This is a genomic window from Micromonospora sp. RL09-050-HVF-A, assembly GCF_019374995.1.
GTDB lineage: Bacteria > Actinomycetota > Actinomycetes > Mycobacteriales > Micromonosporaceae > Micromonospora > Micromonospora antibiotica.
On sequence record NZ_JAGKQP010000002.1, the window covers coordinates 4222501 to 4280171 of the forward strand.

Below are 57671 nucleotides of genomic sequence, written 5' to 3' on the forward strand. Positions count from 1 at the left end.
CGGCTGACGCCGGCGTTCACCGCCGTGGCCGACGGCCCGGTCGACCCCGTGGTACGGCGCTCGCCGCGCGCGGACTTCCAGTCCGACGCGGCGTTGGCGCTGGCCCGGCGGCTCGGCCGGTCGCCGCGCGAGATCGCCCAGGCGGTGCTGGACCGTGCGGTCCTCGACGACGTCTGCGCGACGGCGGAGGTCTCCGGTCCGGGCTTCGTCAACCTGACGATCGACGACGGCGCGCTGGCCGGCATGGTCGCCGCGCTGGCCGCCGACGCCCGGCTCGGGGTGCCGGTGACGGCCGCACCGGAGACCGTCGTGGTCGACTACTCGGGGCCCAACGTGGCGAAGGAGATGCACGTCGGGCACCTGCGCTCCACGGTCATCGGCGACGCGGCGGTACGGCTGCTGGGCTGGCTCGGGCACCGGGTCGTGCGGGTCAACCACCTCGGCGACTGGGGCACCCCGTTCGGGATGCTGATCGCGCATCTGGTGGACCTCGGTGAGGCGGAGGCGGCACAGGAGCTGTCCATCGGCGACCTCGACGGGTTCTACCGGGCGGCCCGGTCGAAGTTCGACGCCGACCCGGCCTTCCGGGACCGGGCTCGGCAGCGGGTGGTCGCGTTGCAGGGTGGCGATCCGGAGACGCGGCGGCTGTGGCGGCTGCTGGTCGAGCAGTCCCAGCGGTACTTCCTGACCGTGTACCAACTGCTCGACGTCACCCTGACCGAAGGCGACTTCCGGGGCGAAAGCGCGTACGACGACCGGCTCGGGGCGGTGATGGGCGACCTCGACCGGCTCGGGCTGCTCACCGACAGCGCCGGGGCGACCTGCGCCTTCCCACCGGGGTTCACCGGGCGGGACGGCACACCACTGCCGTTGATCGTGCGCAAGGGCGACGGCGGGTACGGCTATCCGGCGACCGACCTGGCCGCGCTGCGGCTGCGTACCGGCGAGCTGGGCGCGACCCGGCTGCTCTACGTGGTCGGCCTGCCGCAGCGGCAGCACTTCGCGATGGTGTTCGCGGTGGCCGGGCAGGCCGGCTGGTTGCGCCCGCCGGCCCGCGCCGAGCACCTCGGCTTCGGCTCGGTCCTCGGTCCGGACGGGCGGATGCTGCGCAGTCGGACCGGGGAGTCGGTGAAGCTGGTCGACCTGCTGACGGAGGCGGTGACCCGGGCGACCGCGCTGGCCCGGACCAAGAACCCCGCGCTGGACGAGGCGGACGCGGCCGAGATCGGCCGGGCCGTCGGTATCGGCGCGGTCAAGTACGCCGACCTGGTCACCGACCGCACCCGCGACTACGTGCTGGACTGGGAGCGGATGCTGGCCCTCGACGGCAACACCGCCCCCTACCTGCAGTACGCGTACGCCCGGACCAGGTCGGTGTCGCGGCGGGCCGGCACCGCTGTCGACCCGGACGCCCGGGTCGTGCTCACCGCGCCGGCCGAGCGGGCGCTGGCGTTCGAGCTGCTCGGGTTCGCCACCGTCGTCCACGAGGTGGCCCGGACGATGGAGTTCCACCAGCTCGCCGGCTACCTGCACCGGTTGGCGACCCGGTTCAGCGCGTTCTACGAGCGCTGCCCGGTGCTGCGGGCCGACGGGGAACTGCGGGCCAGCCGGTTGCTGCTGACCGACCTGACCGGCCGCACCCTGCGGCAGGGGCTCTACCTGCTCGGCATCCGTACCGTCGAGCGGATGTGAGCCGACCGGCCCGTGGTCGACCCGGGCCGGGCCGGGTGGCGCGGCCCGGGTCGTCAGCTGGCCCCGGTGCGCAGTTGCTCGAAGTGGGGCTTCATCGCCGGGTAGTAGTCACCGAAGTCGGCCTTCGGGGCGTCCGCCGGGGCGTCCGGGCCGGCGGTCACCAGGAGATCGAGGTAGAACTCCCAGCCGGGGCCGATCTCGCCGACGTGCTCCTCGCTGTCGAGGTGGTGGGTGAACCGCAGTTCGGTGGTGCCGGCCGTCTCGGTGAGCGCCAGCTCGATCCGCCAGCCGCCCGACTCGTCGGCCGACGACACGGCCAGGTGCCGGGGCGCCTCGCACGCCTCGATCCGCAGCGCCGTCCAGGGGGTGCCGTCCTCGAAGGCCATCTGCAACCGGATCGTGCGGCCGGGGCCGGCGTCGCCCTCCCACCGCCCGAACCAGCGGGCGGTACGGTCGGGTTCGGTGACGCTCGCCCAGACGTCCTCGATCGGGGCGCGGAAGGTGCGCACCAGCACCAGGTCGGTGCCGGTGAGGGTGCGGAACAACTGCCCGGTGGGGATGCCGGTCATGCGGTCTCTCCTACTGCTCGGGGTGCCGTGTCGCGGGTGCGCCGCTCACGGCGGGTGCGGTGGACCTCTGTCTCCAGCGCGTCGAGGTGCTGCGCCCAACCGCGCGGACGACGCAACCGGGCGAGCCAGTCGACCAGCTCGGTGAGCCGGTCGGTGTCGAGCCGGTAGCGCCGCTGCCGACCCACCAGCTCGCTGTGGACCAGGCCGCTGTCCCGCAGCACCCGCAGGTGGCGGCTGACGGCCGGTCTGCTCACCGGGAACCGGTCGGCGATCTCCCCGGCCGGGAGGTCACCGTCGCGCAGCAGCTCGAGGATGCTGCGACGGATCGGATCGGATATCGCCGCCGCCACCTCGTCCACCCGTAAAGCGTAACCCATCGGTTACGGGTTTCCCGGGGTGCCCCCGTCAGCGCAGCGGGGCCGGCAGTGGGCGTACCCCGGTGAGCTCTTCGGAGTGGGCCCAGAGGTCGGCCGCGAGCTGCCGGTCGGTGGCGGTGCCGCGCAGCGGCGCGAAGGTGGGCTCCGCACGGCGGAACAGCCGGCCGGGGCCGATGTGCCGGCCGGTGGGCGCGGCCGGCACGGTGGCCGCGAAGAGCATCGGTGCCGCAGCCTCGTCGAGAGGGCGGCGCAGCGGCCCCATGACGACGGTCTCGACCCGCCGGGCGAGGGACGGCAGGTCCCGGGAGAGGTCGGTCCTGGTCATCCCGGGGTGGGTGAGCAGACTGCGCACCGGTGAGCCCGCGGCCCGCAGCCGCCGGTCGAGTTCCAGCCCGAACAGCACGTTGGCCAGCTTCGACGTGGCGTACGCCCCGCCCGGGGAGTAGCGGCGCTCGGCGGCCAGGTCGGTCAGGTCGAGTCGACCGAGCCGGTAGAGACCCGAGGAGACGGTGACCACGACCGGCGTCCGGCCGGCGGTCAACACGGGCAGCAGCCGCCCGGTGAGGGCGAAGTGGCCGAGGTGGTTGGTGGCGAGTTGGCTCTCCACCCCCTGTGGGCTCAGCCGCCGGGGAACGGTGCCGATGCCGGCGTTGTTGACCAGCGCGTCCACCACGTCGACCGCACTCCCGAGGTCCTCGGTGAAGGCGCGGACCGAGTCGAGGTCGAGCAGGTCCAGTCGACGCACGACGAGATCTGCCCAGGGGTGGTCGCGCAGGATCCCGGCCCGGACCCGGGCGCCCTTGGCGGTGTCCCGGACGGCCATCACCACCCGGCCCCGGCGGGCGGCCAGGTGGCGGGTGATCGCCACGCCGAGCCCGCTGCTGGCGCCGGTGACCACGAACGTCCGGCCGGACTGGTCGGTGAGATCGGCGACGGTCCAACCGGGTGCGCTGTCCATGGGGTGCCTTCCGGTGGAGGAATGAAGTGGATTACCTATCCGATTGAACCCGGAGGTAAACGGATTGTCAATCCGATCGGATGGTCCATCCGTTGGGTTAGGCTGGCGCGGTGACGACGACACTGCGTGCGGACGCCGCCCGCAACCGGGAACGGGTGCTCACCACCGCCCGTGCCGTAGTGGCGGAAGGTGACCTGTCGTTGCCGCTCAACGAGATCGCCCGGCGGGCCGCAGTCGGCGTCGGCACGGTCTACCGGCACTTCCCGACCCGACGGGCGCTGCTGGAGGCGCTCGCCGCCGACGCCTTCGCCGCGCTGCTCGACCAGGCACGGGCGGCAACCCGCGAGGACGACCCGTGGGCCGGCGTGGAGCTGCTGCTACGGGCCTTCCTGCGCAGTCAACTTGACGATCCGGCCCTCGCCGAGGTGCTCGCGACCCCCGCGGAACAGGACGCCACCACGCAGACCACAGCCGGTCGCGCGGAGTTGGGCGACCTGGCCGCGACCGTGCTGGAGCAGGCGACCCGGGCCGGCCGACTGCGCCCCGGCCTCACGCTGGACGACCTGCAACACCTGGTCTGCGGTACCGCGTTCGCCGCCCGGATCGCCGGCACGCCCCGGCACCGCGACGAGCTGTACCTGACCGTGCTGCTCGCCGGGGTCCGCGCACCCGACCCCGGCGAGGGGTCACGGCAGGCCGACTAACCGGGCCGGACGCACGGGTCGGCGGTCGTGGTCGACGGGCTGTCCGCCGTACGGCCGTCGGTGCCGGTCACCCGCACCGACCAGGTCACCGCCGAGGCACGGAGCCCACCCACCGTCACCTGGGCGGACGACCCGTCCACGGTCATCGCCCGGCTCGCCGCCCGGCCACCCGCAGGTGTCCACCGCACCCGGGCCGTCCCGAGCGTGGCACTGCCGGTGGCCCGGACGACCAGGCTCCAGGTGGCCGCGCCGCAGCGCACGTGCGCGTTCGCCGTCACCGTGAAGGGCACGGCCAGCGGCAGTGCGGCCGGCGGGTGGGGCACGGCCGGTTTTCCGGTCGGAGCGGGGACCGGCGGCGTACCCGCAGGCGGCACGACGGCGGTCGGCTGCCCGGCTCCGGCCGACGGCGAAGCGACGACCGGCGGCGGAACCGCCGTGGCCGGCACACCGGCACCGGCCGGACCCGACGGCGACGCACCCCGCTGCGGGGAACCGCCGCCCGTCGGGGCGGTCGACGACGTGCCACCGGACAGTTCGCCGGAGGTCACCGCCGCCTGCTCGGCGGCCGGCCCGACGGGCGACAACGCCCAGGTCCCGGCCCCGAGGAGCAGCAACAGCAGCAGACCGGCGAGCCGCCGCCGGTTGCGCCGGCGGGCCGGCGGGCCGGCGGTGACCGCGACCGGCCGCTCCGGGCCGGCGGCGGTGCCCGCAGCCGCCGCGTCACCCGAGGTCACCACCGCCACGGGCGCGGCGACCGGCACCGCGTGGACGACCCGTCCGCCAGCGGCGGCATCCGGGGCGTCCCCCGCGACGACGGAGTCGCCCGGCGACGCAGCGGTCTCGGACGACGGAGGCGTCTCGGTCCGGCCGTCGGACGCCCCGACCGGACCGGCCGGGTCGGGGACCTCTCCCGGGGCGGCGGCATCGACGGCACCCCCGTCGGTCGGACCCCCGTCGGCGGAGCCCCCGTCGGCAGGGTCGTCGCCGGCCGGGTCGGGGCCGGGGTCGGGGCCGGCGACCTGGCCGGTGGCGGGATCCACGTCGGCGAGCCGCGGCCAGACCGAGTCGGCGACCACCAGAAAACCCGGTGCCGTGTACGCGGTCAGCAGCGCCGCCGGATTGCACTGCTCGCGCCGGAGCAGCCCACACCGGGCGCAGTCGTCGATGTGCCGGGCGACCCGCTTGCGCAGGGTCGGGGTGAGCCGGCCCTGCCAGTCGTCGAGCAGGTCGGCCAGGGCCGGGCAGTCCCGCGCCCCGCCCCGGGCGACGAGCAGCGCACCGAGTGCCCGTTCGAGCTGGGACCGGGCCCGCGACAACCGGGCGTGCGCATGGTTGGCGGGCACCCCGAGCGCCGCACCGATGTCCACGGAGGACAGATCGTGGCGGATCGCCAGGTGCACCACCTCACGGTCACCGGGATTGAGCGCGGCGACCGCCAGGTGCACCAGGTCGCGTACCTGGTCGGCGTTGACGGCGGCGGCCGGGTCGGCGGTGTCGGCGACCGGCTCGGTCGCCTCCGCCAGCGGAGCGGAGCGGGACCGCTCCCGCAACTGCCGCAGGCACTCCGTCCGCACGATCGCGTACAGCCAGGACCGCAGCCGGTCCGGGTCACGCAGCTGGTCGATGCGCTGACCGGCGAGGAGGAACGCGTCGTGGACGGCGTCCGCGGCGGCCTCCGGCTCGCGCAGCATCACCCGGGCGTACGTGTAGAGCCGGTCGGCGTACCGCCGGTAGATGCCCTCCAGGCCGACCCGGTCACCACGTCGCAGCGCCTCGACCAGCGCCCGGTCGTCCAGCGCCGTCACATCCATCCGTGCCCCCACCACTCGTCCACCGCTCCAGTAGAGCGAAGAAAAAAATTCCCGGGAACTTTCTGTTGGCATGCCGACCCCCCGGCACTCCCACGGGTGTCATCGCAGCGCCGACACCGGGAGACACCCATGACAACGACACGTTCCTCGACCCGCCGACCGGGCACCGGCCGACGCCGGTACCTGGCCACCGTAGTGGTCGCGACGCTCGCCGCCGGACTCGTCGCGACCACCTCGGTGGACGCCACCGCCGCCATCGTCCCGGGTGGCCCGACCGGGGTGCCCGGGGCCGCCGGTGCCGAACCGCTGGCCTTCCGGGTCGACCCGGGCCTGACCGCGCCCCGGCTGTCACTCGACACCGTCGGGCGGGTCGGCACCGACCGGCAGGTCGGTGTGGTGGCCGGGCCGGACGGGAAGCCCGCCGGCCTGGTGCTCGACGAGGTGATGGTGCGGGTCGCCGGCCAGTCCGAACTGGACGCCTTCCTGGCCCGCTGGGGTGGTCAGGTGCTCGACTCGTTCGCCCCCGACGAGCAGGGGCAGGACCACCTGGTCCGGGTGGACGCCAACCGGGCCGACCCGGCGGGGCTGGTCGCCGACCTGCTCGCCGCCGAGCCACGCCAGTCCGGCGGGTACCGGGTCGGCGACGAGCGCGCGTTGCGGCTGCTCGCGCTGGCCGCCGCCGAGTGGCGTACGGGCACCGAGCTGGTCCTCGACTGGCTGGTGGAGCCGTCCGGCATCACCGACGGCCAGGTGTTCGAGGCCCCGGACATCGGCAAGAACGTCTTCGACTGGACGTTCATGCGGGCCGGTGGCGCGATGGACATCGGGGTGGCGCCGGCCTGGCAGCTGCTGGAGAGCAAGGGTCGGCTGACCAAGCAGGTGAAGTACCTGGTGCAGGACGGCGGCTTCCAGTTCAACTCCGACTTCCCCAGCAAGGTCTCGCTGCACAAGGCGGAATGGGGCGAGAGCAACACCAACGACTGCACCGGCGGCACGCCCTGCCCGTGGCACGCCACCAGCGTGGTCCTCGCCGGGATGGGCCGGGTCGACAACGACTACGGCACCGCCGGTCCGGCCGGGCCGGTGGTGCAGGAACTGGTCGCCGTCCGCAACGGCATCGACTACTGGACGGTCCTGCGCCGGCTGGAGAAGGCCGCCGAGTCGACCCACCCGGACGTGGTCAACCTCAGCTTCACCCGGGACGTGAACCTCGGCGTCAGCCACGCGCGCACCTGGACCGACCGGCGGATGAAGCACGTCCGGGACACCGGGGCGCTGATCGTCGCCGCCGCCGGCAACAACGGCACGAACGTCGACGGCGACACCCTCTGGGTGCCCTGCGAGAGCACCCACGTCATGTGCGTGGGTGGGATGAACACGAACGCGACAGTGGCGGGCGGGTCGAACTGGGGCACCAAGGACCTCACCACGTCGGTGGAGATCTACGGTCCGATGTGTGTGGCGGGCCTGACCGATCCGGGTACGCCTGCGGTCAACACCACGAAGACCACCTGCGGCACCAGTGTCGCCTCGCCGTTCGTGGGCGGGGTCGCCGCCCTGGTGATGGCCGCCGACCCGACGCTCACCTCCGAGCAGGTCCGCGAGATCCTCAACGACACCGCCCACGTCGGCGGGCTGGGCGACAAGGTGACCGGCAGCCAGCGCCGGGTCGACGCGCTGGCCGCCGTCGCCGAGGCGCTGGGCGTGACCGTCGGCAAGCCAGCGGTGACCATCAGCACCCCGAAGACCAAGCAGAAGTTCGGGGTGAACCAGTCGGTGGACCTGTGGGGCACGGCCACCGACTTCCTGGGCAAGGAGATCCCGCTCACCTGGACCAGCAGCCTCGACGGTGAGCTGGCCACCGGGTCGCAGACGTTCGTGCCGTCGCTGTCGGCCGGCAGCCACGTCATCACCGCCAGCGCCACCGACAGCCTGGGGCGTACCGGCTCGGCGTCGGTGACCGTCACGGTGGTGGACAGCCCGACGACGGTGGGGATCATCTCGCCGCCGGCGGGGCTGACCCTCACTGCGGGGCAGTCGGTCGGACTGCTCGGCACCTCGAACGATCCAGACCTCTTCGGCCAGCTCCCCGACGCGGAGGTGTCCTGGACGGTCCGGCGCGGCAACACGGTGGTCCTGGAGAAGGCCGGTCACCAGGCCCTGCTGCCGGCGAACGCGGTCACGCCGGGGGCGTACACCGTGACGTTCGCGGCGGGTGGGGCGAGCGTGCAGCGGGCCTTCGCGGTCACCTCGGCACCGGCCGGGCAGTCCCGGCCGGTCGCCACGATCACCCTGCCGACACCGGCCCTGGAGCTGACCACGATCGAGTCCGGGCCGAAGTCGGTCGCGTTCGTCGGGACCGGGTTCGACGTCGAGGACGGCGTGGTCGCCGGGACCCGGTTCCGGTGGACGGCGTACGGCGACGGCGGCGTCAAGCAGGTGCTGTGCCAGGGCGGCGGGGTGCCCACCGGCGAACCGGTCGACGACAAGGGCACGCCGAAGAACTGTGCGTCCTTCACCGCGGCGCTGGCCCAGCTGACCAGCGGGACCGACACCACCACCTGGTCGGTGTGGCTGGAGGTCTTCGACGCATCGGGTCTGGTCGGCACGGACTCCGTGCCGGTCCGGATCCGGCGGGTCACCCCCTGACGGTCCGTTTCCCCATCCGAACTCCGCCCGGGACCGACCGGTTCCGGGACCGCACGACACGAGGAGAGAACATCATGCGCAGCCAAGAGTGGACGCGACGGACGGTCGCCCTGGGTGGTGCCCTGCTGAGCGCGGTGGTGCTCGGTCAGGTCGCGCTCAGCGGGCCGGTGGCGGCGGTGCCCGGCCTGCTGATCCGCACGACGGTCGGGCCGAGCAACAGCGTCGCCAAGTCGCAGAGCGCGGTCTGCCCGACCGGCACCACGGTCATCGGCGGGGGCGGCGCGATCACCGGGTCGGGTCTCGGCCAGGTGGGCATGGACATCATGCAGCCGCTGGCCGATTCCGGGCTCTACTCGGTGACCGGCCGGGAGGACCCGAACGGTGTCGCCGGGAACTGGGCGGTCACCGCCGGCGCGATCTGCGCCTCGGCGCCGTCGGGTCTGGAGGTGGTGACCGGCCACTCCGCGTCCAACTCGGTCAACCCGAAGTTCCTGGAGTTGTTCTGCCCGGTGGGCAAGCGGGCCATCGGCGGCGGTGGTGCGGCCCTGGCCCTCGGCTCGGGGGCGAGTGACGTGCTCCTGGAGGACCTGCGGATCAACCAGAGCAGCGTGACGGTGGCGGGGGTCGAGGCCGGCAACGCCTTCGCGGGCAACTGGTCGGTGGACGCGTCGGTGATCTGCGTCGACCCGCTCCCCGGTGAGCAGCGGGTGATCGTGGACAGCGCCGACAACTCCACGGCCAGCCGCACGGTCACCGCCACCTGCCCGGCCGGCAAGCGCCTGCACGGGGTCGGCGGCGAGATCGTCGGCGGCGAGGGCCAGGTGCGGCTGACCGAGATGCGGCCCACCTCGTCGACCACGGCGACCGTCCGCGCCGCCGAGGACGAGAACGGTTTCAGCGGCAACTGGAAGGTGCGCGCGTACGCCGTCTGCGCGACCTGAGCCACCGGTCGTCGACCGACAGCCACCCCTGAGGCCCTGCGGTCCCGCGCCGATTCTCCGGCGCGGACCGTGGGGCCGTCCGCCGTCGGGCCGGGGTCCCCGGTGCCTCTTGCCGTCGGGCGCGGGAGACGGGCGGGGTGAGCAACGGTCCGCAGGAGACGGGCGGGGTGAGCAACGGTCGGCGGTCGCGGCGCAGGGTTGTGTCGACCTTCGCCGATGAGTAACGTCACGAATCGGTGCGACTACTCACCGTCATGGCAGGAGTGTTCCACATGACACAGACCACGCAGACCGACCTGCCCCACTGGCCGCCGGTCAACCCGGCCCGCAGCCCGTTCGCCCTGCTCGACGACGCCGAACGACTGCGCCTCGCCGGTCAGGCGGTGACCCGGGTGCAGCTGCCCACCGGAGCCACCGCCTGGCTGGTCACCCGGCATCCCGAGGTGCGGCAGCTGCTGCGCCACCCGGCGTTCAGCTCCGATCTGCAACGCCCCGGCTTTCCCCTGCTCCGCCCGCTGCCCCCCGAGGTGACGGCGGATTCCCAGGGGGCCTTCATCCGGATGGACGGCGAGGCGCACCTGCGGCTGCGCCGGATGCTCACCGCAGAGTTCATGATCAAGAATGTCCGCCGGATCGAACCGCTGATCCACCAGACCGTCTCCGAGGCCCTGGCCGACCTGGCCGCCGCCGGCCCACCGGCCGACTTCGTGTCGACGTTCGCCCTGCCGCTGCCGTCCAAGGTGATCTGTCACCTGCTCGGCGTCCCCTACGCCGACCACGACTTCTTCCAGTCCCGCAGCCGGCTGCTGCTCAACCGCCAGGCGCCGATGGACCAGCTCCAGCACGCCGCCCAGGAGCTGCGGGAATACCTCCGGTCGCTGATCGACGCCAAGCGGGCCCGGCCCGACGACGCCGACGACCTGCTCAGCCGGCTGATCCGGGAACGCGTCGAGCCGGGTGAACTCGGCGTCGACGAACTCGGCGGGATGGCCCTGCTGCTGCTCATCGCCGGCCACGAGACCACCGCCAACATGCTCGGCCTGAGCGTCCTGCTGCTGACCCGCCACCCCGGGCGGTACGCGCTCCTGCGCGACCGCCCCGACCTCGCCCCGGGCATGGTGGACGAGCTGCTGCGCTACCTCAGCATCGTCCGGACCGGGCTGTTCCGGGTGGCCACCGAGGACGTCGAGATCGGCGACCGGCTGATCCGGGCCGGCGAGGGCGTCATCGCCCTGCTCTCCCTGGCCAACCGGGACCCGGAGGTCTTCGACGACCCCGACGGGTTCGACCCGTACCGGCAGGCCCACCAGCACCTGGCCTTCGGGTTCGGGATGCACCAGTGCATCGGTCAGCCCCTCGCCCGAGCCGAACTGCGCGTCGCGCTGGTGGAGTTGGCACGCCGCTTCCCCGACCTGACGGTGGCGGCGGACCCACAGGAGTTGACCACCCGGGACAACTCGGTCGTGTTCGGCCTGGACGCTCTCCCGGTGACCTGGTGACGCCCACCCCACGACAGCTACCGGCGGAGACGACGCCGCGGGTGGCCGTCGACCGGGAGCGGTGCTGCGGGGCGGGCAACTGCGTCCTGACCGCCCCGGAGGTCTTCGACCAGGACGACACCGACGGCCTGGTGCTGCTACGCGACCCCGCCCCGGGAGCCGCGTCGCGCGACCGCGTCCAACGGGCCGCCGACCTCTGCCCGGCGGGTGCGATCCGGGTCGGCTGACGGCACCGGTGAGCGTCCATCATCCCCATCCGCGCCGCGCTGGTCGGGTGCCCGGCCCCGTGACCCGGGCACCCGACCGGCGGCCGCTCACGGGAGAAGTTCGACGTACCCGTCGGTGCCGTGCACGCGGATCCGCTGCCCGTCCGGGATCAGCCGGGTGGCGTCCACCACCCCGACGACGGCCGGCAGGCCGTACTCCCGGGCGATCACCGCGCCGTGGGTCATCAGGCCACCGACCTCGGTGACCAGCCCGGCGACGGTGACGAACAGCGGCGTCCAACTGGGATCGGTGTACGGCGTGACGAGGATGTCCCCCGGTTCGAGATCGGCCCGTGCCACGTCCCGCACCACGCGCGCCCGACCCTCGACGGTCCCGGCGGAGACCGCCAGGCCGACCAGCGCGCCGACCGGCACGTCGTCCCGCTGGTACGTCCCGGCGACGATCTCGCCCTCCGAGGTGAGCACCCGGGGCGGGATGAGCGCCCGGTACGACAGGTGCTCCGCCGCCCGTCGGGGGATGAGCCCGTCGTCGACCCGGCGGGTACGGACGACCTCGTCGAGTTCGGGGAACGTGAGGTACCAGATGTCCTCCCGGCCCCGCAGCACGCCGTCGGCCACCAGGCGGTCGGCCTCGGCCAGCAACGCCTGCTTGTACGCGAAGGTGCGGGTGACCATGCCGTACTTCGGGTATTCCCGGTAGCCGACGAACGTCCGGGCCCGGTCGATCATCCGTTTGGTCCGCTCGGCCTTGTCCGCGCCGCCGTCGGGCAGGGCCCGCAGCCGCTCCAGCACCTCCCGCTCCTTGTCCCGCGCCGTGCGCAGGCCCTGCTCGAAGTGCCGCCCGCCGGCCCCCGGTGCGAAGTTCCTGATGTTGCCCAGGATCAGCGGCACGAGCATGGCGGGACGTTCCCGCCAGCGGGGCCGGGTGATGTCGATCTCGCCGACCCCCCGCATGCCGTACCGGTCGAGCCAGGACCCGATGGCCACCCGGGCCTCCCGGCCACCGGCGAGCTGGTCCAGCCCGGCCAGCAGGTCGTCCGGCCCGCCGGGGCGTCGCACTCCCGGCCGGGCCCGCCGTCGTCCGCCACCCGGCTCAGGAAGGCCACGACCTCCGGGTACGGCCGGATCGCGTCGGCGACGTCCAGCAGGGCCAGCCCCATCTCCGAGGTGACGTTGTGCGGGACGGACTGGGTGAGCGGGTCGGCGGCGTTGCGCTCACCGAGCCACTCCTGGAGGTGTTCGTTGAGCCACCAGACCGCCTCCATCCCGGCCATGATGACCGGGATGCTCCTCGGATCGATCATCATCCGGGTCAGCCGGGGGAAGTCGGTCCGGATGAAGTCGAGCAGCGCCGGCCCGGACTTCGTCCGGATCTCGCGGGCCAGGGCGGCGTTGGCGTCGTCGATCCGGGTGATCAGCTCGGTGACCAGCGCGGGATCGGTCTCGACGGGCGGTGCCGCCGGCCCGGGTGGCGGCCCGGCGGGCTTCTCGTCCGGCACCTCCCGGATGAAGTCACCGCGCTCCACAACGGTGCGCAACGCGTCCCCGATCAGCGGGTCGGACCTGCCCAGGGCCGCCAGCAGGCCGGCGCGGCCGGTCGGCGACGCCAGCTCGGGCGTCACGTCGGCGAACAACCGGCCGGCGGCCTCGTACATGGGCCGGGCGGCGATCAGCTGGTACATCGAGAACCCGAGGGGCTTCATCGGGTCGGTCATCATCTGCTGGTGGCCCACGGACACGTAGACGTGGTTGTCGGTGTCGTCGGCCACCGGGACGGGGAACAGCGTGGTGACCGGTCGGGTCTGGACGATCTGGAAGTCGTCGTCGACCAGGCACCACTCGATGTCCTGCGGCTGACCGAAGTGCGCCTCGATCCGCCGGCCCAGCCGCACCAGCCGGACGACCTGCGGGTCGGTCAGCGCCGGCTGGTCCTGCCGCTGCGGGTCGATCGCCACCACCCGGGTCCCGCCGGTCGGCGTGGTCCGCACGGCGTGGCGTTTGGCGGCGATCGTCCGGGCGACGACACGGTCGTCGCGGACCCGGAAGACGTCCGCGTCGACCAGCCCGGAGACCAAGGCCTCGCCGAGGCCGAACCCGGCCTCCACGAAGGAGACCCGCCGGTTGCCGGTGACGGGATCGGCGGTGAACAGCACGCCCGCCGCCCCGGCGGGGACCATCCGCTGGACGACCACCGCCATCGCGACCCGGTGGTGGTCGATGCCGTTGCGCTGGCGGTAGGTGACGGCCCGTGCGGTGAACAGCGAGCCCCAGCACCGGCTGATCTGCCGCAGGACCGCCGTCGGGCCGACCACGTTGAGGAAGCTGTCCTGCTGCCCCGCGAAGGAGGCGGTCGGCAGGTCCTCCGCCGTCGCGCTGGACCGGACGGCGTACCCGCCGTGCCCGCCGAGCGCATCGAGGGCACGGATGATCTCCGTCGCGACGTCGTCGGGGACGGTGACGTTCTCGATGGTGCGGCGGATCTGCGCGCTGAGGGTGCCGATCGCCGCCCGTTCGGTGGGTGCCAGCCGGGCCAGTCGATCGAGTTGCCCGTCGAGTCCCGACGCCAGCGCGGTGACCCGCCGGAAGGCGTCCGTCGTCACGCAGAAGCCCGCCGGCACCCGGACCCCGTCGATGCGGGTCAGTCCGCCGAGGTGGGCGCCCTTGCCGCCGACCAGGTTCCGCTGCGTCGGGTCGACCTCACGCAGACCCCGTACGTACCGACCGGTCATCGGGCGACCTCCGGGACGGTCGGGCGTCGCCGCATGACGGCGGCCGGGTGGTTCAGCGGCCTCGAATATGTCTTCGGGTACGTGGACATCGTTTCGCCTTCCGCTGGTGACAGGTCGCCGGCGCACCGTCGTGATGCATTTCCGCTGGCGGCGACCTCGGCTGACGATTCTGCGGGGTGACCCGGGTCTTGCGGCAAGTCCCCCCGTCCGCTATATGTTGGGAGAGCAAGAAATGGTGCGCGCGTCGAAATGGCGAACGCGCCCGGCGAAAACGCTTTCACCAGGCCACCTGTCGATATCGGGGCCGGGCGGTCGGCGTCAGGGCCCCGGTCGGGGACGGTCGGCGACCGGCGTCGGGGCGGTCGGGGCCGGGACGGTGGCCGACCGGCGTCGGGGCGGTCCGGGGTGACACGCCGGTGAGCAGCGGGCCGACCTCAGCTGATCAGCGCGCCGACGTCCAGCCTTGCGCGCGCAGCCGTTCGATGCCGTCCAGCAGCAGGTCCAGCGCGAACTCGAACTCGAACTGGTCGTCGCAGCCCTGCCCCACGACGGACCCGTCGTCGTGCGAGGCCGCCTCGGCGATCTCGGCGACGTGCGGGAACCGCGCCGCGACCTCCGGCGGCAGGGGCGCGGGGGCGTCGGGGCGGCCGGTCCGGTCCGGCCGGCCTGCCGGGACGCGTCGAACAACTCCTGGCTGAAGCCCAGGATGCGGCTGCCCATGGCGTGCATGACGTGGTGGGTGAGGTCGGTGGAGAGACCACCGGCGCGTAGCGCCCCGATCATCGAGTCGAGGTAGCCGAGGACGGCCGGCGTCGCCATGGTGCGCGACTCGATGGCGAGCGACGCCCAGGGGTGCCGACGCAGCACCTGCCGGGCCGACAGGACACGTCGGCGGATGGCGGGCTGCCAGCCGACGCCCGTCGTCAGCGGCTCGATCTCGCCGACCACCACGTCGATCATGCCGTCGAGGAGTTCGTCCTTGTTGGCCACGTGCTTGTAGAGGGCCATCGGCACGACGCCCAGTTCCTGCGCGAGGTTGCGCATGCTGAGCGACTCGATTCCGGCCCCGTCGGCCAGCACGACGGCGGCGCGCAGGATGCGGTCCCTGCTCAGCGGCGTCCGGCGCAGCGTCTCAGCCTGCTCGGCCATCTCGGTCCCTGTCCTCGGTCGGCGAGGGAAACCTTAACCGGCATTGACAGGTGTACGCCGTACACCTACCGTGGTCGACATCTGGTGTACGGCGTACACTCCGAGGAGGGCGAGATGAAGGCGATCGTGCAGGACCGGTACGGGCCCCCCGAGACGTTGACCCTCGCGGACGTCGACGTGCCGGTGCCCACCGCCGACGAGGTGCTCGTGCGGGTCGAGGCCGCCGCGCTCAACGCGTACGACTGGCACGTGATGCGCGGCGATCCCCGGATGGCGCGGTTGGCGCTGGGCCTGACGCGGCCCCGGGCCCGCATCCGGGGTCGCGACTTCGCCGGTCGGGTCGAGGCCGTCGGCGTCGACGTGCGTCACCTGCGCCCCGGCGACAGCGTGTTCGGCGACCTCGGGGACGCCAACGGCGCGTTCGCCGAGTACGTGTGCGCCCCCGCCGCCCTGGTCGCGCCGAAGCCGGCGAACCTGACCGCGCCGGAGTCGGCAGCCCTGCCACTGGCCGGGGTGACCGCGCTCCAGGGGCTGCGGGACGCGGCCCGGGTCGCGCCCGGCCAGCGCGTGCTCGTCAACGGCGCCTCCGGTGGTGTCGGCACCCTGGCCGTGCAGCTCGCCAGGGTGCTGGGCGCGACGGTGACCGGGGTGTGCAGCACCCGCAACGTCGACCTGGTCCACTCGCTCGGCGCCGACCACGTCGTCGACTACACCCGCGAGGACTTCACCCACGGGGACCGCCACGACGCGGTGTTCGACCTGGTCGGCAACCGCAGCCTCACCGCGCTGCGGCGGGCACTGACCCCGACCGGGACGCTGGTGCTCTCCGGCGGCGGTGTGTACCGGGGCGGCAGCCTCCTCGGGCCGGTCCGGCTCATCGCGCGGGGCGACTGCTGGCCCCCCTCGTCCGGCAGCGCGTCGTCGTCCTGACGGCGACCCCCGGCCGGGAGCACCTCGACACGCTCCGCGCCCACGCCGAGGCCGGCCACCTCACACCGGTGATCGACCGGACCTATCCGTTGCCCGAGGTGCCCCATGCCATCGGCTACCTCGAAGGCGAACACGCCAGGGCGAAAGTGGTCATCACCATCTGACCGGCCCGCCATCCGCCGGCCCGGCCGGGCAGGCTCCCGATTCCCCGGTCAAGCGTGCCCGGCTCAGAGTTCCGTCAATATCACCTGTCAGTCAGCTGGCAATGGTGAAAGCGCTTCGATTTCCTGCTCCAGCACTGTCGGCGAGCGACGAATCTCATTTACCATCGTCGATGCAATGCCTCGTTCATCCGCCGTTCACCCTACCGACGGCCGGCCTTCGAGGCGTCCGCACCGCGCCCGGGCCCGACGCGCCCCACCCCGCCCGCCCCGAGGAACAGGACCCCCCATGACAGCCACCGCACGTCGTACCGCCGTCCTGGCCGGACTCACCGCCACCCTGCTGGCCGGCCCGCTCGCCGTCGCCGCCGTCGCCGCCGCGACCGCCACGATCACCCTCAACGGCTCCAGCGCGAGCGTCACCGGCAGCAACGTCACCGTCGCCGGCAGCGCCGTCACCATCACCGCGCCCGGCTCCTACGAGATCAGGGGCACGCTGAACAACGGCCACATCGCTGTCGACACCGCCATCACCGGCACCGTGGAACTCGTCCTCGCCGGCGCCTCCATCACCAACTCCACCTCCTCGCCGCTGTACGTGACCAACGCCAGCGCGGTCACCGTCACCCTGGCCGCGGGCACCAGCAACAACCTCACCGACGCGGCGACGTACACCAACACCGGGGAGCCGGACGCCGCCCTGTTCAGCGCCGCCGACCTGACCATCGGCGGCACCGGCGCGCTGACCGTGCGCGCCAACCACGCCGACGGCATCGTCAGCAAGGACGACCTGGTCATCCAGTCCGGCACCATCACCGTCAACGCGGTGGACGACGCGATCCGGGGCAAGGACTCCCTCACCGTCAACGGCGGCACGATCGCCGTCACCTCGTCCGGCGGCGACGGGCTCAAGTCCAACGACACCGAGGCCGGCAAGGGCGTGCTCACCATCACCAACGGCACCATCACCGCCTCGGTCGCCGACGACGCCATCAAGGGCGAGAACGTCCTGAACATCTCCGGCGGCACCATCAACGTCACCCGGTCCTACGAAGCGCTGGAAGGACTCCGGACCACCATCAGCGGCGGCAACATCACCGTCGTGGCCAGCGACGACGCGGTCAACGCCGCCGAGGAGGGCCTCGGCCACATGGAGCCGTCCGCGATCGCGTTCATCAAGGTCACCGGCGGCACGGTGGTGGCCAGCGGCGGCACGGACGGCTTCGACTCCAACGGGTCGCTCACCTTCGCCGGTGGCACCGTGGTGGCCCGGGGCTCCAGCACCCGGGGCGGCGGCGAGGGCGCGATCGACGCCGACGGCCCGATCGCCTTCACCGGCGGCACGGTGGTGGGCGCGGCGCTGACCTCGCTGGCCGTGTTCCAGGCGGTGCCGAACACCGGCCAGGGCTGGGTGGCCCCCCGGTTCAACGCCAACCTGGCCGCCAACACCATCGTGCACGTGGTGTCCGGCAGCACGGTGCTGGGTTCGTACCGGACCTCGGCCACCGTCCGGGAGGTCGTCTTCTCGTCCAACCGGATCACCAACGGCCAGCGGTACGACATCTACACCGGCGGCAGCGTGACCGGCACCAATGTCGGCGGTCTCTACACCGGCGGCAGCATCACCGGCGCCACCCGGGTGCTGACCGGCGTCACCGCCGGCCGGTACGGGCGGTTCTGAGTCCGGGCCCTGCGGTTCGGGCCCGCCCGGGCCCGAACCGCGCCACCGGCCCGCCTTTGCACCACCGCCAGATCCGATGCCACACCGCCGGACGCCGCACACGGCAAACGGCCGGCGGACACCCCAAGGAGCAAATATGTCGCGCTTGGTCCTGGCCGGAGTGGACCTGGTCGCCGTGGTCCTGCTCGTCTTCGCGCTGTACTTCCCGCGCCACCGACGACGGGACCTGGTGGTCGCCTACCTCGGCGTCAACGTCGGCGTGTTCGCCGTGGCCAGCTCACTGAGCAGCAGCACCGTCGGCGCCGGGCTCGGGCTGGGGCTGTTCGGGGTGCTGTCGATCATCCGGCTCCGGTCCACGGAACTCGACCAGCACGAGGTGGCGTACTACTTCTCGGCGCTCGCGCTCGGCATCCTCGGCCCGCTCTCCGGCACCTCGGTCCTGACGGTCGGCGCGCTGACGGTGCTGATCCTCGCCGTGATGTTCGTCGGGGACCACCCCCGACTGCTGCGCCGGTACCGGCGGCACGTCATCGTGCTGGACAGCGCGGTCACCGACTCGGTCGCCCTCACCGCACACCTGGAGCAGTTGCTCGGCGCCCGGGTGCACAACGTCAACGTCGAGCGCGTCGACCTGGTCAACGACACCACGATCGTGGACGTCCGCTACTCGCGGCCCAGGGTCACCGCCACCGGCGGGCGGCGGCCGGTCGACGCGGGCACCGCCCGGTGACCGCCCCCGACCCGCCCACCGCGGCCCTGATCCCGCCCACCGCGGCCCTGATCCCGCCCACCGCGGCCCTGATCCCGCCCACCGCGGCGCTGACCCCGCCCACCGCGGTCCTGACCCCGCTCACCGGTGCGCTGGCCCAGCTCACGCCGATCGGGCTCGCGGAACTGACCGAACGCGCCGCGCTACAGACCCGGTTCGACCGCAAGTACCTCCTTCCGCTCGCCGAGCTGCCGCACCTGCTCGCCGGGCTCGACCACACCGACCAGGTGCTGGAGATCGACGGCAGGCGCGCGTTCCGCTACGAGTCGATCTACTTCGACACCGCCGACCTGGTCAGCTTCCGGCTCACCGCCCGCCGACGCCGCCGCCGCTTCAAGATCAGGACGAGGACGTACCTCGACTCCGGCCTCTGCTGGCTGGAGGTGAAGACGGAGGGCACCCGGGGCGGCACGGTCAAGGAACGGCTGCCCTACCGTCCCGACGACAGCGGCACCCTCACCCCCGGGCGGTCGTTCGTCGACGGGGTGCTCGCGGCGCTGCGCACCGGCCCCACCCTGACCTTCGCGCCGACCCTCACCACCAGCTACCTGCGCAGCACGCTCTATCTACCGGCTACCGCGAGCCGGGCGACCATCGACGTCGCGTTGCGCTGGGAGGATCACCGGGGCCGTCGGTTGGCGCTGCCCGAACTGGCCATCATCGAGACGAAGACCGGCTCCACCGCCTCCCACGTCGACCGGCTGCTCTGGCGGCAGGGTCACCGCCCGGTGGCCATCTCCAAGTACGCGACCGGGCTGGCCGCCCTCGACCCCGACCTGCCCGCCGGGCGTTGGCAGCGCACCCTACGTCGGCACTTCCACCCCACCCTCCACGGGGATCCGGGCGCGCGCCAGGAGACGTCTCACCGGGGCGGCCCCGCAACAGACCCCGCCGCATCCTGCGCCCGCGGGGGCAGCCGTAACGCGTAACCGACACCCCGGACGGTGTGGATCAGGGGCGGGTCCCAGCGGTCGATCTTCCGCCGCAGGCAGTAGACGTACGACTCGACGATCCGGCCGTCGCCACCGAAGCGGTAGTTCCACACCCCGTCGAGGATCTGCGCCTTGCTGACCACCCGGCCCGCGTTGGCGAGCAGGAACCGCAGCAGGTTGAACTCGGTGGGCGACAGCGGCACCGGGTGCCCGCCCCGGCGTACCTCGTGGGCCTGCTCGTCCAGCTCCAGGTCGGCGTACCGCAGCAACCCGCCGTCCTGGGTGCCCTGATCCGCCCGGTAGCGGCGCAGCACCGCCCGCACCCGCAGCACCAGCTCCTCCAGGCTGAACGGCTTGGTGACGTAGTCGTCGGCCCCGGCGGTGAGCCCGGCGATGCGGTCGGCCACCTCGTCACGGGCGGTGAGGAACAGCACCGGCACTCCCGGACCGGGACCCGCACGCAGGCTCCGTGCGACCTGGAGACCGTCGAGATCCGGCAGCACCACGTCGAGCACCACCAGGTGCGGTTCGAAGTCCGCCGCCACGACCAGCGCCTCCCGGCCGCCGGAGGCCACCCGGACCTCGAAGTCGTGCCTTCCCAGCGTCGCCGAGAGCAGCGCCCGGAGATGGGGGTCGTCGTCCACGACGAGCACCCTGGACATCGGGGTAATCACGCACTGTTCGTACGGGACATGGTGGGGAGTGGCCTCGCAGTCGGCTGTGGATCAGCTGTGAGCAACCTGCCGGTCGTGCCACCCGTGGCGCACCGGGCCGCCCACCCGTCGTGCCGACGGGTGGGCGACCGACGCACTCAGGGGCTGGTGCAGGTCGGCGACGGGCTGGTCGGCGTGCCGGTGCCGAGGAAGCCGAAGGTCGTCGAGGTGCCGGGGGCCAGCGCACCGTTGTAGGAGACGTTGCGGACGGTCGCGGTCGAGCCGCTGGTGCTCAGCGTGCCGTTCCAGACCTGGCTGATGCCCTGTCCACTGCCCAACTGCCAACGGGCGGTCCAGCCGTCGACGGCGGCGCTGCCGGCCGTCACCGTGACCTCAGCCTGGAAGCCACCCGACCACGAGCCGATCGTGCGGTACGTCGCGGTGCAGGCGGTGCCGGGCGGCGGGGTCGTCGGCGGCGGGGTGGTCGGCGGAGGCGTGGTGGGCGGCGGGGTGGTGGGCGGAGGCGTGGTCGGCGGCGGGGTGGTGGGCGGCGGGGTCGTCGGCGGGGTCGTCGGCCCGCCCGGCGGCACCAGGGGGCAGGTGGAGCTGTACCGGGAGACGCCGGTGCTGTTCGCCAGCGGGCAGAGGAACTGGGTGTAGCGGGTGTCGTAGTCCAGGAAGATCTTGAGCCAGGGGATCAGCAGCCGCATCTCGGTCGGGTTCGACCGGGTGAACGACAGGTGGTCGTTGCCGGCCAGCTCCGCCCAGGCGTGCTCCACCCCGGCGGGCAGCGTGTTGTAGATGCCCTGCACGTAGGACGGGGTGACGGTGCCGTCGTTCTGCCCCGACAGGAGCAGGGTGGGGACCTGGGTGGTCGACATGTTCAGGTTGTTGCCGGGCGTACCCGGGGCGAGGCCGACAGCGGTCCGCAGCGACGGCCGCCGCAGCGCCGCCAGCAGGGTGCCGGCCCCGCCCGCGGAGTGGCCCATCACGCTGAGCCGGTTGGGGTCCACCCGGTTGCGCACCGGGCTGGTCCGGGTGAGGTAGTCCAGCCCCGCGAGCAGCTGGGTGGCCCGGGCGTCAGCACCGTCGGTACGGCTGTTGGTCTCGATCCCGAGCACCACGAAACCGAAGGACGCCAGCCAGGGGCCCATCCAGGCCTCCTCGTTGGCGAACAGGGCGGAGTACCCGGGCACGATCGCCACCGCGCCCCAGGTGCCCAGGCTGGTGTCGGTCGGGTAGTAGACGAACCCGCCGTTGAAGCCGTTGCCCGCCGGCACGGTCGCCTGCGTGGTGGCGAACGGCCCCCGGGTGGCGGCCACACTCGCCGGGGTCGGGTCCGGGCCACGCTGGTAGGGGTTGTCCGCCGCCGCCGCGGCGTGCGGCATGCTCGCGGTCGCCACGAGGCCGAGGAGCACCACGAGGCCCGCCGAGAGCCAGCTCACGAACCGGGGTACGGAGGTCCGGCGGCCGGCCGGGGGTGGGGTCGGGGGTCGATCTGTCGGTAGCGTCACTTCGGGCCTCTCCTTCGGTTGACGGGGGCTGCGGACTACCGCCGGCTCCACTGCTGGTTGGCCTGGCCGTTGCAGGTCCACAGGACGAGCTTCGTGCCGTTGGCGGTGGCCCCGCCGTTGGCGTCGAGGCAGAGGCCGGACTGCACGCCGGTGATGGTGCCGTTGGCGTTGAGGTTCCACTGCTGGTTGGTGCCGCCGTGGCAGTCGTACGTGGTGACCAGGGTGCCCGGGGTGGTGCCGTAGCCGGCGGCGTCCAGGCACTTGGTGCCGAGCACGGTCAACGCCCGGCCGGAGGTGTACGTCCACTGCTGGTTGGTGCCGCCGTGGCAGTCCCAGAGCTGCAGCTGGAGCCCGTTGGTGGTGGCGGAACCGGGCACGTCGACGCACCGGCCCGAGGGGGTGCCGACGATCGTGGTGGTCTGTCCGCCGCTGTTGCCCGGGTTGCCGATGCTGCCGGGCACCGACTGCAGGGCGCTGTACCAGCGGGCGGCCATCTTGTCGTAGCCGCCGGAGGTGGGGTGGATGCCGTCGATCAGGTCGGCGGTGGACAGGGCGCTCTGCATGTCGACCAGGTGCACCCGCTTGCCGGCGTTCACCTTGCTCTGCACGATGCCCGGGATCGCTGCGTTGAAGGTACGCGCGGCCGCCGCCTGGTTGCCGTTGGAGAGCGTGATGATCTGCGCGACGAACACCTCCGCGGTGGGTGCGGTGGTGGTGATCCGGTCGATCAGGGTGGAGAGCCGGTTCGGCGCGGTGCCCACGTTGTAGTTCTGCAGGATGTCGTTGGTGCCGATGTGCAGCAGCACGGTCTGCGGCCGTTGGTTGTTCAGCCAGCCGACGATGTTGGCGTCGATCTGGTCGATGCGCCAGCCGGGGTGCCCCTCGTGGTCGTGGTCACCGAGGCTGCCCGGCCCGTTGAACTGCGATCCGGTGAAGTCGATCGTGTAGCGGCCGGCGGCGAGGCGCTGCCAGAGCCCGATCCGGTAGCCGCCCGGCACCTGGGTGCCCTCGGTGATGGAGTCGCCGAGCGGCATCACCCGTACCCCGCCGTTGGATTCGGCGTGGGCGGGGCCGGTCGGTGTCACCACCCCGGCGGTCATGACGCCGAGTACGGCGAGCGCCGCGAGCCATCGTGCCCTCGTTCGCATGGATTTCTCCCCTGGATCGGTGGAGCTGGCCGAGGGCGTGGGCCGGTCGGACGGCCACCGTGGTGAGGGGCGGCACGTCGGTGACGCGGGGCGGCCGGACCGGACAGCCCGCCGGCCGCCGGTCCCGCCGGGCACACGCCGATCGCCACCTCGACAGGACGAGGTGGTCTCGGCACCGGGACGGGTGTGAGCGTTAACAAAGACCATTGTAAATACTTGTCGCTGACCTGGTCCAGTTCGGCCCACCAGCCACCCCCGACGGAAGGCGACCGGGCACCCGGACGGGCCGACACCGCGACACCCGTCCGCTCCGCGAGACGTACGCCACGACCGAGGTCACCGGCTGACCCCACCACCCGAACCCTGACGGACGGGGCGGCTCACCACACCGGCGAGCCGCCCCGTCCGTTCGTCACCCGTACCTCAGGGCTGCGGCAGCGCCGCGTCGATGATCGCGGCCTGCTCGACCTCGTGCTGCTTGGCGGAGCCGACCGCCGGGGCGGCGGCGGCCGGACGGGAGATGCGGCGCAGCCGCACCCCGTCCAGGTGCTCCACCAGGTTGAGCGCCACGAACGACCAGGCACCCTGGTTGGCCGGCTCCTCCTGCACCCAGGCGACGTCCTCCGCGTGGGGGTACCGGTCGAGCACCGCCCGGAGTTCCCCGACCGGCAGCGGGTAGAGCTGCTCCAGCCGGACGATGGCGGTGTCGCCGATGCCGCGGTCGGCGCGGGCCTGCACCAGGTCGTAGTAGACCTTGCCGGAGCAGAGCAGCACCCGCCTGACCCTCTCGGCGGACGGCGCCTCGACACCCGGCCCGCCGTCGTCCAGCACCGGCTGGAAACCGCCGGTGGTGAAGGCCGCCACGTCCGAGACGCAGAGCCGGTGCCGCAGCAGCGACTTCGGCGAGAAGACCACCAGCGGCTTGCGCTTGGCCGACAGGGCCTGCCGGCGCAGCAGATGGAAGTAGTTGGCCGGGGTGCTGGGGATGGCGACCCGCATGTTGTCCTGCGCGCACAGTTGCAGGAAGCGCTCCGGCCGCCCGGACGAGTGGTCCGGCCCCTGCCCCTCCTGCCCGTGCGGCAGCAGCAGCACCAGCGACGACCGCTGACCCCACTTCAGCTCGCCGGAGGAGAGGAACTCGTCGATGATGGACTGCGCACCGTTGGCGAAGTCACCGAACTGCGCCTCCCAGAGCACCAGCGCATCGGGGTTCTCCACCGAGTAGCCGTACTCGAAGCCCATGGCGGCGTACTCGCTCAGCAGCGAGTCGTGCACGAAGAACCGGGCGTCGCCGGCGGCCAGGCGGGACAGCGGCAGGTACGACTCACCGGTGGCCGCGTCGACGACCGCGGCGTGCCGTGAGGTGAACGTGCCGCGTCGCGAATCCTGGCCGGCCAACCGGACGGTGACGCCCTGGCTCAGCAGCGAGCCGAAGGCGACCAGCTCACCGAAGCCCCAGTCGATACCGCCCTCGACCGCCATCCGCGCCCGCCGCTGCAACACCTGCTGGACCCGCTTGTGCGCGGTGAACCCCTCCGGCAGGTGCAGGTGCGCCTCGCCGACCGCACGGACGGCCGCCGCGTCGACGGCGGTGTCGACCTGCTGTTCGGGCGCCGCGGACCAGGACGGGCGGGCCCGCGACGGCGCGACGGCCACGTCCCGGCTGGCCTTGAAGACCCGCTCCAGCTCAGCCTGGTACTCGCGGAGCTGCTGCTGCGCGGTCTCGACGGTGATGTCGCCCCGGCCGATCAACTCCTCGGTGTAGATCTTCCGGACGCTGCGCTTGGCATCGATGATCTCGTACATCCGGGGGTTGGTCATCGACGGGTCGTCGCCCTCGTTGTGCCCACGGCGGCGGTAGCAGACCAGGTCGATCACGACGTCCTTGTTGAACGCCTGGCGGTACTCGAAGGCCAGCCGGGCGACCCGGATCACCGCCTCCGGGTCGTCGCCGTTGACGTGGAAGATCGGCGCCTGGATCATCCGGGCCACGTCGGTGCAGTAGAGCGACGAACGGCTGTACTCCGGGGCGGTGGTGAAGCCGACCTGGTTGTTGACCACCACGTGCACGGTCCCGCCGGTGCGGTAGCCACGCAGCTGGGACAGGTTGAGCGTCTCGGCGACGACCCCCTGCCCGGCGAACGCGGCGTCACCGTGCACCAGCACCGGCAGCACCGTGTAGCCCTCCAGGCCCAGGTCGAGCCGGTCCTGCTTGGCCCGGACGATGCCCTCCAGCACCGGATCGACGGCCTCCAGGTGCGACGGGTTGGCCACCACGCTGACGGTGGTGCAGTGCTGGCCGTCGGGCGTGGTGTACCTGCCGGTCTGCCCGAGGTGGTACTTCACGTCGCCGGAGCCGTGCGCCGAGTCCGGGTCCATCTGGCCCTCGAACTCGTTGAAGATCTTCTCGTACGGCTTGCCGACGATGTTGGCGAGCACGTTGAGCCGGCCCCGGTGGGCCATGCCGATGACCAGCTCGTGGAAGCCGCCCTCGGCACAGGCCTGGAGCACCTCGTCGAGCAGCGGGATCAGCGACTCGCCACCCTCCAGCGAGAAGCGACGCTGACCGACGTACTTGGTCTGCAGGAAGGTCTCGAACGCCTCGGCGGCGTTGAGCCGGTTGAGCAGGTGCTGCTGTTCGTCCGGGTCCGGCTTGGTGTACCTGATCTCGATGCGCTCCTGGATCCAGCGACGCTCCTCCGGCTCCTGGATGTGCATGTACTCGACGCCGACCCGGCGGCAGTAGGTGTCCCGCAGGACGCCGAGCACGTCGCGCAGCCGCATCTTCTGCCGGCCGGCGAAGCCACCGACCGGGAAGGTCCGGTCGAGGTCCCACAGGGTCAGGCCGTGTTGCAGGACGTCCAGGTCGGGGTGCCGGCGGATCGTGAACTCGAGCGGATCGGTGTCGGCCATCAGGTGCCCGCGCACCCGGTAGGCGTGGATCAGCTCGATCACCCGGGCGGCCTTGTCGATCTGCCCCTCGGAGGTCCGGGCCACGTCCCGCATCCAGCGCACCGGCTCGTACGGGATGCGCAGCGAGGTGAAGATGTCGTCGTAGAGGCCGTGCTCACCGAGCAGCAACTCGTGGACCGTCTTGAGGAACTCGCCGGACTGCGCGCCCTGGATCACCCGGTGGTCGTACGTGCTGGTCAACGTGGTGACCTTGCTGATGCCATGGTCGGCAAGCGTCTCGTCGGACATGCCCGAGTACGGCGCCGGGTACTCCATCGCGCCGACGCCGATGATCGCGCTCTGGCCGGGCATCAGCCGGGGCACCGAGTGCACGGTGCCGATGCCACCCGGGTTGGTCAGCGAGATCGTCGTGCCCGAGTGGTCCTCCATGGTCAGCTCGCCGCGCCGGGCCCGCCGGACCACGTCCTCGTACGCCTGCCAGAACTGCCGGAAGTCCATGCTTTCGCACTTCTTGATCGACGGTACGACCAGGGTGCGGGTCCCGTCCGGCCGGGCCAGGTCGATGGCGATACCGAGATTGACGTGCTCCGGCTGCACCAGCGCGGGCTTGCCGTCCACCTCGGCGTAGGAGTTGTTCATCTCCGGATGCGCGACGACCGCGCGCACCAGCGCCCAACCGATCAGGTGGGTGAAGCTGACCTTGCCACCCCGGCCCCGGGCGAGATGATTGTTGATCACGATGCGGTTGTCCACCAGCAGTTTGGCCGGCACGGCGCGGACACTGGTGGCGGTCGGCACATGCAGCGAGCTGCTCATGTTCTGCACGATGCGGGCCGCGACCCCGCGCAGCGGGACCGTGCTCGCGGCGGTGGCCGGGTCACCCGCCGCGCCACCGCCGGAGGTCTTCCCACCGGTCGCCCGGGTTCCGCCGGACCGCCCACCGGGCGACCCGGCCCGCTCGCCGGACGCGGGAGCCTGCCCGGCCCGGGCGGTCGGCGGGGTCGGTGCGCTCGCCCCGGTCGCCGCCCCGGCGTGGGCGTCCGCGGGCCTCACCACATCCGGCGCAGCCGCCGCCTGCGGCGCGGCCCCGCCCTCTCGCGCGGCCCCGCCCTCTCGCGCGGCCCCGCCCTCTCGCGCGGCCCCGTCCTCTGGCGGGGTGGTGTCCTGAGGCGGGGTGGCCGCGTCCTCTGGCGGGGCGGTCGAGGCCGGTGGCGGGGTGGGCGTGGCCGGTGGCGGTCGGTAGTCGGCGAAGAAGTCGTGCCAGGCATGGTCGACGCTCGTCGGATCGGCCAGATAGCGCTGGTACATCTCGTCGACGATCCACTCGTTGGGACCGAAATCCGCGAGCGGATTGTCCTGCGAGGTCTGCTGGGTCGACACAGCCGGGTTCGCCTCTTTCACCTCAGATTGACGGCACGCGACGGTCTCATCACGGTGGACGGAAACCACGTCCGATTCAGGCTACGCCGCCACGTCCCAGCATTGTGGACACGGCCCACCGGCAGATCCCGCTCCACCGGAAGTCCGGTCCCGCTCCGCCGGGGGTCAGCTGCGGGCCCGGGCCGGTGCGGTCGCCGACCGGGATGGTCGGCGACCGCACCGCAGGTGGTGGTCCGGTGGAACGCGGTCGCGGCTACCGGACGCGCAGCGGACCCGGCTACCTGCCCAGGGTCACCTTGAGGATCCGCTCGTTGCTGTTGTTGGGGATGCTGTCCTTGTCGCCGCCGGTACTCGTGGTCAACCACAGGTTCCCGTCGAGGGTCGGCTCGACGGTCCGCAGCCGGCTGTACGTGCCGACGAAGTACTGCTGCACGTCGGTGAGGGTGTTCCCACTGATCACCGCCCGGTACATCCGGTTGCCCCGCAGGCAGCCGAGATACAGCACGTCCCGGACGATGGCCAGGCCGCTGCACGACGCCTCCGCCACCGGGTAGGTGCGTACCGGGGCGATGAAGTTCGGGTTGGCGCAGGACCCCACCGTGCCCTCGCAGGCCGGCCACCCGTAGTTGCCGCCCCGGACGATGATGTTGGTCTCGTCCATGACGTTGTTGCCGAACTCCTGCTCGAAGAGCCGGCCCCGGGAGTCGAACGCCAGCCCCTGCGGGTTGCGGTGCCCGTAGCTCCACACCGCGTTGCCGAACGGGTTGTCCGACGGCACGGTGCCGTCGGGGCGTACCCGCAGCACCTTGCCGCCCAGGTCGTTGACGTCCTGGGCGCGGTCCGGGCTCTGCCCGTCGCCGGTGGCGGCGTAGAGCATCCCGTCGGGGCCGAAGCGCAGCCGCCCGCCGTTGTGGTACTTGTTGCGCGGGATGCCGGTGACCAGCACCTGCACCGTGCCGGTCTGCAACGTGCCGTCGTAGCGGATGCGGACGATCCGGTTGTCGGTCGTGGTGGTGTGGTAGATGTACAGCCAGCGGTCGGTGGTGAAACTCGACGACACGGCCAGGCCGAGCACCCCGCCCTCGCCGTTGGTGCCGGCCACGTTGGGCACCGTGCCGATGCTGCGCTTGTTGCTGCCGTCCGGGTTCATCGCGACGACGTCGAACAGGTCGCGCCGGCCGTAGAGCACCGTGCCGTCGGGCAGTTGCACCAGCCCCCACGGCAGGTCCCGCTCGGTGGTGACCACCGTCGTGCCGCAGACCGCGCTGGTGCAGGCCGACCCGGTGCGCACGGTCACCGCGCTGCTCGCCGTGGAGGTGTTGCCCTGCGCGTCCCGGGCGACGACCGTGTACTGGTAATCGGTTGCGGCGGCCAGCCCGGTGTCGGTGAACGAGGTCGCCGGCGGGTTGGCGGCCGTGCCCGTGACCGAGCCGACCGTCACCCCGCCGCGCAGGATGTCGTACCGGGTGACCGCCACGTTGTCGGTGGACGCCGTCCAGGTCAGGGTCACGTCGGTGCCGTTGGCGGTGCCGGCGAGGTTGGTCGGGGTGGTGGGCCGCTGGGTGTCCGACTGGCAGAACGGCGGTGTCACGGAGAGCGTGGCACTGGCCTGCGACACGTTGCCGGCGGCGTCCCGGGCGTTGACGTACCACCCCCAGGTGACGCCCTGGGCGACGGTGAGGGTGGCGGTGAGCGTGTTGCCGGCTACCGAGGTGACCAGCTGGCCGTCGTGGTAGATGTCGTAGTACGCGACGCCGACGTCGTCCCGGGACGCGGACCAGGTGAGCGTGACGGACTGACAGGTCAGCCTGCTGCTGCGCAGGTAGCCCGGCGCGGTGGGCGGCCGGGTGTCGGCGGCGGCCCGGGCGAGGGTCGTCCCGGTCGGCGCGGTCGTCCCGGTCGGCGGGCCGGCGGAGACGGGTGCGCCGGCCAGGATGGTGCAGGCGCTGGTCAACAGGGCCAGGGTGGCATGACGAGGACTGATTCGCACGCGATACGTCCCTTTCTCAGAGCCTGGTCGTGGTCAGTACGGGTAGCCCGGCACGTTGAGCCGCACGCTGTACAGGCCGGAGTCGTTGGTACGGCCCGAGGTGACGAAGAGGGTGCGCCGGTCGGACCCGCCGAACGCCACGTTGGTGGTGCCGCTGGGGCCGGACCGGATCGTGCCGAGCTGGCTGCCCGTGGGCGAGTAGACGTGCACCAGCCCGTCGCCGCCGGACGTCCAGTAGACGTTGCCGGCGCAGTCGATCGTGCCGCCGTCCGGACCCCCGACGTAGTTGACGAACACGCTGCGGGGGCCGGTGCTGCCGTCGGGCTGGACGGCGTACTTGTAGATCTTGTTCTCGCCGTAGGCGCCGACGTAGAGGGTGCCGCCGTCCGGGGAGAGCGCGATGCCGTTGGGCTGGCGCAGCGCGTCGTCGACCAGCGACACCTGGCCGTTCGAGACACGGAAGACGCTGGTCCGCCCGCCCATCTGGTCGGGGCGGTTGCCGCGCTGGAAGTTGGGGTCGGTGAAGTAGACGACGCCGTCGGAGCGGACCGCCACGTCGTTCGGCGAGTTGAACGCCCGCCCCTGGTAGTTGCCGGCGACGACGCCCCGGGCCAGGTTGTCGAGCCGGTAGGTCGAGACGCTGCGCTGGTCGTGCGTGGCGGCCACGAGCTGCTGCCCGTCGGGGGTGAGCGCGAGCCCGTTGCTGCCCGCATTGCCGAGGAAGGTGTCGAAGGTGGCCGGCGGGGTGAACCGCCTGATCGTGGACGGTTGGACCCACTCCGACCCGGTCGCCGCGGCCATGTCGGAGAAGAGCAGGTAGCCCCGGTCGGCGATCCAGACGGGGCCCTCCAGGAAGGCGAAGCCGCCACGGATCTTCGTGGCCGTGACCGAGGTCGACGGCAGCGGCGGGCCGTATCCGGTGCCGGTCGGGCAGACACCGGGCGGTGCGCCGGGTGGGCCGGCGAGGGCGGCGGGCTGACCGGCCGACGGTGCGGGCGCGGTGTCGGGCCCGCCGGGACGGCGGCGGGCAGGGCGAGCAGGAGGCTGGCCAGCACGGTGGCGGCCGGTTGCAGGACCATCGGGAACTCCGATCGGCGAACGGAGCGGCCGTCGTTGGCGGTCGCGGGGTGGCACCGGCATTGATACACCGGTATCGATGTGTCACGGGCAGCATAAATTAGGAACCACCCCACCGCATGGGTGGCGATCCACCGATCCCGGCAATGATCCGGATTTCTTACTAAGATGCTGGTCAATACCGATGGACCGCCGGGAACTTCCGGACACCGGCCACCGGGCCGGTCCACATGGTGATCGGGTCTGGTCGATGGATTTCCCCGCGTCCGTCCGGTCGCTCCGGCGCGGCCCGCCGCCGCGACGGCGGAGACGTTCCGCCGCCGACCATCGTGGACCGGTCGACTGTGGACGCCGATCGGGTCGCGCAAACGCACCGACAGTCCTGATTCGCACTCTCCTGCCGCGTTACCGACAGAGGCGGAATCGACGATGGGAGCGCGCTCATCTACCCTCAGGGCAGATCCGACCCACGTCGTGGGCCGGCACCGGTTCGGCAGCCATGGGTGTCGTGGTCTCCCCGCCAGTATTCACCGACCATGGCCCTGTTCGGAGGGATCGAAGCGTTGACGAGCGACAAGGTGGCGCCGCCGGGCGTCGACACCACCCGGCCCAGCATCGCCCGGGTGTACGACTACTACCTCGGCGGCAAGGACAACTTCGCGGTCGACCGGGAGGCCGCCCAGATGGCGATGCAGGTCACCCCGGACGGTCCGGAGGCCGGGCGGGCCTGCCGGGCCTTCCTGCGCCGGTCGGTCCGCTACCTGGCCGCCGAAGCCGGCATCCGCCAGTTCCTCGACCTCGGCTCCGGCCTGCCCACCCGGGGCAACGTGCACGAGATCGCCCACCAGGTCGACCCGGACGCCCGGGTGGTCTACGTGGACAACGACCCGATGGCCCTCGCCCACGGCCGGGCCCTGCTCGCCGACGCCCGGACCACCACCGTGGTCGGTGCCGACGTCCGGCAGCCGGACGAGCTGCTGGCGGAGATGCGCGACCGCAAGCTGATCGACTTCGACCAGCCGGTCGGGCTGCTGCTCCTGGCGATCCTGCACCACCTGCACGACGACGACGATCCCGCCGGGGTGGCCCGCCGGCTGATCGACGCCCTGCCCACCGGCAGCTACCTGGCCATCTCGCACTTCTACGACCCGGGCGAGACCCAGCCCGAGGTCTCCGCGAAGGCGCGGGCGGTGGAGAAGGTCTTCAACGAGACGCTGGGCACCGGCCGGTGGCGTACCCGCGACGAGATCCTCGGCTTCTTCGGCGACCTGGAGCTGATCCCGCCCGGGCTGGTCCCGCTGGCCGAGTGGCACCCGGACGGCGAGGACGACTCCCGGCAGACCGCCACCTACCACACCATCGTCGGTGGGGTGGCCCGCAAGGTCTGAACGTCGGGCACTGCCGTCGGTGACCTGCCGCCGGCCACACCCGTGGCCGGCGGCCGGCTCCCCGAGCACGCCACCGGCCACGGCCGACGTCAGTAGCAGGTGTTCATCGCCGCCCGCACCTCGGCGAGGGTGGCGTCGGCGACCGCGCGCGCCCGCTCGTTGCCCTCACCCAGGATGGCCCGCAGGTGGGCGCGGTCCTGCCCGTACTCGGCCCGACGGGCCCGGATCGGGGCCAGGTACTCGTTGACCGACTCGGTGACGACCTTCTTGAGCGCCGCCGCCCCCGCCGACCCGATGTCGGCGGCCACCTGCTCCGGGGTACGCCCCTGGCACAGGCCCGCCAGCAGCAGCAGCGACGACACCTCCGGTCGGGTGGCCGGGTCGTAGCTGATGTGCCGCTCCGAGTCGGTCTTGGCCCCCTTGACCAGGCGGGCGGTCTCGTCGGCGGTGGCGGCCAGGGTGATGGCGTTGTTCCGGCTCTTGCTCATCTTGGTGCCGTCCGTGCCGAGCAGCAGCGGAGCACTCGACAACAGCGCGTCGGGCTGGGGGAACACCGCCTTGCCGCAGCCGTACCGGTCGTTGAAACGACGGGCGATCGTCCGGGTGAGTTCGAGGTGCGGAAGCTGGTCCTGGCCGACCGGCACCAGATTCGCCTTACAGAACAGGATGTCGGCGGCCTGGTGGACGGGATAGGTGAACATCAGGCCGCTGACGGCGGACTGCCGCGAATGCGAGATCTCGTCCTTGACGGTGGGATTGCGGTTGAGTTCCGACACCGAGACGAGGCTGAGAAACGGCAGCATCAACTGGTTGAGCGCCGGCACCGCCCCGTGCGTGAAGATCGTGCTGCGGGCCGGGTCCACCCCGATGGCCAGGTAGTCCAGGACCAGTTCCTCGACGTGCTGGAGCAGATTGTCCGCCACGTCGCGGTCGGTGAGGACCTGGTAGTCCGCGATGACCACGAACAGCTCCACCCCGAGTTCCTGGAGCCGGACCCGGTTGTGCAGCGTGCCGAAGAAGTGACCGAGGTGCAGGCGGCCGGTGGGACGGTCACCGGTGAGCACCCGGAACTGCCCCGGGTCCTTACGGATCAGCTCCTCCAGCACGGCGCTGCGGGTCTGCGCGGCGGATGTCCCGAGCACGTCGGTCGGCCGGGCTGAGGCAGCGGCACCGGCATCTTCGGTCTGGGGTACGGCGGAATTCACACCATCTCCTGAAGGGTCGGTCTCGACGCCATGATGACACGGACCCCACTTCGGACACCGGCGACGCGATCCCGACCACGCACCGAATCGGCGGGGACCGGATGATCGTCCGAGGCGTTGACCTGCCACCACTGGACCGGCCCGACGCCGTGGGCGTACCTGAAGGACACCTCGCCGTGCCGGCGGGCGCGCGCCGGACGTGGCCGGTCGGCGCGGGCCTGCGGTGCCCCGCGCGGCCACCGCGGCCCGGTCCGACCCGGGCCGGGCGCGCGGTGCGGAGGTTTCCGGTGGTACGCCGGGCGGGCATGTACTCCCCCACCCTCGGGAGGGAGTGACTCGATGCTGGTGACCGGTTATCTCGGTGCGGTGCTCATCGGTGCCCTCGTCGGCCTGCTCGGTCGGCTGGTGCTGCCCGGCCGGCAACGGATCGGTGTCTTCGCCACCTTCGTCATCGGTGTCGGTGCGGTCAGCGGTGGGCCAGCCAGACCGTCCGCCCGGTACGGACGCTGAGGTCGGCACGGGTCGCCAGACCTGCCACGGTCTGCTCCAGCGCGGCGAGGTCCAGGGCGGAGAGCCGCCCTTCCAGCCCGTGGCGCATCCGGCTCAGCGTGGCCTGCGCGTAGCGGGTGGTGGCGGCCGGTGCCGGTGGACGCAGGTCGATGTCGAAGTGCCGCTCGGTGACCGAGGTGAATCCGGCCTGCCTCATCCGCTCGCCCCAGTTCTCGTGCATGTGCAGGCCCGCCTCCTGCCGCCGCTTCGCCGCCTCGGCGTGCCAGCGCCGCTCCACCTCCTCGTCCGGGGTGCCGGTGAGGAAGTGCGGGAACGATTCCAGTTCGGCGATCACCAGTAGACCGCCCGGCCGCAACATGCCGTACGCGGACGCGAGCGCGGTCGCCGGATCCTTCATGTGGTGCATCGACGCGGCGGCCCAGATCACCTCGACCGGCCCGAGGTCGGGCCAGGGCTGGTCGAGATCGGCTTCGACGGTGCGGATCCGGTCGCCCAGCCCGGCCGCGTCGGCCCGGTCACGCAGGTGGGACAGCATCTCCGGGGAGAGGTCGACCGCGGTGACGGTGGAGCCGGGCAGCTCCCGCGCGAGGGCGAGGGAGCCGGTGCCGGTGCCGGCACCGAGGTCGACGACGTGGGGTTGCGCGGTGGCCTCGCGGCCGACCCAGCCGATCACGTCGCGGAAATACTCGTGGAGCACCTCCGCGTCCAGGTCGAGCAGCTCGATGAGGTGGTCGTGTGCCATGGGGAAACGGTAGCCCGACCATGCCTCACTGGCATAGCATCTTGCCTATGAGGCAAGACAAGGATCTGGAGACCCTGGTCCGGCAGCGCATCCGCAGCCTGCGGGTGGCCCGGGGCTGGTCGCTGGACGAGCTGGCCCACCGCTGCCTGATCAGCCCGTCCACGCTCAGCCGGATCGAGACCGGACACCGGCGGGTCGCCCTGGACCAGATCGCCACGATCGCCCGGGTGCTGGGCATCACCCTCGACCGGCTGGTCGAGTCCGACGCCGACGACGACGTCGTGATCCGTCCGCACTGCGACGAGGACCGGGGCGTCACCACCTGGCTGCTCTCCCGGGACAGCAACCAGACCGTCGCCAAGCTGCGGATCACCAGGGACGTCCCGACCGACCTGCGGGTGCACCCGGGCCGGGACTGGTTCACCGTGCTCTCCGGCACCATCGAGCTGCGCCTCGGAGACCGGACGATCCTCGTCGGCACGAACGAGGCCGCCGAGTTCTCCACCCTGGTCCCGCACGCGTTCGGCGCGCACGACGGCCCGGCCGAGATCCTCTGCATCCTCGACCACGAGGGCGAGCGCAGCCACCTCGGCCCACACCCGCCGCATCCGGGCCGCCCGGCGGCTAAGCGGTGATCACCGGCCAGGCGTAGGCCAGCAGCGCGCACGCCGCCCCGAGCAGCGCCAGCGAGAACCCCCGGGTGGGGATCGGCAGGGCGGCGAGCACGAGCAGGATGACCGCGATGACATAGAGAAACGCCTGTGCCGACATGACTGTCCCCTCAGGAGGTTGACGAACGGGCGGGATGCTCTCTACCCCGGACAGCCCGGTCGGGAAACCCACCCCCGGCAACCGTCCCGGGTCGGCCTGTCCCGCCCTACACCCGTCCGGGCGGGACGACGACGGATCGTCGTCCCGCTCGGAGGGCGCAACCGGCAGGTGTCAGCAGCCGAGCCGCTTGGTGGACAGGGCGATGTCGTCGATCCACAGGTCGAACGCGCCCGGGGTCGTGCCACCCTGGTAGAGCTGCCAGCCGATCTTCACGGTGTCGACCGTGGGCAACACGAAGGGCACGTCGTTGCCGCCGTGTGCGGTGGTGGAGGCGGTCAGGTCCGGGTTCGCCACGCCGTCGATCCACACGGCGACCCGGTTGTCCGCCGGGTCGAGCTGCCACTCGAAGCACTGCCAGGTGTCCTCGACGACCGGGGCGGACTCCCGCCAGTTGGTCCAGTCGCCGGTCGGGCCACCGTCGGCGCCCACCCCCCAGAAGGTGCCGGGGACGGTCGGCGCGTACTGGCCGCCGATCGGGCGGACGACCTCCGTGCTGCCGGCGCCGGTCGCCTCGACCAGCGTGAAGTGCGCCCAGTCCGGGGCGGTGGGGAAGGCGTCGACCCGCAGCCGCATCCGCCCGTAGAAGCGGTTGCCGGGCGCGGCGAAGTCGTCGACCCGCAGGAAGGCGCGTCCGTTGTCGACCGTGTGCAGGTGCAGCACCTGGTTGCCGCGCCGGGCGCGCTCGACGGTGAGCGTGCCGTGGCGGGTGTCGACGCCCCAGTTCACCGTGCGGGGACCCCCGAGGGGCAGCCGGTCGAAGTCCTCACAGAACAGCAGGCCACGGGGGCACGACCGCTCGGCGGCCGGCGACGGGCCGGCCGGGACACTGCCGGCTGCGGTGCCGAGGATCAGGGCGGCGGTGAGCACCGCGAGGAAACTGCGCATGGTCTTTCCTCCATGACGGCCGACCCCCACCACACGGGCAGGGCTCAGCGGGAAATCCCGGCCGGCCCGAGCACCACCGGCCTCGTCCCGGGCGCGTCGGACGCCCATGGCGGTCAGAGGTGGGGCGGTCTCGGCGGGTGCGGGAAGGCGAGGCGGGGACACCGACGACGGGACACCTGCCCGTCGCCGTTGGTGCTGGCCCGGCGATGCGGCACCCGCGGCTGCCGAACTGGCGCGGTGCCGGCACTGCGCTGCTCCCGTGCTCACCGTTGCCAGCGCGGTTGCCCCCGTGCTGCGGCGATCTGAGCCATTCCAGCACGACCGGATCCGATCAGGCAACATCGACAGACATCAGCACGCCTGGTCGGCCCGGGCGAGCCGGTCGCTCCCGGCCCGCGGAGCCGGGTCGGCACCGACCCCCACCCGACCGGGTCGCGGCGCACGGCTCCCCAGCTAGCCGACCGCGCCCCGGTCGACCAGGCTGAACGTGGTGCCTACCGGGGCGTCGCCGAGGACCTCCACATAGATCTTCTTCTGGGACGGGCTCCACTGCACCACGCCGTACTGCTCGCTGACGATGGCGTAGGCGAGTCGCCCCTTGTCGTCCTTGCCCTCCCGGGAGATCCCGAAGAGCGTCGCCGCGGTCGGCTCGCAGTCGGTGCCCACCAGGGAGGCGTACCCCTGCGCGTCGAGCTTGACGCCGAGGCAGGGCCGGTGGGCGATCTGCGGATTCAGCGACTTGATCATGAAGTCGACGCCGACCGGGTCGAGCACGAAACGGGCGTCCGGCGTGGTCCCGTCGCCGACCCCCACCACACCGTCGAACGGCAGCGAGAGGTCACGGTCGATCTCCACCACGTGCAGCAGGATCTGCCGCTGCCCGGCCAGGATGGCCCGGGTACGGTCCGGGGCGGACGGCGACGCGGGTGGCGTACCCGATCCGGATGCGGTGGCCGTCGGGCCACCCGCCGTCGGCCCGCCGGCTGCCGCGCCGGTCGGATCCGGGGTCGACCGGTCGCCGACCAGTCGCGGGCCGAACACCGCGACCGACACCAGCACCGCGACCACCGCGACGGCCGCTCCCACCCCGACGAACAGGCGACGCCGGGACGAGACCCGTCGACCGGCCGCGTCCACCCCCGCCGCCGACGGTTCGCCCGGGCCACCCGACGCCGACGCCGGATCACCCGGGCCGTCGCCGGGGACGCCGGTTGCCGCGACCGGTGCCGGCGACCCGGCCGACGGCCGGTCGGCACCGGCGGAGGACGGCGCGACGGGCGGGGCCGGAACACCCGCCGGGGCCGGAACACCCGCCGGGGCGGTGACCGTCAACAGCCCGTCGAGCAGCTCCCGCGCGGTGGGCCGCACGTCGGGGTCCTTCTCCAGCGCCCGGGAGACCAGCTCCCGCAACGGCCCCCGCAGACCGGTCAGGTCCGGCGGTTGGGTGAGGATCCGCATCGCGGTCGCGGTCGCGGAGTCACCCCCGAACGGATTCCGGCCCGTCGCAGCGTAGGCGACCACGGCACCCCAGGCGAAGATGTCCGCGGCCGGGCCCACCGCCCGACCGGACGCCGTGTCGAACCGCTCCGGCGCCATGTACGAGACGGTCCCGACCATCTGGTGGGTCCGGGTGTGCTGGCTGGTCGCCTCGAACGCCCGCGCGATCCCGAAGTCGATGACCTTGATCCCGCCGGGTGCCACCAGCACGTTCGCCGGCTTCAGGTCCCGGTGGATCACCCCGGCACCGTGGATCGCGGTGAGCGCGGTGGCCACCCCGACCGCGATGCCGTGCAGTTGCGCCGAGCCCAGCGGCCCACCGTCGCGGATCACCTGGGCCAGGCTGGGGCCCTCGACGTACTCCACCACGAGGTAGGGCGGGTCGTGGTCCGGGTCGGCGTCCAGCACCTCGGCGGTGCAGAACGGCGGGACCTGGCGGGCCCGGTTCACCTCACTGCGGAACCGGCCCCGGAACTCGTCGTCGTGGGACAGCTCCGGACGGACGACCTTCACCGCCACCCGGCGTCCCTGCGGCGACCGGGCCAGGAAGACACTGCCCATGCCCCCCTCACCGAGGCGGTCGAGCAGCTCGTACCCCCCGAGTCGGGCCGGGTCGCCGGGACGCAGCCCGTCGTTCACGTCGGCTGCCCGCAGACCACGACCAGCCCGCGAACCGTTGCGCCACTCACGCGTACCCCTCAGATCACTCGGACACCGTCGGCAGCCTATCGCCCGCCAGCCCGGGACCGCCGGTGCCGTCGGCGGGCCCACCGGCGCGGACGAGCACGACGGGCCCCGCCGGGATGACCGGCGGGGCCCTCTTCGTGGTCACCCGGATCGTGGCGGACGACCAGACTGCTGCGCCGCTTCCTGTGAGGTCCCCAGGGGCGGCCGGGAGGGGGTCAGTTGCAGGTGGTGCCGTTGAGCTTGAAGGGTGCCGGCACGGTGGGGGACCCGCTGGCGGTGAAGCCGAAGCTGACCGCCCCGTTGGTCGGGATGCTGGCGTTGTGGTTCTCGTTGCCCACCGTGACCGCAGCGCCGGTCTGCTGGAAGACGCCGTTCCAGTAGCCCTGGACCAGCTGGCTGCCGGGGAAGGTCCAGCCGAGCGACCACCCGTTGACGGCCGGGCCGTCGTTGTAGACGGTGACGCTGACGTTGAAGCCGGCGTTCCAGGAGTTGGTCACCACGTACGACACCCGGCAGGTGCTCGCGAGGGCGGTGGCCGGCCGGATGTCGCCGTAGTCGTCCCGGGCGGTGGCGAAGTCCTGGAAGCCGAAGCCGGGACCGGCCGACCGGGTGGTGGTGCCGGCCGCGAGGACGGTGCCGTTGGCGTTGACCGAGTAGACCGGCCCACCGCTGTCGCCGCCCCGGGCCGACTCGTCGCCGTCGAGCTGGGTGGCCTCGACCAGGTCCTCGATGTCGTCGTAGTGGAAGTCGACCCGCAGGTTGCAGACCGGGCCGCCGATCTCACCGGCCGAGGTGTAACCCGACTGGCAGAGCAGCTGACCGGGGAAGACCTGGGTCCAGCCGGTCACCTGGGCGCGTACCTCGTCGTTCTGCCCACCGACATAGATGTGGCTGCCCGGCGACGAGGTCGACACCAGCATGGTGTCGTGGTCGTCGTTGCTGGCGACCGAGTAGCCGATCAACGTGCCGGTGTTGGTGTTGGTGTTCCAGCCGACGTGCCAGGGCTGACCGATGGGGCCGCAGTGTTCCGCGGTGAGCAGGTAGCCCACGTTGGTCGTGTAGTTGCGGACGCCGAAGCCGGCGGTGCAGGCGTAGGTGGTGAGGCCGATGCCGATCCCGCCGTCGTACGGCGCGGAGTCGTTGTAACGGGACCGCTCGACCATCCGCTCCCGGACGACCGTCCGGGTGCTGACCCCGGTCGCCGGCAGCTTCGGCTGCTTCGCGCCGGCCTTCGGGTCGACGGCGACCTCGATGCCGGAACCGTCGGTACGGAGCCGGACGGCGTGCGCGGCGTCCTTCGGGTCGGCGTCCACCACGGGGGTGAGCTTCGCCGCCGCCTTCTTCAACTCGGTACGGGAGTACGTGGCCCCGACCACCTCGACCGGGGCGGTACGGCGAGCGGTCGTCACCGCCGTCGCGACGTCCTTGGGCAGGGTGCCCTTCCACCAGAGCGTGACATGGTCGTCCACCAGCCCGATGCCGGCGTAGCCGCGCGGGGTGCCGGCGTCGACGGCGGTGCGGATGACGTTGGCGGCGTCGACGAGCGGGGTCTGGGCGATCATCCGGTCCCGGGTCTGCGCCGGGATCAGGTCGAGCAGGGAGCGGCCGTTCTCGGACGTCGGCGTCGTCGCCGACGTGCCGAACGGCTGGCTGGGCGCGGCCTGCGAGGCCGCCGTCAGTGGACCGACCAGCACCGTGGTGCCGAGCAGCACACCGGCGACCACCGAGCGGGGGGTCGCTTTCCAGGTTTGCGTCATGACCAAGAGTCAAGTGACTCCGCCGCCCCGGGAACATGCAGAAGCATCGGCAAGAATCGGCCACGACGGTGGCGCCGCCCACACCCTGGTCGACCACGACGCCCGGTCGCCGCAGGCCGGCCCGGACGCCGACCGGGTCCGGAGCTGGTGGCTGCGGCCCCGGTCGGCGTGGGTGGTGTGCCCGCCGTCAGGCGGTGGTGCGGGAGATCAGGCGGTGGCGCAGGAGATGTTGCCGGGCGCGGTGCTGCTGCTGCCGTTGGCCAGGAAACCGAGGGTGGTCGAGGCGTTCGGGCCGAGGGCGCCGTTGTAGGAGGCGTTGCGGATGCTCACCGCGCCGCTGTTGCCGGTGTTGGTGCCGTTCCAGACGTTGACGATGGTCTGTCCGCTGGCCATCGTCAGCTGCACCGTCCAGCCGCTGATGGCGGCGGAGCCGTTGGTCACGATGATCTCGGCCTGGAAGCCACCGTTCCAACTGCTGACCGTGCGGTACGTCGCGGCGCAGCCACCCGGCTGCCCGGTGGGCGGCGGCGTGGTCGGCGGAGCGCTGGTCGGCGGGGTGGTCGGTGGCGTGGTGGGCGGGGTGGTCGGCGGAGCGCTGGTCGGTGGGGTGGTGGGCGGCGGGGTGGTCGTCCCCGGCACCGTGGTGGAGGCCGCGTTGAGGGCGTTGAGGACGGAGGTGTACGCCGGCTTGGGGTTGCTGTTGCGGTCGAACAGCAGCGGGTTCTCGTTGCCCCGCCAGGAGTCGCTGTCCCGGATGCCCCAGGTGGTGATGCCGACGCAGCGGGGGACGTTCATGCAGGCCTGGGTCAGCCCGGCGTACTGGGTGGTCGAGGCGTTGGTGACGTCGGCCTCGGTCAGCGCCACGTCCACCCCGAGGGCGGCGAAGCTGGACAGCGTCTGCTGGAAGTTGCCCGGCAGCGAGCTGCCGCCGGTGAAGTGGGTCTGCAGACCGACGCAGTCGATCGGCACGCCGCGCGCCTTGAAGTCCTTGATCATGTTGTATACGCCCTGCGTCTTGGCGTACGTCCAGTTCTCGATGTTGTAGTCGTTGTAGCAGAGCTTCACCGACGGGTCGGCGGCCCGCGCGGTGCGGAACGCCACCTCGATCCAGTCGTTGCCGGTGGACTGGAGGTTCGACGACCGGCGGGTGCCGTTCTCGGCGTACGCCTCGTTCACCACGTCCCAGGCGTAGAGCTTGCCCTTGTAGTGGGCCATCACGCCGTTGATGTGGCTGATCATCGCCTGCCGCAGCGCGCTGCCGCTGAGGCTGCCCCAGAACCGCGGCTGCTGGGCGTGCCAGGCCAGGGTGTGGCCCCGGAACCGCATGCCGCGCTGGGTGGCCCAGTTGTAGATCGCGTCACCCCTGCTGAAGTCGAACTGGCCGGGGTTGGGCTCGGTCGCGTCGGGCTTCATCTCGTTGACGGCCGTCATCATGTCGAACTCGCGGCTGGCGATGTTGAGGAAGCCGGAGTCGTTGAGCCGGTCCGCCCCCATGGCCGCACCGAAGTACCGGCCGCTGCGCTCGGCGGCGGCCTTCAGCGTGGTCCCGGGCGGCCCGCTGAGGTCGGCCTGGGCGGTGGTGGCCACGACCATCGAGGTCACGGTGATCGCCAGGGCGCAGGCCCCGCCCAGCAGCAGCCTGACGCTGCTCCTGGTAAGGCGTTTCGATGGAGCGGGTACGTCGTTCATCTGTGCGTTTCCTCTCGGTGTTCTGTCTGGTCCGTCGCGGCACCAGCACGGAACCGGCCGATCGTTGTGGGGTCGACGACCGGAGCACCGCACTCGCCGCGCGGGACCAGCACGACACAGGGGACGCCGGACCGGCACTCACCCGGCCGCGTCCTCATCGGTGACCACCGGCCGGCTGCCCGGTCCGCCCGGTGGATCGCGAACACTCCGCGTCGTACGCCCGTGCGGGGTGACGCTGCCCTGCGGTGATGTTATATCGAATGCATTCGATCTGCGACAGGTGTCGGGAGGGTCCTGGCGACCCGACACCCTGCGCCACCGCCCGACCACCCGGCGACGTCGCCCTCAGCGGGCACGGACCCGCCGGGTGGCCAGCTCGGTGCGGTTACGGACCCCGAGTTTGCGGAAGATGTTGCCGAGGTGGAACTCGATCGTCTTGACCGACAGGAAGAGCCGTTGGGCCGCCTCCCGGTTGCTGAGCCCGTTGGCGATCGCGGTGGCGACCCGGGCCTCCGCCTCGGTCAACGTCGGCCCGCCCGGGGGCGCCCCGAACACCGGCCCGACGACCGGGGAGAGGTCCACCCCCGACGGGCCCGCGACGGGTGCGCCGCCGAGCGTCCGGAGATCCCGCATCACCAGCGTCAGCATCCCGGCGGCACCCGTGCGGGCGTAACCCGCGCACGACTGCTCCAACAACCGGGCCGCCTCGCCCCGCCGGCCGGCCCGACCGTGGTGCGTGCCGAGCAGCCAGGCCAGCCGGGCGGCCAGCAACTGCTCGGTGGGTCGGGTCAGCAGGTCGAGCGCAGCCGTGAGCGCCGCCGTCGTCCCGACCGCGTCCGGGTCGAGGATCCAGGCCCGCCAGGCCGGCAGCACCGGCCCACCCGGCCAGGAGACGGGCGGGTCGTCGACCCCGGCGAGCAGTTCACCGGCCACCCCGGGTCGGCCGGCCAGGGCGTGATGGGTGGCCAGCTCCCAGCGGTGCTCGTACTGCAGGCCGGCGGTCGCGCCGACGTCGGTGGCCACCACGAGTTCGAGCAGCCCGGCCCAGGTCTCCCGGTCACCCCGGGCGAACGCCAGCGCGGCCGTGCACTCGGGCAGGTGGTGGGCGACCCACGCCGACCCGACCCGCGCGGCCAGCTCGCGGGCCTGGTCCAGGTGGACGGCGGCATCGTCCAGGTCACCACGCAGCGCGTCGCACTTGGCCAGCCAGGAGGTCACCTCGGCCTGCACGTCGAGGCTGCCGCACTGCCCGGCCAACCGGGCCGCCTCCCGCAGCTCGGCCTGGCCCCGGACGAGGTTGCCGGCCCAGGCGTCGCCCACCCCGATCAGCGCGAGCATCCGGGCCCGGTCCACCGGCGTCAGGTCCAGGTCGGCCAGCAGCGGGGCGAACCGCCGCGCCTCGTGCGGACGCATCAGGGTCATCACCGCGGTCAGCGCACACTCGACCAGCACCGGGTCGTCACCGAAGGCGTGCCGGTCGAAGATCCGTACGGCGGCGTCGAGGTGCTCCGGGCCCTCGGCGAGGCCGGCCCGGGTCGCCGCCGTCCCCGCCAGGGTGCGGTAGATCAGCTCGGTCCGCGCCGAACCGCTCACCTCGTGGGCCCGCCGCACCCGGTCCAGCAACGCCAGCAACCGGTCGCGGTCGGCGGTGCGGGACAGCGCGAGGAACGCCTGGAACACCAGGCGCGCGGACTGATCCGGGTCGGCACGGTCGGCCGCCGACAGCAGGCGCTCGGCCGTGATCTCGGTGGACACCGGCCGAGCGTAGAACCCGGGACCAACCCTGGGGATTTCCCTGGTGCCCAGCTCACCCCGGTCGGCACAGACTGCTCGCACCAGCCGGTCCAGCCGGCCGGCCGGCGTTGCGAACCAGATAGAGGTAACACCATGAAGCGCAGGACCGTACAGATCGACACCATTCCCGCCGACGGGGTGGAGCTGGCCGACGAGCAGCTCGCCGGGATGCTCGGTGGGCTGCCGCGCAACGGCGCGGGCTCGTCGAAGACCATCGACGACATCCCCGGCGGGGGTCGACCGGACACCGACACCGACTTCTGATCCGTCACCGTCGGCGATCCGGCCCACCCCCGGGTGGCCGGACCGTCGGCGGGCCCCCGCCCGGAGCACCCATGATCCTCATCCTGACCGCCCCCGACGACGTGCACGCCGACGCGGCCGAGGTGGAGCTGGGCCGGCGCGGCGTCCACTGGGTCCGCTTCGACCCGGCCGACGTGCCGTCCCGCGCATCGCTGTCGGTGACCATCCGGGACGGTCGGCTGACCCGCACCCTGGTCCGGCACGCTGACCCGCTCGGGACCGGTGACCGGGTCCTCGACCTCGACACGGTGACCGCCGTCTGGTTCCGCCGCCCCGGCATCCCGGTCGCCCCGGCCCACCTGGGCGAACCCCACGCCGGTTTCGTGGTCGAGGAGAGCCGGCAGTTCGTCGGCGACGTCTGGGAGACCCTCGACGTGCCGGCGCTGCCCGCCGCCCGGCCGGTGGTGCTGCGGGCCCAGCAGAAGGTCCGCCAGCTCCAGCTCGCCCTGCGCCTCGGTTTCGACGTGCCGGCCACCGCCGTCGGCAACGACCCCGGGGCCGTGCTCGACCTGTTCGACCACACCGGCGGTCGGATGATCACCAAGCAGGTCGGGCTGACCAGCCTCCGCGACGAACTGATGCGCTTCACCGAACCGGTCACCCACCGCGACGTCGGCCACGTCGACGGGGTACGCCACTGCCCCCTCATCACGCAGGAACGGGTGCCCAAGCGGGTCGAGCTGCGGGTCACCGTCGTCGGCGACCGGGTGTTCACCGCCGCCATCGACTCCCAGCGGTCCAACCACGCCCGACACGACTGGCGTCGCCAGGACGACCGGAACACCCCCCTGAGCCGCTACGACCTGCCCGCCGACGTCGCCGCCCGGTGCGTGGCGCTGACCCGCGCGCTCGGCCTGCGCTACAGCGCCCTCGACCTGATCGTCACCCCTGACGGCCGGTACGTCTACCTCGAGATCAACCCCAGCGGCCAGTACCTGTGGGTGGAGGAGGAGACCGGGCTGCCCATCACCGCCGCCGTGGTCGACCTGCTCACCACGCCCGCCCCCACCCCCGGAGCCACCACATGACCACCCTGGACCCGGCCCTGCTCGACGCGGCCCTCACCCTGGTGCGGGAGCTGACCGTCGACCGGGCCGGCCTGCCCGAGGCCCGCCGACGCCTCACCCCGCTGCGGGAGCGCTGGCCCGGGGCCGATCCGGCGATCGTGCGGGACGAGGAGGTCGCCGACGGCTCCGTCTCCTTCGACGTGCTGCTGCGCGAACCCGCCGGCACGGTCTCCGTGGCGTACAGCCCGACGCCGGCCCTGCCGTGGCCGCTTCGTGGGGCGGTCCGGCACTCCGACCACCAGCTCGCCCGGGTCGGCACCCGGACGCTGCGGGTGGGCGAGGCGCTCACCGCCCTCGACTTCCTCTGGTACGACCACGACGTGCTCGCCCGGCTGGTCGACACCGGCCTGGTCGCCGAGGAGCTGGAGCAGCACCCGGTCGAGGTCGACGACGGCGAACTACAGGCGGCGGCCGACGCGTACCGCCGGGCCAAGGGGCTGCTCGATGCCGAGTCGACCGCCCGGTGGCTGGCCGAGCGGGGGCTCTCCGCCGAGGACTTCGCCGACCTGGTCGCGCACACCGTGGCGGTCGCCCGGCTGCGGGCCCGGGTGGTGGGTGACCGGCTGCCGGAGTGGTTCGCCGCGCACCGGTCCACGTTCGACCGGCTCCTGATCGCCTGGACCGCCGAGGGGACGCCCCCCACCGACCGCGCGACGGCGCTCGCGACGGTGGCCGCCGCCGTCCGCGCCGGCCGGGCCGCCGGCGTCCTGCGGCCGGTGGCGGTCGCGGCCCCGGCGGAGCTGCGCGACGCCACCGGGCCGGTGCCGACCACGATCGCGGGGACCGCGGTGACGGCGGTGGTGGTCGACCGCGAGCCGGCCGTCCTCGACGACGACACCCGGGCGCTGGTCGAGCGGGCCATGTTCGACGAGTGGCTGGCGCAGCGCCGGGCCGACACCGACGTCGAGTGGTTCTGGTTGCCCCGGGACCGGACGACCCGGGTCCGGTGACCGGGCCGCGCCGGGTGCCGGTGGTGCTCCAGGTCGCCGCCACCGACTGTGGGCCCAGTGCGCTCGCCATGCTGCTCGCCGCCTGCGGTCGGGCGGTCCCGGCGTCGTACCTGCGGGCCCGGCTCGACGTCGGCCGGGACGGCCTGAGCCTGCGTGACCTGCGCGACGCAGCGCAGGAGCACGGGCTGCGCTGCCGGGCGATCGCCCTGCCCGCACTGCGCCGGGACGCCACCCGGCTGAGGGAACTGGCGATGCCCCTGCTGGCGCACTGGAACGGCGACCACTACCTGGTGGTGGAGCGGGTGGGCCGGCGCGGCATCGACGTCGTCGACCCGGCCGTGGGTCGGCGGCGGCTGTCACCCGCCCAGTTCTCCGCCGGGACCACCGGAGTGGTGCTGTTGGCCGCACCCGACGGGCCCGCCCCGCCGGTCCCACCGGCCCCGTCACCGGTACGCGACCTGCTGGTGCCGGTGCTGCGTCGGCACACCGGCCTGCTCGCGCTGCTGGCGGCGACCTCGGTGCTGCTCACCGCGACCGGCCTGGCCGTACCGTGGGCGACCGCCGCGCTCATCGACGCCGTCATGCCCCCGGCGGCGTCCTGGCTCGTCGCCGTCGCCGCGCTGGCCGTGCTCACCGGGGCGTTGTCCCTGGCCCGGGGGCTGACCGTGACCGCCCTGCAACGGCGTATCGGCAGCCGGCTCGGCACCGAGACGGTGCACCGGCTGTTCGCGGTGGTCTACCGGTACTTCCACCGCCGGTCCGCCGGTGACCTGGTCGACCGGGTCCGGGCGGTGGCCGGTGTCCGGGACCTGTTGGCGTCGGCGCTGGTGGCGACCGCGCTCGACGGGTTGCTGGTGGTCGGCTACCTGACCGTGGTGACGGTGCTGGCACCGGTGCTGGGGCTGGTGGCCGCCGCCGTGATCGCCGTCCAGGCGGGTACCGCGTTGTGGGTGGGCCGCCGCTCCGGTGCCCTGCAACGGGAGGAGCTGCTCGCCTCCGGTGAGGAGGCGGCCCGGCTGGCCGACGCGGTGCAGGGCATGGCGGCGATCCGGGTCGCCGGGGCCCAGCAGCGGGTACGGCAGCGCTGGCAGGAGTCGTTCGACCGGGGCGTGTGGGCGGCGCACCGGCTGGCCCGGTTGTCGGCGGTCGCGGATGCGCTGCTCGCCGCTTGGTCGATGGCGAGCCCGGTGCTCATGCTCCTGGTGGCGGTCGGGCAGGCCGATTCGCCGGGTCGGGCGGCCGGGCTGTCCGCGCTCGCGGTCGCCGCGATCACCCCGGCGGTCGCGCTGGCCCAGCGGTTGCCGTCGTTCACCCTGCTCGCGCCCACCATGGACCGGCTGGCCGACATCGCGGACGCACCGCTGGAGCAACCCGTTCCCGGCGTACCCGCACCCAGGCTGACCGGCCTGGTCACCCTCGACGGGGTGAGTTTCCGGTACGACCGGCGGTCGCCCTGGGCGTTGCGCGACGTCACCGCCGTGATCCCGCCCGGCAGCAAGGTGGCGGTGGTGGGCGGTTCGGGCAGCGGCAAGAGCACCCTGGTCGGCCTGCTGACCGGCCTGTACGCCCCGACCGGGGGGTGCATCCGCGTCGACGGCCACGATCTGGCCACGCTGGACCTGTCCTCGGTGCGCCGGCAGATCGGGGTGGTCCTGCAGGGGACCTACCTCGGCGCGGGCACCCTGCGGGAGGCGTTGACGCTGTCCCGCCCGGACGCCTCCGACGCCGCCGTCGCCCGGGCGCTGCGGCTCGCCGCGCTGCAGGAGGACGTGGCGGCCCTGCCGATGGGGTTGCACACCCACCTCGGCGACGGTGGCGTCGGCCTGTCCGGCGGGCAACGTCAGCGGGTCGCGCTGGCCCGCGCGCTGCTGGCCGACCCGGCCCTGCTCATCCTGGACGAGGCGACCAGCGCGCTGGACGCGGTGACCGAGGCGGCCGTCGAGGCGAGCCTGCGCACGCTGCCGATGACCCGACTGGTCATCGCACACCGGTTGTCGACGGTCGCGGACGCCGACCTGGTGCTGGTGCTCGACCGGGGGCGGTTGGTGGAGAGCGGACCGCCCCGGGTGCTGCTGACCGCCGGTGGGCCGTTCGCCCGGCTGGCCGGGGTACCCGGTGCCGTCGGGTCGTGGCCCGATCCGGTCCGTTGAGCCGGTCACGGCGCGTGCGGGACGGCGGCGAACTCGACGAGGTCGAGGCGGCCGTGGGTGGACGCATAGCGGGTGAGTGAGGTGTTGGCGACCGGGGTGGTGGCGAGGACCGCGTCGAGGTCGGCGAACGACAACCCCTCCAGGACGTGCCGGGCGGCGACGACCACGGCGTCGTGGGCCACCACCCACACCCGGCGGCCGGCGTGCCGGCGGTGCAGGTCGGCCAGGGCGGCGCGGACGCGGGCGGCGACGTCGTCGAACGTCTCACCGCCGGGTGGCCGGTAGGCATGGAGGCCGTCGGCGGCGAGCCGGGCCGCCTCGGCGGGGAACCGTTCGGCGATCATCAGCGGGGTCAGCAGTTCCAGCTCCCCCATGAGCCGGTCGACCAGCCGCCCGTCGAGGTCGACCGGGGCCGGGGTGACGCCGAGGGCCGCGGCGGTGTCCGCCACCCGCGCCCAGGTCTGCCGGGCCCGCCGGTACGGGGAGCAGACGACGTGGTCGGGATGCTGGTCGGCGGGTTGCGCCGCGAGCCAGCGGCCGAGCCGGGTGGCCTGTCGCCGGCCCAGTGGTGACAGCGGGACGTCGGCGTCGCGTCCGGTGAGCCCGTGGGTGGCGACGCCCCGCGCGTGGGCCTCGGCGAACGCGACGTTGGCGACGCTCTGCCCGTGCCGGACGATGGTCAACTCCGCGACGGTGTCCACCGTTCCACTGTCCGGCAGCAGCCGGCGCGGGGCGACCCCGGGCGGCGGGACGCTGCCGGGAACGACGGCGGTACCCGGCAGCGCGCCGGCCTCGACGCCCCGACCGAACACGTTTCCGAAAGTTTCCGAAAGTCGTTGACGCGTTCGAAACGCCGCTGCAATACTCCGATTCACAGCGACATCAACGCATCTCGATAGAACCCCGCATCCCCAGGCAGCACCGCCCCCAGGAGGACCTGCGCATGATCTCCAGCACCGGTGACTCCGGTTACCCGTCCCGCTCCCGAGCCTCCCGCCTGACCGTCCGGCTGGCGGTGCTCGCCACCACCGTGGCGCTGGGCGCCGTCGGCGTCGCGGTCTCCGCCACCCCGTCCAGCGCCGCCGCCTGCAACGGCTACGTCGGCCTCACCTTCGACGACGGACCGACCGGCAGCACCGGCGCGCTGCTGAACGTGCTGCGCGCCAACAACGTCCGGGCGACCATGTTCAACGTCGGGCAGAACGTGCAGGGCAACCCGTCCGCCGCCCGGGCCCAGGTCGACGCCGGCATGTGGATCGGCAACCACAGCTGGAACCACGCGCACATGACCTCGATGGGTCAGAGCCAGATGCAGTCCGACCTCTCCCAGACCAACTCGGCGATCCAGTCGGCGACCGGCGTACGGCCGCAACTGTTCCGCCCGCCCTACGGCGAGACCAACTCGACCCTCCAGTCGGTCGCCTCGTCGCTCGGCATGCGCCAGGTGATCTGGGACGTCGACTCCCAGGACTGGAACGGCGCGAGCGTCAGCCAGATCGTCTCCAACGCCGGCCGGCTCCAGAACGGCCAGGTGATCCTGATGCACGACGGCATCCAGAACACCCGCGACGCGATTCCGCAGATCATGGCCAACCTGAACAGCCGTGGCCTCTGCCCGGGCATGATCTCGCCGAGCACCGGCCGGGCGGTGGCCCCGGACGGCACCCCGCCGACCAACCCCCGACCACCCCGCCCACCGGCACGCCGACCACCCCGCCGGCCGGTGGGACGTGCACCGCGACGGCGACGTACCCGAACGTGTGGGGCGACCGGTACAACACCTCGGTGACGGTCCAGGGCGGCAGCAACTGGACGGTGGTGGTGGCGCTGACCGCGCCGCAGAAGGTCAACACCACCTGGAACGGCACGCCCAGCTGGGACAGCTCCGGTTACGTGATGACGATGCGGTCCAACGGCAGCGGCAACACCTTCGGCTTCACCACGATGATGAACGGCAACAGCGGCGCGCGGCCACAGATCCGCTCCTGCACCACGGGCTGACCGGCACGCCGCTGTCGAGTCACCGGCCCGGGGCGCCGCGCTCGGACCCCGTCCCGACCACCGGCCCTCCCCGGACGTCTCCACGGCGTCCGGGGAGGGCCGTTCCGTGACCCCCGGAGACGACCTCGAAACTATCGGGTCACCTGCTCGAAACTACCGGTTGAAAACCCCGGGATTACCTGCCAACCTGAAATCCATCGATAATCGTGAACGTAAACAGCACGCTACGGGGCCACCCACCATCCACCACCAGGAGGTACCGACAGTGCGCGGACACGTACCCCACTCTCCGCCCCCGGAGCAGCCCCACCCCGCCCGGGTGTCCCCCCGTCGGCGGGGAAGGCTGTTCACGCTGGTCACGGCCGGGATCGCCGCCGCCGTCGCCGGGTTGTTCACCATGACGGTGGCGACCGGGACGGCGTCGGCCGCCGACAACCCGTACCAGCGGGGCCCCGACCCCACCCGGAGCAGCGTCGCGGCCGTGAACGGCCCGTTCGCCAACACCTCGGTCGCCGTCCCGACCGGGTACGGCTTCAACGGCGGTCGGATCTACTACCCGACCGACACCAGCCAGGGCACCTTCGGGGCGGTCGCCATCTCGCCCGGCTACACCGCGCTGTTCTCCGTCGAGCTGGCCTGGATGGGGCCGTGGCTGGCTTCGCACGGCTTCGTCGTGATCGGCATCGAGACCAACAGCCGCAACGACTTCGACACGGCCCGGGGCACCCAGTTGCTCGCCGCGCTGGACTACCTGGTGCAGCAGAGCCCGGTACGGGACCGGATCGACCCCAACCGGCTGGCCGTCTCCGGTCACTCGATGGGTGGTGGCGGGGCGCTCAGCGCGGCGCTGCGCCGCCCGGCGTTGAAGGCGGCGGTCGGCATCGCGCCGTACTCGCCGTCGTCGAACCTGGCCAACGACCGGGTGCCCACGATGGTCTTCGCCGGGCAGGCGGACACGGTGGTCACCCCGTCCTACGCCACCGGGCTCTACAACAGCCTCCCGACCACGACCGAGAGCGCCTACCTGGAGGTCGCGGGGGCCGACCACGGGTTCATGGTCGGCCGGTCGAACCCGGTGCTGATCCGGACCATGCTGCCGTTCCTCAAGATGTTCGTCGACAACGACGCCCGGTACAGCCAGTTCCTCTGCCCACTGGCGGACAACAGCGGTGTGGTCAGCTACCGCAGCACGTGCCCGCTGCTGCCGCCGACGTCGACCACCCCGCCGCCGATCCCGTCGGACACCCCGCCGCCGATCCCGACCACCCCGCCGCAGACCACGCCGCCGCCGAGCAACCCGCCCGGCGCCGCCAGCCTGATCGTCGGCGCGCAGTCCAACCGGTGCCTCGACGTGCCCAACGCCTCCCGCGCCAACGGCACCCGGGTCCAGCTCTGGGACTGCAACCGCGGGACCAACCAGTCGTGGACGTACACCACGAACAAACAACTCCGGGTGTACGGCGACATGTGCCTGGACGCGGCGGGCTCCGGTAACGGCGCGGCGGTCCAGATCTACGGCTGCCACAGCCAGACCAACCAGCAGTGGAACGTCAACGCCAACGGCACCATCAGCAGCGTGCAGTCCGGGCGGTGCCTGGACGTCTGGAGCACGGCCAACGGGGCGCAGGTCCAGCTCTACGACTGTCACGGGCAGACCAACCAACGGTTCACCCTGACGCCCCTGACCTGACGGTCGACCGGCGACCGCTCCCGCAGCGCGCGGACCCGGGCCGGCGTCTCCCGCATCCGGGGAGGCGCCGGCCCGGCCCGGTGGCGTACGCGGCGGAGGTGACTTCCGCTCGGCGCCGACCGTTCGCACCGCTAATCGACGTTGACGGGACAAGCCGTGTCCGGTTTGCGAGGCTTACCGGGTGCGGAGGGATGATCCCGCGCCACACCCGACAGCCGGGGGTCGGCGTCTGGTGGCCCGTGACCCCGGGGCCATCGGCGATGTGAGCTGGGTCGAGCTCTTCGTCGATCTACTCTTCGTGTTCGCGTTCCTGGCCGTCACCACGCTGATGGCCGAGCATTTCAGCCCCCTCGGGTTGGTCCAGGGCGTGCTCGTGATCCTCCTACTCTGGCACTGCTGGACCCCGTGTGTCTGGCTCGGCAACGTGGTGCACCTCGACCGGGGGATCATGCCCCCGGTCATGCTCGGCATCGCCGCCGCCCTGCTGGCGATCGGGGTCGCGATACCCGAGGCGTTCACCGACCGGGCGGGCGGACTGCCCGGCCCAATGGTGCTGATCTGCGGATATCTGCTGATCCGGGCGACCGCCATGGTCGTCCTCACGTTCGTCAGCCACCGGGGCGAGGGCGGCCGGCCGTCGGTGGTCGCCGCCTGGTCGATCTTCATCGCCGGTGGGCTGGTGCTGCTCGCCTCCTACCTGGTGCCGCCGCTGCTGCCGGCGATCGTCGACGCCACCCTGGTGCAGGCTGTGCTGTTCGCGAGCGCTCTCATGATCGACTCGCTCATCCTCGTGGTAGCCAGCAAGGGTGGCTGGCGGGTCGTCTCACCGTGGCACTTCGCCGAACGGCACGCCCTGATCGTGCTCATCGCGCTCGGCGAGACGATCATCTCGATCGGTGCCAGCGAGGGGCTCGGGGTGGACCGCCCGGTGACCCCCGAGTTGGCCGTCGGGGCGGTGCTGGGCATCACCGTGGTCTTCGCGCTGTGGTGGAGCTACTTCGACCTGGCCAAGGTGATCATCGAACGGGCCCTGCGGGCCAGCTCCGGGCGGGACCGCGCCAGGGTCGGTCGGGACGTCTACAGCGGGCTGCACCTGCCCATGATCGGCGGGTTGATCTTCTTCGCGCTGGGGCTGAAGTACCTCAACACACACACCACCCCGAAGAGCACCCAGCCGTGGCCGTCGGCCGGCGTCGCCATCCTGTACGGCGGTGTGCTGCTCTATCTGGGCGCGCTCGTCGCGGTGGAGTGGCGGGCGATCCGCCTGCTGGGTCGGGGTCCGCTGGTGGGGGTGGCGCTGCTGACGGCGCTGCTGACGGTGGTCGGACGGCTGACCGCGGTGCAGGCGCTGGTGGTGCTCGTCGCCGCCGTCTGCACGATGCTGGTGCTGGACAACACCCTCTTCCGGCGAAAACACCGGCAACTTCACGAGTCGATCGAGCAGGAGCGCCTCCACGTCGGGACGGTCGACCCCCGGGAACTCTTCGTCGACCTCGTGTTCGTGTACGCCTTCATCGAGGTCACCGCGGTGATGAACCGGTTTCCCACCCTGCTCGGCCTGGCCCAGGGCATGCTCCTGTTGGCGCTGCTGTGGTGGGCCTGGACGTCGTACACCTGGCTCGCCAACTCCGTACGGCACGACAGCACGGTGGTGCGGCTGTGCACGGCGGGCATCATGACGGCGGTGCTGCTGATCGGGCTGGCGATCCCGCAGGCTTTCGTCCCCCTGCCCGGCAGCCTCTCGGGCCCGCTGCTGGTCGTCGGGTGTTACATCGGCATCCAGCTCATGCAGGGGTTGATCTTCCGGCAGCTCGTCCGGGAGAACTCCGACCTGCGGGGCACCCGGAAACGGTTCGTCGCCACGACCGTCACCATCGCCATCCTGCTGGTGATCGCCGTCGTCGAGCTGGCCGCCCCCGACACGGCCGCCCGGCACCCCGCCATCACGCTGCTCTGGGTGGCCGCGCTGCTCGTGCAGTACGTCGCCGGGTACTGGGCCGGTGGGCGGCTGTGGCGGATCAGGCTGGTCCGGCACTGGGCCGACCGGCACGCCCTGGTCATCCTGATCGCCGTCGGCGAGGCGGTCCTCTCCGTCGGCATCTCCATCAACAACGTGCCGATCTCCGCCCCCACGCTGGTCGTCGTCGTCGCGTCGGTGGTGGCCCTCGGCACGATCTGGTGGAGCTACTTCACCGGCATCGACGCGGCCCGGATCGCCCTCGAGGCCTACGAGGGGGACCGTCGGGTCCGCGCCGCGCGGGACGCGTACACCTATCTGCACCTGCCGATGATGGCCGGGATCGTCCTGATCGCCTACGGCCTGCACCAGACCCTGGCCGCGTCCCAGGAGCGGCACAGCGCCCTGCTGGGCCACTACATGCTGTTCTTCGGGGTGGCGTTGTACCTGCTCGGCAACCAGATGTTCTGGCTGCGGATCTTCCGGACGGTCAGCCCCCACCGGCTCATCGGCGCGGGGGTGGTCACCGTCCTCGCGCCGGTGACCGTCGCGCTGCCGTCCGTGCTCTCGTTGCTGCTGCTGACCGTGATCGGCGTCGTCTTCGCCGTCGTCGAGGCGGTGCAGGAGGGTGACCCACGGACCCGGCGGCCCGCCCGGACGTGAGCCGGGTGGGCCGGGCTCAGCCGACGGTGCAGGGGCCGCCGTTGAGCCCGAAGCTGGTCGGCGGCGCGTTGCTGGTGTGCCAGCTGCCCTGGATGCCGAAGCTCACCGAGCCGTTCGGCGCGACGACGCGGTTCCAGTCGACGTTACGGGCCGTCACCGTGGCCCCGCTCTGGCTGGTCGTCGCGTTCCACCCGGAGGTGACCTGCTGGTCCCCCCGGAAGCTGAAGGTGAGCGTCCAGCCGTCCACCGGCGCGGTCGCGGTGTTCCGGACCGTCACGACGGTGACGAACCCGCCCTGCCACTCGGACTGGTTCTGGTAGGTCACCCGGCAGGTGGTCGGCGGCGGTGTGGTCGGCGGGGTGGGCGTCGTCGGCGCGAAGACCGCGTTGGAGGCGATCGAGAGGTTGCCGGCCGCGTCCCGGGCCCGCACGTAGAACTGGTACCGCAGCGGCGTCGACGGCGGAGGCGGCGGCGGGAGCGCGATCGGGTACGTCGTCGTCGACACGGTGGCGACCAGGAACGAGCTGTACCAGCCGTCGAAGCGGTAGACGTTGTAGCCGCTCACCCCGACGTCGTCGGTCGAGGGTGACCAGGAGAGCGTGGCGGTCGAGTCGGTCACGTCGCCGAGGGTCAGGTTCTGCGGCGCGCTCGGCGGGGTGGTGTCCGGTCCGGTGTCGGTGACCGGGGTGACCACGGTGACCGGCTCCGACGACAGGGAGCGGTGCCCGACGACGTCCCGGGCGGAGATCCGGAACAGGTACTGCCGGCCCGGGGTGATGTAGTTGCTGATCGTGGTGGTGGTGACGTCGCCGACGCTTGCCGACATGACGACGTCGTCGAAGGGGCTGTAGTACGTGATGTCGTAGCCGGCGATGGCGCAGCAGCCACGGGTCGCGGCCGTCCAGGTGAGGGTGACCGACCTCGTCTTGACCTGGCTGGCGGTGACGTTCGTGGGCACGCCCGGCGGGAAGGGCGAGGTGTCCGGTGTGCCCGGCGGGGTGGTGGGTGGCGCGGTCGGCGGCGGCGTCGTGGCCGCTCCCGCCAGGGGCGCCGCGGCGGGTGCGGGCGCGACCCCGGGGAGCCCACCGGCGGCCGGTACGGGGAGCGTCGTGGTGCCGGCACCGGCGGCCGGTACGGCGATCGCTCCCAGGCCGAACACGGCGATCGACGAGACGACGGCGGCGAGCAGGCCGGGCCGCACGCGGCGGCGCGGCGCGGACGAACGGACCCCTGGCATACGTCCACGGTGCGGCAACATATCGAAGGTTGTCAACGACTTGCACCAACCGGTGCGTGGTTCCGGGCCACCTCGGACCCGATCGGGTCCGGCACCGGCTCGCGCGCTCGGTTGCGGGGCGGCCCGGACCGGCCCGCGACCGGACGGCCGCCTGCTCCCCGGGAGCCGCCCCGCAGCTCAGCCGGCCGTCCAGGCGCGGAGCTTGTCGGGATTGAGGACCGTCCAGATGCGCCTGATCCGGTCACCCACGACGTCGAACGCCAGCACCGCCCCGACGACGCCCGCCACCTGCGCCACCAGACCTGGCTGCCCGTTGACCGTGCACTCCAGGAGCCGGACGCCGGAGGCCGCACCGCCCCGATCGGCGAAGAAACGTGCGACCTGCCCGGCACCCTCGATCGGGTGGAGTGCCGCGCTGACCCGCCCGCCACCGTCGCCGGTCGCGGTGGCGTCGGGCGTCAGCAGACCGACGAGCGCGTCGATGTCGGCGGCCTGCCACGCCTTCCTGAACTCCCGGACGATGCCGGCCTGGCGGGCGGTGGGCACGCCGGGTACCGGTGCCCCGCGCACGCGGCGGCGACCGGACGAGGCCAGCTGGCGGCACGCCGCCGGGGTACGGCCGACGACCTCGGCCACCTCGGCGAAGGAGTAGCGGAAGACGTCGTGCAGGACGAACGCGACGCGCTCGGCCGGGGTCATCGACTCCAGCACCACCAGGAAGGCCATCCCGACCGACTCGTCGAGGGCGATCTGGTCGACCGGGTCACCACCGGTGGGGTCGCTGGTCCACTCCGCACGTGCGGGCAGCGGCTCCGGCAGCCACTGGCCCACGTAGCGCTCCCGGCGGGCGCGGGCCGAGCCGAGCAGGTCGAGGCAGATCCGACCGGCGACCCTGGCCAGCCAGGCGTCCGGGGCCGCGATGGCGTCCCGCTGGCCGGGGGTCAGGGCATACCAGCGGGCGTACGTCTCCTGCACGACGTCCTCGGTGTCGGCCAGGGACCCGAGCAGCCGGTACGCGAGATTGACGAGCTGACGCCGTTCGCCGACGAGCCCGCTCGGGGCCGGGCCGGGCCGGTCGGACCCCAGACCGGTGGGGTTGGTCATGCTGCCGCCGGCCCCCTCGCCCGCTCCCCGCCCACCGGCTCGACCGACGTACGCCAGCGGTGGTGACCCCGGCTCGCCGCCTGACATTCGGCAGGGCTGTGTCGTCGTATCAGTGCACCGAACACTATCCCAGCGACGGGGGAAAAACGATCATGGAACCAGTGAACCTGGCGATCATCTACTACAGCGCCACCGGCACCGTGCACACCCTGGCCGAGGCCGCGGCCGAGGGGGCGCGGCAGGCCGGCGCGAACGTACGCCTGCGCAAGGTGGCCGAGACGGCCCCGGCCGAGGCGGTCGACGCCAGGGCGGAGTGGGCCCAGCACGTCCAGGACACCGCCGACGTCGACGTGGCCAGCGGCGACGACCTGGACTGGGCAGACGCGGCCCTGCTCGGCACCCCCACCCGCTTCGGCAACGTGTCGAGCCAGCTCAAGGCGTTCATCGACACCCTCGGCCCGCTGTGGTTCCAGGGCCGGCTCGCCGGCAAGGTCTACTCGGCCTTCACCGCGTCGAACACCTCGCACGGCGGGCAGGAGTCGACCCTGCTGTCGCTGTCGAACGTCTTCTACCACTGGGGCGGGATCATCGTGCCTCCCGGCTACACCGACCCGATCCAGTTCCAGTCGGGTAACCCCTACGGCACCTCGCACGTGGCCGGCAGCGGCCCGCCCGGTGACGTCACCCTCCAGGCGGCCCGCTACCAGGCCCGGCGCGTGGTCGACACCGCAGCCGCACTGAAAGCCGGACGGCCCGCCTGAATCCCTCCCCGCCCCGACCGGGCGGATCGCCCGGCCTGAGCAGGCCGGGCGGAACGGGGGCGGTCGGGGCGGGGGCGGTCAGGGCGGGGCGGTCAGGGCGGGGGCGGTCAGGGCCGTTGCGGAGCGCGAAACTCGCATGGACAGGCGGTGTTACGTTGAAGCGGTCCACCAGCGACGGTCGAGGGGGTGTGCATGGCCGAGACCATGGGGCGGGTCCTGCCGGTCTATCTGGTGGCGGACGAGTCCGTCTCCATGACTCCGGTCGTGGACGAGCTGAACGCCGGCCTCCAGTCACTCCACGACGCCCTGCTGCGTGAGCCGCTCGCAGCGGCCAAGGTCCGCTTCTCGAT

At 72.5% G+C, this 57671-nt stretch carries 45 protein-coding genes and 2 pseudogenes (2 of these 47 only partly in view); 23 read left to right on the forward strand and 24 right to left on the reverse strand.

The features are described 5' to 3' along the window. A protein-coding gene (gene argS, locus J7462_RS18455; protein ID WP_219465170.1) for an arginine--tRNA ligase crosses the window boundary here: on the forward strand, positions 1-1692 show its 3' portion. 27 nt of this gene lie to the left of the window's left edge; the window shows 1692 of its 1719 coding nt (coding positions 28-1719); its start codon lies off the left edge, out of view; its stop codon occupies positions 1690-1692. 53 nt (positions 1693-1745) lie between these two features. On the opposite strand, the gene J7462_RS18460 is transcribed toward argS, so the two are convergent. From J7462_RS18460 to J7462_RS18470, 3 genes are read right to left on the reverse strand one after another with little or no spacing between them, the layout of a single operon-like run. Beyond that, complete coding sequence (locus tag J7462_RS18460) at positions 1746-2261, reverse strand: SRPBCC family protein (protein ID WP_219465172.1); 516 nt, start codon at positions 2259-2261, stop codon at positions 1746-1748. Next, positions 2258-2620 (reverse strand): metalloregulator ArsR/SmtB family transcription factor, encoded by a 363-nt coding sequence (locus J7462_RS18465; protein ID WP_219465173.1) that lies wholly within the window; start codon positions 2618-2620, stop codon positions 2258-2260. The genes J7462_RS18460 and J7462_RS18465 overlap by 4 nt, the downstream gene beginning before the upstream one ends. Before the next feature lie 46 nt (positions 2621-2666). After that, the gene (locus tag J7462_RS18470; protein WP_219465174.1) at positions 2667-3596 is read right to left on the reverse strand and encodes an SDR family NAD(P)-dependent oxidoreductase; all 930 of its coding nucleotides are present in this window, start codon (positions 3594-3596) and stop codon (positions 2667-2669) included. Positions 3597-3706: 110 nt separating this feature from the next. Here J7462_RS18470 and J7462_RS18475 point away from each other — a divergent pair, with 110 nt between their 5' ends. Next, positions 3707-4300 carry a TetR/AcrR family transcriptional regulator gene (locus tag J7462_RS18475; RefSeq protein ID WP_219465175.1) on the forward strand — a complete coding sequence of 198 codons (594 nt, stop codon included), beginning with the start codon at positions 3707-3709 and terminating at the stop codon, positions 4298-4300. Here the strand turns inward: J7462_RS18475 and J7462_RS18480 are convergent. Beyond that, positions 4297-6111 (reverse strand): RNA polymerase sigma factor, encoded by a 1815-nt coding sequence (locus J7462_RS18480; protein WP_219465176.1) that lies wholly within the window; start codon positions 6109-6111, stop codon positions 4297-4299. The genes J7462_RS18475 and J7462_RS18480 overlap by 4 nt on opposite strands. A 129-nt stretch (positions 6112-6240) precedes the next feature. Between J7462_RS18480 and J7462_RS18485 the strand changes: the two genes are divergently transcribed. The 4 genes from J7462_RS18485 (at position 6241) to J7462_RS32990 (ending at position 11427) form a co-directional block, all read left to right on the forward strand. Next, entirely contained in the window at positions 6241-8760 is a 2520-nt protein-coding gene (locus tag J7462_RS18485) for a S8/S53 family peptidase (protein ID WP_219465177.1), read from the forward strand. Positions 8761-8834: 74 nt separating this feature from the next. Next, on the forward strand, positions 8835-9701 hold the full coding sequence (locus J7462_RS18490; protein WP_219465178.1) for a hypothetical protein: 867 nt from the start codon (positions 8835-8837) through the stop codon (positions 9699-9701). A gap of 272 nt (positions 9702-9973) precedes the next feature. Then, the gene (locus J7462_RS18495) at positions 9974-11200 is read left to right on the forward strand and encodes a cytochrome P450 (RefSeq protein ID WP_219465180.1); all 1227 of its coding nucleotides are present in this window, start codon (positions 9974-9976) and stop codon (positions 11198-11200) included. Next, positions 11197-11427 (forward strand): ferredoxin, encoded by a 231-nt coding sequence (locus J7462_RS32990; protein WP_219465182.1) that lies wholly within the window; start codon positions 11197-11199, stop codon positions 11425-11427. Before J7462_RS18495 ends, J7462_RS32990 begins: the two co-directional genes overlap by 4 nt. A gap of 87 nt (positions 11428-11514) precedes the next feature. Here J7462_RS32990 and J7462_RS33355 read toward each other — a convergent pair whose 3' ends face one another. The 3 genes and pseudogenes from J7462_RS33355 to J7462_RS18510 all read right to left on the reverse strand — a co-directional run bounded on the left by J7462_RS33355 (position 11515) and on the right by J7462_RS18510 (position 15305). Further along, the gene (locus tag J7462_RS33355; protein ID WP_308290933.1) at positions 11515-12414 is read right to left on the reverse strand and encodes a PEP-utilizing enzyme; all 900 of its coding nucleotides are present in this window, start codon (positions 12412-12414) and stop codon (positions 11515-11517) included. Next, positions 12309-14156 carry a PEP/pyruvate-binding domain-containing protein gene (locus J7462_RS18505; RefSeq protein ID WP_255597779.1) on the reverse strand — a complete coding sequence of 616 codons (1848 nt, stop codon included), beginning with the start codon at positions 14154-14156 and terminating at the stop codon, positions 12309-12311. The genes J7462_RS33355 and J7462_RS18505 overlap by 106 nt, the downstream gene beginning before the upstream one ends. A 442-nt stretch (positions 14157-14598) precedes the next feature. Further along, a pseudogene (locus tag J7462_RS18510) lies at positions 14599-15305 on the reverse strand (TetR/AcrR family transcriptional regulator). Between the two features lie 114 nt (positions 15306-15419). Between J7462_RS18510 and J7462_RS18515 the strand changes: the two are divergent. The 4 genes and pseudogenes from J7462_RS18515 to J7462_RS18530 all read left to right on the forward strand — a co-directional run bounded on the left by J7462_RS18515 (position 15420) and on the right by J7462_RS18530 (position 19775). Then, positions 15420-16399, forward strand: a pseudogene (locus J7462_RS18515) (NAD(P)-dependent alcohol dehydrogenase). Between the two features lie 286 nt (positions 16400-16685). Beyond that, positions 16686-18077, forward strand: a complete 1392-nt coding sequence (locus J7462_RS18520) for a carbohydrate-binding domain-containing protein (protein ID WP_219465184.1) — start codon at positions 16686-16688, stop codon at positions 18075-18077. A 136-nt stretch (positions 18078-18213) separates the two neighbouring features. Next, positions 18214-18807 carry a DUF4956 domain-containing protein gene (locus J7462_RS18525; RefSeq protein ID WP_219465185.1) on the forward strand — a complete coding sequence of 198 codons (594 nt, stop codon included), beginning with the start codon at positions 18214-18216 and terminating at the stop codon, positions 18805-18807. Beyond that, positions 18804-19775, forward strand: coding sequence for a polyphosphate polymerase domain-containing protein (locus J7462_RS18530; protein WP_308290934.1), 972 nt, complete (start codon positions 18804-18806; stop codon positions 19773-19775). The genes J7462_RS18525 and J7462_RS18530 overlap by 4 nt, the downstream gene beginning before the upstream one ends. On the opposite strand, the gene J7462_RS18535 is transcribed toward J7462_RS18530, so the two are convergent. From J7462_RS18535 to J7462_RS18560, 6 genes are all read right to left on the reverse strand, one after another. Next, complete coding sequence (locus J7462_RS18535) at positions 19709-20440, reverse strand: response regulator transcription factor (RefSeq protein ID WP_219465186.1); 732 nt, start codon at positions 20438-20440, stop codon at positions 19709-19711. The genes J7462_RS18530 and J7462_RS18535 overlap by 67 nt on opposite strands. A gap of 149 nt (positions 20441-20589) precedes the next feature. Beyond that, positions 20590-21945, reverse strand: a complete 1356-nt coding sequence (locus tag J7462_RS18540) for a cellulose binding domain-containing protein (protein WP_219465187.1) — start codon at positions 21943-21945, stop codon at positions 20590-20592. Positions 21946-21980: 35 nt separating this feature from the next. Next, positions 21981-23093 (reverse strand): SGNH/GDSL hydrolase family protein, encoded by a 1113-nt coding sequence (locus J7462_RS18545; protein WP_219465188.1) that lies wholly within the window; start codon positions 23091-23093, stop codon positions 21981-21983. Positions 23094-23516: 423 nt separating this feature from the next. Further along, positions 23517-27455, reverse strand: a complete 3939-nt coding sequence (locus J7462_RS18550) for a multifunctional oxoglutarate decarboxylase/oxoglutarate dehydrogenase thiamine pyrophosphate-binding subunit/dihydrolipoyllysine-residue succinyltransferase subunit (protein WP_374197536.1) — start codon at positions 27453-27455, stop codon at positions 23517-23519. A 208-nt stretch (positions 27456-27663) separates the two neighbouring features. After that, the gene (locus J7462_RS32995) at positions 27664-29376 is read right to left on the reverse strand and encodes a PQQ-dependent sugar dehydrogenase (protein ID WP_219465190.1); all 1713 of its coding nucleotides are present in this window, start codon (positions 29374-29376) and stop codon (positions 27664-27666) included. Positions 29377-29409: 33 nt separating this feature from the next. Further along, positions 29410-30516: an SMP-30/gluconolactonase/LRE family protein gene (locus tag J7462_RS18560; protein WP_219465192.1), complete on the reverse strand. Its 1107-nt coding sequence runs from the start codon at positions 30514-30516 to the stop codon at positions 29410-29412. Positions 30517-30989: 473 nt separating this feature from the next. Between J7462_RS18560 and J7462_RS18565 the strand changes: the two genes are divergently transcribed. Continuing rightward, positions 30990-31841, forward strand: a complete 852-nt coding sequence (locus tag J7462_RS18565; protein WP_255597780.1) for an SAM-dependent methyltransferase — start codon at positions 30990-30992, stop codon at positions 31839-31841. Positions 31842-31930: 89 nt separating this feature from the next. On the opposite strand, the gene trpS is transcribed toward J7462_RS18565, so the two are convergent. Further along, the gene (gene trpS, locus J7462_RS18570; RefSeq protein ID WP_219465194.1) at positions 31931-32983 is read right to left on the reverse strand and encodes a tryptophan--tRNA ligase; all 1053 of its coding nucleotides are present in this window, start codon (positions 32981-32983) and stop codon (positions 31931-31933) included. 402 nt (positions 32984-33385) lie between these two features. Here trpS and J7462_RS18575 point away from each other — a divergent pair, with 402 nt between their 5' ends. After that, positions 33386-33556, forward strand: a complete 171-nt coding sequence (locus J7462_RS18575) for a hypothetical protein (protein WP_219465196.1) — start codon at positions 33386-33388, stop codon at positions 33554-33556. Here J7462_RS18575 and J7462_RS18580 read toward each other — a convergent pair. Further along, positions 33513-34298, reverse strand: a complete 786-nt coding sequence (locus J7462_RS18580; protein WP_219465198.1) for a trans-aconitate 2-methyltransferase — start codon at positions 34296-34298, stop codon at positions 33513-33515. The genes J7462_RS18575 and J7462_RS18580 overlap by 44 nt on opposite strands. A 47-nt stretch (positions 34299-34345) precedes the next feature. Between J7462_RS18580 and J7462_RS18585 the strand changes: the two genes are divergently transcribed. Continuing rightward, positions 34346-34933, forward strand: a complete 588-nt coding sequence (locus tag J7462_RS18585) for a helix-turn-helix domain-containing protein (protein ID WP_219465200.1) — start codon at positions 34346-34348, stop codon at positions 34931-34933. Here J7462_RS18585 and J7462_RS18590 read toward each other — a convergent pair. The 6 genes from J7462_RS18590 to J7462_RS33360 form a co-directional block, all read right to left on the reverse strand. Further along, a complete protein-coding gene (locus J7462_RS18590) occupies positions 34923-35069 on the reverse strand; it encodes a hypothetical protein (RefSeq protein ID WP_219465202.1) in 147 nt (48 codons plus the stop codon). The two genes, J7462_RS18585 and J7462_RS18590, sit on opposite strands and share 11 nt — an antisense overlap. Before the next feature lie 171 nt (positions 35070-35240). Then, on the reverse strand, positions 35241-36014 hold the full coding sequence (locus J7462_RS18595) for a hypothetical protein (protein WP_219465203.1): 774 nt from the start codon (positions 36012-36014) through the stop codon (positions 35241-35243). A 453-nt stretch (positions 36015-36467) separates the two neighbouring features. Next, positions 36468-38150, reverse strand: a complete 1683-nt coding sequence (locus J7462_RS18600) for a serine/threonine-protein kinase (protein WP_219465204.1) — start codon at positions 38148-38150, stop codon at positions 36468-36470. Positions 38151-38413: 263 nt separating this feature from the next. Continuing rightward, positions 38414-39955 (reverse strand): cellulose binding domain-containing protein, encoded by a 1542-nt coding sequence (locus tag J7462_RS18605; RefSeq protein ID WP_219465205.1) that lies wholly within the window; start codon positions 39953-39955, stop codon positions 38414-38416. Between the two features lie 207 nt (positions 39956-40162). Beyond that, positions 40163-41644 (reverse strand): endo-1,4-beta-xylanase, encoded by a 1482-nt coding sequence (locus J7462_RS18610; protein ID WP_219465206.1) that lies wholly within the window; start codon positions 41642-41644, stop codon positions 40163-40165. Positions 41645-41989: 345 nt separating this feature from the next. Next, positions 41990-43399, reverse strand: a complete 1410-nt coding sequence (locus J7462_RS33360) for a helix-turn-helix transcriptional regulator (protein ID WP_308290935.1) — start codon at positions 43397-43399, stop codon at positions 41990-41992. A 132-nt stretch (positions 43400-43531) separates the two neighbouring features. Between J7462_RS33360 and J7462_RS18620 the strand changes: the two genes are divergently transcribed. The 4 genes from J7462_RS18620 to J7462_RS18635 all read left to right on the forward strand — a co-directional run bounded on the left by J7462_RS18620 (position 43532) and on the right by J7462_RS18635 (position 47908). Then, positions 43532-43702 (forward strand): putative ATP-grasp target RiPP, encoded by a 171-nt coding sequence (locus J7462_RS18620; protein WP_208564974.1) that lies wholly within the window; start codon positions 43532-43534, stop codon positions 43700-43702. A 71-nt stretch (positions 43703-43773) separates the two neighbouring features. Further along, positions 43774-44769 (forward strand): MvdC/MvdD family ATP grasp protein, encoded by a 996-nt coding sequence (locus J7462_RS18625; protein WP_219465207.1) that lies wholly within the window; start codon positions 43774-43776, stop codon positions 44767-44769. Continuing rightward, complete coding sequence (locus J7462_RS18630; RefSeq protein WP_219465208.1) at positions 44766-45758, forward strand: TIGR04500 family putative peptide maturation system protein; 993 nt, start codon at positions 44766-44768, stop codon at positions 45756-45758. Before J7462_RS18625 ends, J7462_RS18630 begins: the two co-directional genes overlap by 4 nt. Beyond that, positions 45755-47908 (forward strand): peptidase domain-containing ABC transporter, encoded by a 2154-nt coding sequence (locus J7462_RS18635; protein WP_219465209.1) that lies wholly within the window; start codon positions 45755-45757, stop codon positions 47906-47908. Before J7462_RS18630 ends, J7462_RS18635 begins: the two co-directional genes overlap by 4 nt. A 5-nt stretch (positions 47909-47913) precedes the next feature. Here J7462_RS18635 and J7462_RS18640 read toward each other — a convergent pair whose 3' ends face one another. Then, a complete protein-coding gene (locus J7462_RS18640) occupies positions 47914-48609 on the reverse strand; it encodes a histidine phosphatase family protein (RefSeq protein WP_219470454.1) in 696 nt (231 codons plus the stop codon). Between the two features lie 242 nt (positions 48610-48851). Between J7462_RS18640 and J7462_RS18645 the strand changes: the two genes are divergently transcribed. The 4 genes from J7462_RS18645 to J7462_RS18655 all read left to right on the forward strand — a co-directional run bounded on the left by J7462_RS18645 (position 48852) and on the right by J7462_RS18655 (position 54219). Continuing rightward, a complete protein-coding gene (locus J7462_RS18645) occupies positions 48852-49697 on the forward strand; it encodes a polysaccharide deacetylase family protein (RefSeq protein WP_255597783.1) in 846 nt (281 codons plus the stop codon). Beyond that, positions 49694-49909 carry a hypothetical protein gene (locus tag J7462_RS32340; protein WP_255597784.1) on the forward strand — a complete coding sequence of 72 codons (216 nt, stop codon included), beginning with the start codon at positions 49694-49696 and terminating at the stop codon, positions 49907-49909. The genes J7462_RS18645 and J7462_RS32340 overlap by 4 nt, the downstream gene beginning before the upstream one ends. Positions 49910-50228: 319 nt before the next feature. Next, the gene (locus J7462_RS18650; RefSeq protein WP_308290936.1) at positions 50229-51599 is read left to right on the forward strand and encodes a ricin-type beta-trefoil lectin domain protein; all 1371 of its coding nucleotides are present in this window, start codon (positions 50229-50231) and stop codon (positions 51597-51599) included. Positions 51600-51831: 232 nt separating this feature from the next. After that, the gene (locus J7462_RS18655; RefSeq protein WP_219465213.1) at positions 51832-54219 is read left to right on the forward strand and encodes a low temperature requirement protein A; all 2388 of its coding nucleotides are present in this window, start codon (positions 51832-51834) and stop codon (positions 54217-54219) included. Positions 54220-54235: 16 nt separating this feature from the next. Here J7462_RS18655 and J7462_RS18660 read toward each other — a convergent pair whose 3' ends face one another. Next, the gene (locus J7462_RS18660; protein WP_219465215.1) at positions 54236-55456 is read right to left on the reverse strand and encodes a cellulose binding domain-containing protein; all 1221 of its coding nucleotides are present in this window, start codon (positions 55454-55456) and stop codon (positions 54236-54238) included. A 177-nt stretch (positions 55457-55633) separates the two neighbouring features. Further along, a complete protein-coding gene (sigJ, locus tag J7462_RS18665) occupies positions 55634-56560 on the reverse strand; it encodes an RNA polymerase sigma factor SigJ (RefSeq protein WP_219465216.1) in 927 nt (308 codons plus the stop codon). A gap of 152 nt (positions 56561-56712) precedes the next feature. On the opposite strand from sigJ, the gene wrbA reads away from it, so the two are divergent. Together wrbA and J7462_RS18675 are read left to right on the forward strand one after the other, a co-directional pair. Further along, positions 56713-57321 carry an NAD(P)H:quinone oxidoreductase gene (wrbA, locus tag J7462_RS18670; RefSeq protein WP_219465217.1) on the forward strand — a complete coding sequence of 203 codons (609 nt, stop codon included), beginning with the start codon at positions 56713-56715 and terminating at the stop codon, positions 57319-57321. 192 nt (positions 57322-57513) lie between these two features. Further along, positions 57514-57671, forward strand: partial view of a hypothetical protein gene (locus J7462_RS18675; RefSeq protein WP_219465218.1) — the 5' portion only. Its footprint extends 520 nt past the window's final position; the window shows 158 of its 678 coding nt (coding positions 1-158); it begins with the start codon at positions 57514-57516; its stop codon lies beyond the right edge, outside the window.

Coding starts and splice junctions, on each gene's coding strand:
- J7462_RS18460 (WP_219465172.1), bottom strand. CDS start 2,261: ATGACCGGCATCCCCACCGGGCAGTTGTTCCGCACCCTCACCGGCACC.
- J7462_RS18470 (WP_219465174.1), bottom strand. CDS start 3,596: ATGGACAGCGCACCCGGTTGGACCGTCGCCGATCTCACCGACCAGTCC.
- J7462_RS18480 (WP_219465176.1), bottom strand. CDS start 6,111: ATGGATGTGACGGCGCTGGACGACCGGGCGCTGGTCGAGGCGCTGCGA.
- J7462_RS18485 (WP_219465177.1), top strand. CDS start 6,241: ATGACAACGACACGTTCCTCGACCCGCCGACCGGGCACCGGCCGACGC.
- J7462_RS18490 (WP_219465178.1), top strand. CDS start 8,835: ATGCGCAGCCAAGAGTGGACGCGACGGACGGTCGCCCTGGGTGGTGCC.
- J7462_RS18495 (WP_219465180.1), top strand. CDS start 9,974: ATGACACAGACCACGCAGACCGACCTGCCCCACTGGCCGCCGGTCAAC.
- J7462_RS18505 (WP_255597779.1), bottom strand. CDS start 14,156: ATGACCGGTCGGTACGTACGGGGTCTGCGTGAGGTCGACCCGACGCAG.
- J7462_RS18520 (WP_219465184.1), top strand. CDS start 16,686: ATGACAGCCACCGCACGTCGTACCGCCGTCCTGGCCGGACTCACCGCC.
- J7462_RS18525 (WP_219465185.1), top strand. CDS start 18,214: ATGTCGCGCTTGGTCCTGGCCGGAGTGGACCTGGTCGCCGTGGTCCTG.
- J7462_RS18535 (WP_219465186.1), bottom strand. CDS start 20,440: ATGTCCAGGGTGCTCGTCGTGGACGACGACCCCCATCTCCGGGCGCTG.
- J7462_RS18545 (WP_219465188.1), bottom strand. CDS start 23,093: ATGCGAACGAGGGCACGATGGCTCGCGGCGCTCGCCGTACTCGGCGTC.
- J7462_RS18560 (WP_219465192.1), bottom strand. CDS start 30,516: ATGCCGGTGCCACCCCGCGACCGCCAACGACGGCCGCTCCGTTCGCCG.
- J7462_RS18565 (WP_255597780.1), top strand. CDS start 30,990: ATGGCCCTGTTCGGAGGGATCGAAGCGTTGACGAGCGACAAGGTGGCG.
- J7462_RS18575 (WP_219465196.1), top strand. CDS start 33,386: ATGCTGGTGACCGGTTATCTCGGTGCGGTGCTCATCGGTGCCCTCGTC.
- J7462_RS18580 (WP_219465198.1), bottom strand. CDS start 34,298: ATGGCACACGACCACCTCATCGAGCTGCTCGACCTGGACGCGGAGGTG.
- J7462_RS18585 (WP_219465200.1), top strand. CDS start 34,346: ATGAGGCAAGACAAGGATCTGGAGACCCTGGTCCGGCAGCGCATCCGC.
- J7462_RS18590 (WP_219465202.1), bottom strand. CDS start 35,069: ATGTCGGCACAGGCGTTTCTCTATGTCATCGCGGTCATCCTGCTCGTG.
- J7462_RS18595 (WP_219465203.1), bottom strand. CDS start 36,014: ATGCGCAGTTTCCTCGCGGTGCTCACCGCCGCCCTGATCCTCGGCACC.
- J7462_RS18605 (WP_219465205.1), bottom strand. CDS start 39,955: ATGACGCAAACCTGGAAAGCGACCCCCCGCTCGGTGGTCGCCGGTGTG.
- J7462_RS18610 (WP_219465206.1), bottom strand. CDS start 41,644: ATGAACGACGTACCCGCTCCATCGAAACGCCTTACCAGGAGCAGCGTC.
- J7462_RS18620 (WP_208564974.1), top strand. CDS start 43,532: ATGAAGCGCAGGACCGTACAGATCGACACCATTCCCGCCGACGGGGTG.
- J7462_RS18625 (WP_219465207.1), top strand. CDS start 43,774: ATGATCCTCATCCTGACCGCCCCCGACGACGTGCACGCCGACGCGGCC.
- J7462_RS18630 (WP_219465208.1), top strand. CDS start 44,766: ATGACCACCCTGGACCCGGCCCTGCTCGACGCGGCCCTCACCCTGGTG.
- J7462_RS18645 (WP_255597783.1), top strand. CDS start 48,852: ATGATCTCCAGCACCGGTGACTCCGGTTACCCGTCCCGCTCCCGAGCC.
- J7462_RS18660 (WP_219465215.1), bottom strand. CDS start 55,456: ATGCCAGGGGTCCGTTCGTCCGCGCCGCGCCGCCGCGTGCGGCCCGGC.
- sigJ (WP_219465216.1), bottom strand. CDS start 56,560: ATGACCAACCCCACCGGTCTGGGGTCCGACCGGCCCGGCCCGGCCCCG.
- wrbA (WP_219465217.1), top strand. CDS start 56,713: ATGGAACCAGTGAACCTGGCGATCATCTACTACAGCGCCACCGGCACC.